General features: G+C 36.9%; 51 protein-coding genes and 3 riboswitches (2 of these 54 cut by a window edge). Of the genes, 24 read left to right on the top strand and 27 right to left on the bottom strand.

All coding sequences use genetic code 11. The features are described 5' to 3' along the window. A protein-coding gene (locus tag RVS70_RS05190; protein WP_026681860.1) for an AbgT family transporter crosses the window boundary here: on the top strand, window positions 1-1,487 show its 3' portion. 37 nt of this gene lie to the left of the window's left edge; the window shows 1,487 of its 1,524 coding nt (coding positions 38-1,524); its start codon lies off the left edge, out of view; its stop codon occupies window positions 1,485-1,487. 719 nt (window positions 1,488-2,206) lie between these two features. On the opposite strand, the gene RVS70_RS05185 is transcribed toward RVS70_RS05190, so the two are convergent. Beyond that, on the bottom strand, window positions 2,207-3,559 hold the full coding sequence (locus RVS70_RS05185) for an aspartate aminotransferase family protein (protein ID WP_321132599.1): 1,353 nt from the start codon (window positions 3,557-3,559) through the stop codon (window positions 2,207-2,209). 857 nt (window positions 3,560-4,416) lie between these two features. Here RVS70_RS05185 and RVS70_RS05180 point away from each other — a divergent pair. Continuing rightward, window positions 4,417-5,604: a M24 family metallopeptidase gene (locus RVS70_RS05180; protein ID WP_321132598.1), complete on the top strand. Its 1,188-nt coding sequence runs from the start codon at window positions 4,417-4,419 to the stop codon at window positions 5,602-5,604. A 610-nt stretch (window positions 5,605-6,214) separates the two neighbouring features. Here RVS70_RS05180 and RVS70_RS05175 read toward each other — a convergent pair. After that, window positions 6,215-7,183, bottom strand: a complete 969-nt coding sequence (locus RVS70_RS05175) for a 2-hydroxyacid dehydrogenase (RefSeq protein ID WP_205389602.1) — start codon at window positions 7,181-7,183, stop codon at window positions 6,215-6,217. Between the two features lie 360 nt (window positions 7,184-7,543). On the opposite strand from RVS70_RS05175, the gene RVS70_RS05170 reads away from it, so the two are divergent. The 8 genes from RVS70_RS05170 (at window position 7,544) to guaA (ending at window position 18,350) form a co-directional block, all read left to right on the top strand. After that, window positions 7,544-8,200: a GntR family transcriptional regulator gene (locus RVS70_RS05170; protein WP_026679855.1), complete on the top strand. Its 657-nt coding sequence runs from the start codon at window positions 7,544-7,546 to the stop codon at window positions 8,198-8,200. Window positions 8,201-8,225: 25 nt separating this feature from the next. Further along, window positions 8,226-9,200, top strand: a complete 975-nt coding sequence (locus tag RVS70_RS05165; protein WP_321132597.1) for a pyridoxal-phosphate dependent enzyme — start codon at window positions 8,226-8,228, stop codon at window positions 9,198-9,200. Between the two features lie 18 nt (window positions 9,201-9,218). Beyond that, window positions 9,219-10,064, top strand: a complete 846-nt coding sequence (gene dat / locus RVS70_RS05160; protein ID WP_026679857.1) for a D-amino-acid transaminase — start codon at window positions 9,219-9,221, stop codon at window positions 10,062-10,064. A gap of 25 nt (window positions 10,065-10,089) precedes the next feature. Beyond that, complete coding sequence (alr, locus tag RVS70_RS05155) at window positions 10,090-11,232, top strand: alanine racemase (RefSeq protein WP_321132596.1); 1,143 nt, start codon at window positions 10,090-10,092, stop codon at window positions 11,230-11,232. Between the two features lie 708 nt (window positions 11,233-11,940). Then, entirely contained in the window at window positions 11,941-12,900 is a 960-nt protein-coding gene (locus RVS70_RS05150; RefSeq protein ID WP_321132595.1) for a MoxR family ATPase, read from the top strand. Beyond that, a complete protein-coding gene (locus tag RVS70_RS05145; RefSeq protein WP_321132594.1) occupies window positions 12,900-14,165 on the top strand; it encodes a DUF58 domain-containing protein in 1,266 nt (421 codons plus the stop codon). Before RVS70_RS05150 ends, RVS70_RS05145 begins: the two co-directional genes overlap by 1 nt. Further along, entirely contained in the window at window positions 14,162-16,342 is a 2,181-nt protein-coding gene (locus RVS70_RS05140) for a DUF3488 and DUF4129 domain-containing transglutaminase family protein (RefSeq protein ID WP_205389605.1), read from the top strand. Before RVS70_RS05145 ends, RVS70_RS05140 begins: the two co-directional genes overlap by 4 nt. 39 nt (window positions 16,343-16,381) lie before the next feature. Beyond that, a riboswitch (purine riboswitch) is annotated at window positions 16,382-16,483 on the top strand. 331 nt (window positions 16,484-16,814) lie between these two features. Then, window positions 16,815-18,350: a glutamine-hydrolyzing GMP synthase gene (guaA, locus tag RVS70_RS05135; RefSeq protein ID WP_321132593.1), complete on the top strand. Its 1,536-nt coding sequence runs from the start codon at window positions 16,815-16,817 to the stop codon at window positions 18,348-18,350. Window positions 18,351-18,800: 450 nt separating this feature from the next. On the opposite strand, the gene RVS70_RS05130 is transcribed toward guaA, so the two are convergent. From RVS70_RS05130 to RVS70_RS05085, 10 genes are all read right to left on the bottom strand, one after another. Further along, entirely contained in the window at window positions 18,801-18,944 is a 144-nt protein-coding gene (locus tag RVS70_RS05130) for a hypothetical protein (RefSeq protein WP_321132592.1), read from the bottom strand. A gap of 24 nt (window positions 18,945-18,968) precedes the next feature. Then, window positions 18,969-20,027, bottom strand: coding sequence for a methyltransferase domain-containing protein (locus RVS70_RS05125; RefSeq protein WP_321132591.1), 1,059 nt, complete (start codon window positions 20,025-20,027; stop codon window positions 18,969-18,971). A gap of 18 nt (window positions 20,028-20,045) precedes the next feature. Beyond that, the gene (locus tag RVS70_RS05120; protein ID WP_026679871.1) at window positions 20,046-20,930 is read right to left on the bottom strand and encodes a permease; all 885 of its coding nucleotides are present in this window, start codon (window positions 20,928-20,930) and stop codon (window positions 20,046-20,048) included. A gap of 89 nt (window positions 20,931-21,019) precedes the next feature. Next, window positions 21,020-21,340: a metalloregulator ArsR/SmtB family transcription factor gene (locus RVS70_RS05115; RefSeq protein WP_321132590.1), complete on the bottom strand. Its 321-nt coding sequence runs from the start codon at window positions 21,338-21,340 to the stop codon at window positions 21,020-21,022. 569 nt (window positions 21,341-21,909) lie between these two features. After that, the gene (locus RVS70_RS05110; RefSeq protein WP_321132589.1) at window positions 21,910-23,301 is read right to left on the bottom strand and encodes an MFS transporter; all 1,392 of its coding nucleotides are present in this window, start codon (window positions 23,299-23,301) and stop codon (window positions 21,910-21,912) included. A gap of 12 nt (window positions 23,302-23,313) precedes the next feature. Further along, window positions 23,314-24,090: an ABC transporter ATP-binding protein gene (locus tag RVS70_RS05105; protein ID WP_321132588.1), complete on the bottom strand. Its 777-nt coding sequence runs from the start codon at window positions 24,088-24,090 to the stop codon at window positions 23,314-23,316. 1 nt (window position 24,091) lies between these two features. After that, complete coding sequence (locus tag RVS70_RS05100) at window positions 24,092-25,123, bottom strand: iron ABC transporter permease (protein WP_321132587.1); 1,032 nt, start codon at window positions 25,121-25,123, stop codon at window positions 24,092-24,094. Continuing rightward, entirely contained in the window at window positions 25,120-26,121 is a 1,002-nt protein-coding gene (locus RVS70_RS05095) for an ABC transporter substrate-binding protein (protein ID WP_228088892.1), read from the bottom strand. The genes RVS70_RS05100 and RVS70_RS05095 overlap by 4 nt, the downstream gene beginning before the upstream one ends. Before the next feature lie 12 nt (window positions 26,122-26,133). Further along, window positions 26,134-26,283, bottom strand: a complete 150-nt coding sequence (locus RVS70_RS05090; RefSeq protein WP_321132586.1) for a hypothetical protein — start codon at window positions 26,281-26,283, stop codon at window positions 26,134-26,136. A 135-nt stretch (window positions 26,284-26,418) separates the two neighbouring features. Beyond that, a complete protein-coding gene (locus RVS70_RS05085; RefSeq protein WP_321132585.1) occupies window positions 26,419-26,625 on the bottom strand; it encodes a hypothetical protein in 207 nt (68 codons plus the stop codon). A gap of 239 nt (window positions 26,626-26,864) precedes the next feature. Here RVS70_RS05085 and RVS70_RS05080 point away from each other — a divergent pair, with 239 nt between their 5' ends. Continuing rightward, window positions 26,865-27,509: a TetR/AcrR family transcriptional regulator gene (locus tag RVS70_RS05080; RefSeq protein WP_228088895.1), complete on the top strand. Its 645-nt coding sequence runs from the start codon at window positions 26,865-26,867 to the stop codon at window positions 27,507-27,509. A gap of 771 nt (window positions 27,510-28,280) precedes the next feature. On the opposite strand, the gene RVS70_RS05075 is transcribed toward RVS70_RS05080, so the two are convergent. Continuing rightward, window positions 28,281-28,886: a hypothetical protein gene (locus tag RVS70_RS05075; protein WP_321132584.1), complete on the bottom strand. Its 606-nt coding sequence runs from the start codon at window positions 28,884-28,886 to the stop codon at window positions 28,281-28,283. Between the two features lie 565 nt (window positions 28,887-29,451). Between RVS70_RS05075 and RVS70_RS05070 the strand changes: the two genes are divergently transcribed. Next, window positions 29,452-29,655 carry a hypothetical protein gene (locus tag RVS70_RS05070; RefSeq protein WP_321132583.1) on the top strand — a complete coding sequence of 68 codons (204 nt, stop codon included), beginning with the start codon at window positions 29,452-29,454 and terminating at the stop codon, window positions 29,653-29,655. 234 nt (window positions 29,656-29,889) lie between these two features. Here the strand turns inward: RVS70_RS05070 and RVS70_RS05065 are convergent, their stop codons facing one another. The 9 genes from RVS70_RS05065 to RVS70_RS05025 are packed head-to-tail and all read right to left on the bottom strand — an operon-like array spanning window position 29,890 to window position 38,372. Next, on the bottom strand, window positions 29,890-30,714 hold the full coding sequence (locus tag RVS70_RS05065; protein WP_321132582.1) for a metallophosphoesterase: 825 nt from the start codon (window positions 30,712-30,714) through the stop codon (window positions 29,890-29,892). Between the two features lie 16 nt (window positions 30,715-30,730). Continuing rightward, entirely contained in the window at window positions 30,731-31,717 is a 987-nt protein-coding gene (locus tag RVS70_RS05060) for an oligopeptide/dipeptide ABC transporter ATP-binding protein (protein ID WP_321132581.1), read from the bottom strand. Next, window positions 31,698-32,693, bottom strand: coding sequence for an ABC transporter ATP-binding protein (locus RVS70_RS05055; protein WP_321132580.1), 996 nt, complete (start codon window positions 32,691-32,693; stop codon window positions 31,698-31,700). The genes RVS70_RS05060 and RVS70_RS05055 overlap by 20 nt, the downstream gene beginning before the upstream one ends. A gap of 12 nt (window positions 32,694-32,705) precedes the next feature. Continuing rightward, the gene (locus RVS70_RS05050; protein WP_321132579.1) at window positions 32,706-33,515 is read right to left on the bottom strand and encodes an ABC transporter permease; all 810 of its coding nucleotides are present in this window, start codon (window positions 33,513-33,515) and stop codon (window positions 32,706-32,708) included. Window positions 33,516-33,519: 4 nt separating this feature from the next. Continuing rightward, the gene (locus tag RVS70_RS05045; RefSeq protein ID WP_321132578.1) at window positions 33,520-34,464 is read right to left on the bottom strand and encodes an ABC transporter permease; all 945 of its coding nucleotides are present in this window, start codon (window positions 34,462-34,464) and stop codon (window positions 33,520-33,522) included. Between the two features lie 19 nt (window positions 34,465-34,483). Further along, on the bottom strand, window positions 34,484-36,034 hold the full coding sequence (locus RVS70_RS05040) for an ABC transporter substrate-binding protein (protein ID WP_228088901.1): 1,551 nt from the start codon (window positions 36,032-36,034) through the stop codon (window positions 34,484-34,486). A 15-nt stretch (window positions 36,035-36,049) separates the two neighbouring features. Further along, window positions 36,050-36,784 carry an MBL fold metallo-hydrolase gene (locus RVS70_RS05035; RefSeq protein ID WP_228088902.1) on the bottom strand — a complete coding sequence of 245 codons (735 nt, stop codon included), beginning with the start codon at window positions 36,782-36,784 and terminating at the stop codon, window positions 36,050-36,052. A 29-nt stretch (window positions 36,785-36,813) separates the two neighbouring features. Further along, on the bottom strand, window positions 36,814-37,653 hold the full coding sequence (locus tag RVS70_RS05030) for a MurR/RpiR family transcriptional regulator (protein WP_228088903.1): 840 nt from the start codon (window positions 37,651-37,653) through the stop codon (window positions 36,814-36,816). After that, window positions 37,650-38,372: an HAD family hydrolase gene (locus RVS70_RS05025; RefSeq protein ID WP_414617168.1), complete on the bottom strand. Its 723-nt coding sequence runs from the start codon at window positions 38,370-38,372 to the stop codon at window positions 37,650-37,652. The genes RVS70_RS05030 and RVS70_RS05025 overlap by 4 nt, the downstream gene beginning before the upstream one ends. Window positions 38,373-39,132: 760 nt before the next feature. Here RVS70_RS05025 and RVS70_RS05020 point away from each other — a divergent pair. Continuing rightward, window positions 39,133-39,399, top strand: coding sequence for a hypothetical protein (locus RVS70_RS05020; protein ID WP_166530079.1), 267 nt, complete (start codon window positions 39,133-39,135; stop codon window positions 39,397-39,399). Window positions 39,400-39,745: 346 nt separating this feature from the next. Then, window positions 39,746-39,976, top strand: a complete 231-nt coding sequence (locus tag RVS70_RS05015) for a hypothetical protein (RefSeq protein WP_026682866.1) — start codon at window positions 39,746-39,748, stop codon at window positions 39,974-39,976. 251 nt (window positions 39,977-40,227) lie between these two features. Here RVS70_RS05015 and adhE read toward each other — a convergent pair whose 3' ends face one another. Both adhE and RVS70_RS05005 read right to left on the bottom strand, forming a co-directional pair. After that, entirely contained in the window at window positions 40,228-42,822 is a 2,595-nt protein-coding gene (gene adhE / locus RVS70_RS05010) for a bifunctional acetaldehyde-CoA/alcohol dehydrogenase (RefSeq protein WP_321132576.1), read from the bottom strand. 55 nt (window positions 42,823-42,877) lie between these two features. Then, complete coding sequence (locus tag RVS70_RS05005) at window positions 42,878-43,108, bottom strand: hypothetical protein (RefSeq protein ID WP_121604616.1); 231 nt, start codon at window positions 43,106-43,108, stop codon at window positions 42,878-42,880. Between the two features lie 693 nt (window positions 43,109-43,801). On the opposite strand from RVS70_RS05005, the gene pflB reads away from it, so the two are divergent. The 3 genes from pflB (at window position 43,802) to RVS70_RS04990 (ending at window position 48,884) form a co-directional block, all read left to right on the top strand. Next, a complete protein-coding gene (gene pflB / locus RVS70_RS05000; protein WP_026682863.1) occupies window positions 43,802-46,057 on the top strand; it encodes a formate C-acetyltransferase in 2,256 nt (751 codons plus the stop codon). Window positions 46,058-46,340: 283 nt separating this feature from the next. After that, window positions 46,341-47,090 (top strand): pyruvate formate-lyase-activating protein, encoded by a 750-nt coding sequence (gene pflA, locus RVS70_RS04995; RefSeq protein ID WP_321132575.1) that lies wholly within the window; start codon window positions 46,341-46,343, stop codon window positions 47,088-47,090. Between the two features lie 165 nt (window positions 47,091-47,255). Beyond that, window positions 47,256-47,356: riboswitch (purine riboswitch) on the top strand. A 193-nt stretch (window positions 47,357-47,549) separates the two neighbouring features. Further along, the gene (locus RVS70_RS04990; RefSeq protein WP_026682861.1) at window positions 47,550-48,884 is read left to right on the top strand and encodes an NCS2 family permease; all 1,335 of its coding nucleotides are present in this window, start codon (window positions 47,550-47,552) and stop codon (window positions 48,882-48,884) included. 754 nt (window positions 48,885-49,638) lie between these two features. On the opposite strand, the gene RVS70_RS04985 is transcribed toward RVS70_RS04990, so the two are convergent. Beyond that, window positions 49,639-50,814 carry an MFS transporter gene (locus RVS70_RS04985; RefSeq protein WP_026682860.1) on the bottom strand — a complete coding sequence of 392 codons (1,176 nt, stop codon included), beginning with the start codon at window positions 50,812-50,814 and terminating at the stop codon, window positions 49,639-49,641. 75 nt (window positions 50,815-50,889) lie between these two features. Next, entirely contained in the window at window positions 50,890-51,417 is a 528-nt protein-coding gene (gene msrA, locus RVS70_RS04980; RefSeq protein WP_026682859.1) for a peptide-methionine (S)-S-oxide reductase MsrA, read from the bottom strand. Between the two features lie 91 nt (window positions 51,418-51,508). On the opposite strand from msrA, the gene RVS70_RS04975 reads away from it, so the two are divergent. After that, window positions 51,509-52,216: an MOSC domain-containing protein gene (locus RVS70_RS04975; RefSeq protein WP_321132574.1), complete on the top strand. Its 708-nt coding sequence runs from the start codon at window positions 51,509-51,511 to the stop codon at window positions 52,214-52,216. Window positions 52,217-52,306: 90 nt separating this feature from the next. Here the strand turns inward: RVS70_RS04975 and RVS70_RS04970 are convergent, their stop codons facing one another. Then, complete coding sequence (locus RVS70_RS04970) at window positions 52,307-52,741, bottom strand: Hsp20/alpha crystallin family protein (protein WP_026682857.1); 435 nt, start codon at window positions 52,739-52,741, stop codon at window positions 52,307-52,309. Between the two features lie 203 nt (window positions 52,742-52,944). Between RVS70_RS04970 and RVS70_RS04965 the strand changes: the two genes are divergently transcribed. From RVS70_RS04965 to purC, 6 genes are all read left to right on the top strand, one after another. After that, the gene (locus RVS70_RS04965) at window positions 52,945-53,571 is read left to right on the top strand and encodes a DUF2179 domain-containing protein (protein ID WP_321132573.1); all 627 of its coding nucleotides are present in this window, start codon (window positions 52,945-52,947) and stop codon (window positions 53,569-53,571) included. A 259-nt stretch (window positions 53,572-53,830) separates the two neighbouring features. Continuing rightward, a riboswitch (purine riboswitch) is annotated at window positions 53,831-53,931 on the top strand. A 353-nt stretch (window positions 53,932-54,284) separates the two neighbouring features. Then, a complete protein-coding gene (locus RVS70_RS04960; RefSeq protein ID WP_321132572.1) occupies window positions 54,285-54,419 on the top strand; it encodes a hypothetical protein in 135 nt (44 codons plus the stop codon). A 126-nt stretch (window positions 54,420-54,545) separates the two neighbouring features. Then, window positions 54,546-55,031, top strand: coding sequence for a 5-(carboxyamino)imidazole ribonucleotide mutase (gene purE / locus RVS70_RS04955; protein ID WP_034679712.1), 486 nt, complete (start codon window positions 54,546-54,548; stop codon window positions 55,029-55,031). Continuing rightward, window positions 55,018-56,151 (top strand): 5-(carboxyamino)imidazole ribonucleotide synthase, encoded by a 1,134-nt coding sequence (gene purK / locus RVS70_RS04950; protein ID WP_166530073.1) that lies wholly within the window; start codon window positions 55,018-55,020, stop codon window positions 56,149-56,151. The genes purE and purK overlap by 14 nt, the downstream gene beginning before the upstream one ends. After that, a complete protein-coding gene (gene purB / locus RVS70_RS04945; RefSeq protein ID WP_121604624.1) occupies window positions 56,148-57,443 on the top strand; it encodes an adenylosuccinate lyase in 1,296 nt (431 codons plus the stop codon). Before purK ends, purB begins: the two co-directional genes overlap by 4 nt. Before the next feature lie 12 nt (window positions 57,444-57,455). Further along, on the top strand, window positions 57,456-57,671 hold the start of the coding sequence (gene purC, locus RVS70_RS04940; RefSeq protein ID WP_026682852.1) for a phosphoribosylaminoimidazolesuccinocarboxamide synthase. It continues 498 nt past the right edge of the window; only the first 216 of its 714 coding nucleotides appear in the window; it begins with the start codon at window positions 57,456-57,458; the stop codon falls past the right edge of the window.

The raw sequence follows: 57,671 nt of genomic DNA, 5'->3' as shown, positions 1-57,671 counted from the left end.
ATGGCATTGAAGTAGTTGGAAATAAGTTACCACACCCAGTTACATTATTCGCAATATTGGCATTAATTGTATTGCTATTATCAGCAGCTCTTTCTCCTCTAGGAATTAGTGTAGAGCATCCTGGAGAAGAGGGGAAGATGGTAGAAATTAAAAATTTGCTAAATGCGGAAGGGATACAATATATTTTCACTAGCATGACGGATAACTTCATTGGGTTTGCCCCACTTGGAGTAGTATTAGTTACCATGTTAGGTATTGGAATTGCAGAACGCTCTGGTCTCATTAGTGCATTGCTTCGTGGGTTTGTCCTGTCCGTACCGAATCGTTTTATAACATTAGGTTTGGTGTTTGCTGGGATCATGTCAAGCGTAGCATCGGATGCTGGATATGTCGTATTACCACCGCTTGGTGCATTATTATTTGCGGCAATTGGTCGTCATCCATTAGCCGGTCTGGCAGCAGCTTTCGCGGGAGTATCTGGCGGGTTTAGTGCAAATTTATTTTTATCGGGAACAGATGCTTTACTCGGAGAGTTAACGATAGCTGGTGCTGCTGTCATTGATCCAGCTTATGCAGAGTCAATGAGTATTGCCATGAACTGGTGGTTTATCATTGTATCCGTTTTTGTGCTTACCATTATTGGTACATGGGTTACGGAACGTGTTGTAGAGCCCCGTTTAGGAGAATACAAAGGGGAGTATCGAGAGAAGATTGAGAAGCTAACCAGTATAGAGAAAAAAGGATTAATTTGGTCTGTTGTATCGATTATTATTGCTGTCATTTTAACCGCCTTACTCATCGTACCTGAAGGAGCTCCTATGCGTGGAACAGGTGATCAGCCAATTATTGATTCACCATTTATGGATTCATTGGTACCAATTATTGCTATTCTCTTCTTTATTCCTGGTCTCGTGTACGGGAAGGTAACAAAAGCAATTAAAAATGATAAAGATGTAGCTGGGCAATTGTCAGATACAATGGCTTCCATGGGTATGTTTATCGTATTAGCTTTTACCGCGGGACAGTTTGTTGCATATTTTAATGAATCTAACATGGGGTTAGTGCTAGGCGTATATGGTGCAGAGTTTTTACAAAATATTAATTTAACAGGAATACCATTGGTGCTCGTATTTATCGTATTGGCAGCCTTTATTAATATCTTTATTGGTAGTGCCTCGGCAAAATGGGCGATGATGGCTCCGATCTTCGTACCGATTATGATGCAACTAGGCTATTCTCCAGAGTTAACACAAATGGCGTATCGGATTGCAGATTCTTCAACGAATATTATTTCTCCACTGATGACTTACTTTGCAATTATTATTGCGTTCGCACAAAAATATGATAAAAAAATGGGAATTGGTACGTTAATTTCAACGATGCTACCGTATTCCATTTTCTTCCTTATCGGATGGACGATTATGCTTGTCGTGTGGATGCTGCTTGGTATCGAGCTTGGACCAGGTGCACCAATATTGTATAACTAAGGTCTTTAAAATCGAGTATAGCCTGTTAAAGGTATATACTCGATTTTTTTATAGTTTAGGAAATTGCAAAATTTTGCCCATGTGGATAAATATGCGCTTGTTGAGCTGCGTGCAACTCCAGTCGCTACGCTTCTAATCGGGCGTTTGCGCTAGGTAAAAAATAGTTTTGTAAATTGGCTCTTTGTCAAATGACGTTGGTCATGAATGTTATCCTGTATAAATTTAGTGCCGACTAACTAAGAAATAGTATTCAATAGGGATGAAAAACGGCGAGCGGTATGCCCTTGTTATCTTGCGCTTCAGGCGGTACGCTTACCGCGGGCACGGTCTCAGTCTCCGCACTCGCAAAGTGCGCTCGCTTACGGGGTCTTCACCTCGTGCTTTTCCCGCTGGTGTCGACCGCCTTCCATTCCAGATAACGAAAACAGTGTCCTTTATGAATAATCTTTTTTACACGTTACTCGCACATCCAAAAGCCTTTATGCTGTTTTTGGGTGTGTTGGCGTTCGAAATTTATCCCGCATATAACTGGCAGTAAGCCCCCCTCAAGCAGTGAAGAGAAACCATTATAGCTAATTGTGGGTTCAACTGCCAGTAAATGTCCGATTGGTTCGGGCCTACATGGAAGTAGGTCACAAAGGCGTTGCCACAGGACGTGGCGAATGAAGCCTTTGTACGTATATGTTTCAGTAAAAACCGGATGGAAGTTTCACTTTATACTAAATCGCAGCAATAGCATCCTTTAGGATGGTTACTAGATAATTAATTTCATCTCTTGATATAGAAAGCGGTGGTGACATCGTTATAATATTGTTATAGCCTGCAACCGTATCACTTGTTTTGCCAATTATGATGCCTTTTTTTCTACAATAGTTCACGACGCCTGCAGCTATGGTTTCATCAATTGGTTCCTTTGTTTGTTTATCTTTTATAAGCTCAATACCAGCTAATAGTCCTTTACCACGAATATCACCAACATTAGGGTGCGTATACAGTTCTTGTAATTCTGCGAGCAAATATTCCCCCAGGTTCGCAGCGTTAGTGACTAAATGTTCCTCTTCCATAATCTCTAAATTTCGTATAGCAACAGCACAAGCTGCTGGGCTGCCGCCAAATGTGTTAACATGACGGAAATGATCGTATTTCTTCGTTGAGGTTTTGAATTTTTCATATATGTCACGTTTTACAGCAGTTGCTGCTAGTGGCATATATCCACTTGTTAGTCCTTTAGCCATCGTAATTATATCTGGTTTTACATCATAATGCATAAATCCGAAGGGCTTCCCTGTTCTACCAAACCCGTTGATAACTTCATCAGCAATTAATAAGACACCGTGCTTATCACAAATCTCACGAACTTTTTTCATATAACTATCGTGGGGAACTAATATTCCGCCGCCAGTAATAATTGGCTCCATAATAAATCCAGCAATTGTTTCTTTGATCTCCCAAGTAATTGTGCGATCTAACTCATCAGCAGCTTGGTGACAGCATTGTTCATTTTCGTGCGTAAAAGGGCTCCGATAGCAATCCGGCGGTGTGATATGGACGAAGCCTGATGCTAATGGTTCGTATTTATAGGCCCGTTGATTTTGTCCACCGGCTGCTAATGTAGCTAAAGTGCTACCATGATACGAGCGATAGCGTGAAATAAATTTATAGCGATTAGGTGCATCAGTCTGTTGGTAATATTGGCGGGCAATTTTGAAGGCTGTCTCATTAGCTTCCGATCCACTATTGGAATAAAAAATAACATAATCGTCGCCTAGCCATTCATTTAATTTTTCACTTAATTTTATTCCTGGTATATGACTTTGTGTTAATGGATAATAAGGCATCTCTTTTAATTGCTGTGCACAGACGTCAGCTAGTTCATCTCGACCATAACCTACATTAACACACCATAATCCTGCCTGTGCATCAAGAAATTTATTACCGTCGATATCCGTGATCCAGATACCATCAGCTTTGGTGCTAATCATTGTACTGCTAGGGTTATATCTTTTCATGCCATGCCAAAGATACTTCTCATCTTTTTCCAACAGGTCCTCTTTTTTTATAGTTGGTTCCAATATAACAAACTCCTTTCTATAATCGGATCAAATAAAAAAGCTGAAAGTGAAAGATGGGAAAAGTAGCAAATGTGATATATGATGAATGAGGAATAGTTACTGTAGTGATTTCAGGTTGGCTCTCTTTGTCGTTTGTCGACAATTCAAGTTACCAATAATTAAACACATTTAAAGAAAATAGTCAATAAATTTATAAAATACAGAAAAATGATATAGACGATTAAACATTCAATTGCTATACTATTCTCAAGTGTAGTCTGTGACAAAATAAATGGGTAGAGGCAGAGATTGCTCTGTCTGCGCCCATTTTTAAATAGCATTTTCATCATTTATTGTGTTATTACATATATTTATAGTACACATTAGAAGAAAATATAACGTATTCCATACTTTTTAATTTGTGTGCATTATTTTGTATTTAATGCCGACAATCGACAGGCATGTTCTATTAATCCCACCCTTTTACCTCGCATATAACTGGCAGTAAGCTTCCCAAATAAAGTGAACCCAATATTGGTAAGAGGGGGGCACTGCTAGTAAATGTCCGATTGGTTCGGGCCTACATGGAAGTAGGCCACAAAGGCGTTGCCACAGGACGTGGCGAATGAAGCCTTTGTACGTGTTTGTTTTAGTAAAAACCTAATTGAGGTTTCACTTTATTTCTAATGCCTACTGTAACTGTCTTTTTAAACGCATGGGCAATGAAAAGTTCCTCGCCCATGATTGTTAAACTTTTCCAATCATCAAAGAAATTACAATTAACAACAATATTAATTCTTGTGATATTTATATGATCTACTTTGATGTTGGTGTTTTTCACTCAAGCAGCTTCACTTTAAATGAATGGAGGGGTTTGTATGGTGTTTTTTTCTATTTCTGAATATTATGAAAGGTTAATAAAAACAAAACACCGTATGGCTAATGAAGGAATTGAGGTTTTACTTGTCACAGATCCAGCTAATATGAATTATTTAAGTGGATATGATGCATGGTCATTCTACGTACATCAATTGCTTGTCATTTTTATTGATGAGGATCAACCTTATTGGATTGGCAGAGGGCAAGATGCTAGTGCGGCTTTCCACACATCTTGGTTAGAAGCGGATCATGTATATCCATATACAGATGATTATATCCAGTCTTCCGAAAAACATCCGATGGAGTTTGTCAGTGATTTTATTAAAGCTAAAAAGTATGACAAGAAAACGATTGCAGCTGAGTTTGATGCCTACTATTTCACAGCAAAAAATTTTATGAAGCTAAAAGAAAATCTGCCTAATGCTGTATTTAAGGACGGAACAAATTTAGTAAATTGGATACGAATTATTAAGTCTGATCAGGAAATAGAATGTATTAAAATTGCATCAAAAATCGCTGAAGGGGCGATGCAGGCTGCTTTTGATTCCATTGATGCTGGAGTAAGGCAATCCGATGCTGCTGCAGCAATTGCTCATGCCCAGATCCGGGGAACAGATGATTTTGGCGGAGATTACCCTGCAATTGTACCATTATTACCAACTGGTGATCGAACTTCAGCTTGTCATCTTACGTGGACAGATGAGCTATTCCGACAAGGTGATCCGGTAATTATTGAATTATCTGGTTGCTATAAACGATATCACTCACCTTTAGCTAGAACAATCTTTCTTGGTATGCCAGATGAAAATATTCAATATATCGCAGACGTCGTAGTAGAGGGGATAAATATAACGTTAGATGCCATTCGTCCAGGTATTTCTTGTGAAGAGGTAGAGGCTGTGTGGCGCAGAGTTATAGAGAAAAGTGGAATAAAAAAAGATTCGAGGCTTGGTTACTCAATGGGATTAAACTATCCCCCAGACTGGGGAGAGCATACTGCTAGTCTAAGAGCTGGCGATCATACAATCCTTAGAGAGAACATGACTTTTCATATGATACCAGGAATATGGCTTGACCATATGGGGGTTGAAATAAGTGAATCTTTTCGCGTAACAGATAAAGGCTGTGAAGTGTTAGCAGATTTTCCTCGTGAATTATTAGTAAAACCTAATATTCGATTAGCCTAAATATAGCAAAACGGTTCGTTTAAGGCAGAACGTAAGTGACTGCCTTGAACGAAGGTGGAAATAATATCCGTACTAATTTATCCCGCATATAACTGGCAGTAAGATCCCCAAATCACGCAATCAATTGAAACCAATATAGCTAAGTATGGGATCGACTGCCAGTAAATGTCCGATTGGTTCGTCTAACCATCCGAGGGGATAAACAAACTTCCCCACGGATGGAAGTCTCACTTTATCCCGCATATAACTGGCAGTAAGCCCCCCTCAAGTAATGAAGAGAAACCAATATAGCTAAGTGTGGGTTCGACTGCCAGTAAATGTCCGATTGGTTCGGGCCTACATGGAAGTAGGTCACAAAGGCGTTGCCACAGGACGTGGCGAATGAAGCCTTAGTACGTATATGTTTCAGTAAAAACCGGATGGAAGTCTCACTTTATCCCGCATATAACTGGCAGTAAGCCCCCATCTCAAGCAGTGAAGAGAAATCAATATAGCTAATTGTGGGTTCAACTGCCAGTAAATGTCCGATTGGTTTAAGGGCCTTTAGGTCATACCCTTGTGGTACTAACCATCCGTGGGGATAACAGCTCCCACGGATGGAAGTTTCACTTTATTTCCATACCGTATCATTAATTAAGTTTGGTGGCTTTTGTCCACGTAAACCTGCAAGCAAATTTTCGGCAGCTAATGCTGACATTTTTAATTCCGTCTCGCGAGTCGATGAACCAATATGGGGTAAGGTGACTACATTATCCATTTTCAATAAATCATTTTTAGGATCGACAGGTTCTTGTTCAAATACGTCAAGGCCAGCACCTGCGATATTGCCGTTTTTTAACGCTTGAATTAAATCCTGTTCGACAATTGTCTTTCCGCGAGAACCGTTAATGAAAATAGCTGTTTTCTTCATCAAGTTAAATTCCCGTTGACCAATCAAATGTTTTGTTTCTTTAGTTAATGGTGTAATCAGACAAACGAAATCAGAACGCTGTAATAATTGATCTAAGCTAGCGTAGGTTGCCTGAAATTTCTCTTCAGCTTCGGGCTTTCGGGTGCGGCTGTGGTAGAGAATGTTCATATCAAAACCATGATGAGCTCGTTGGGCAATGGCAAAGCCGATTCTCCCCATACCAATAATACCTACTGTTTTATGATGTACATCAGTACCATAATGTCTACTATCCAGTGATTCAACCCAATTACCTGATTTTACGAGTTGATTGAGTTCGGGGAGCCTTCTAGCTGTTGATAGTATTAAGCCAAAGACCATATCAGCGACTGTATCGGTCAGAATGCCAGGAGTATTAGTTGCCATAATCTTTCTATTAGTCAATGCTTCTAAATCTAAGTTATTGTACCCAACTGAAACATTACTAACAATTTTTAAGTTTGGAGCACGATCCAATAATTGACGATCAATCTTTAAATCGAGTCCAATAATACCATCTGCTTGTTGAAGAAAAGCTAAGAAAGCTTGATCTGAATTTGTATCCACATTCTTAAAAAATTGAACGTCATGGTTTTTTTGTAAATCATCAAGCACAGGCTTTTCGACGCGTTGATAGGCAAGAATTTTCATAATAAGCTTCCCCCATTCTGTACTATCTTAAAATTAAATTACTTTCAACATAGTAGGTTCTAATAAATAAGTCAAGGTCCATTTATCCCGCATATAACTGGCAGTAAGATCCCCAAATCACGCAATCAATTGAAACCAATATAGCTAAGTATGGGATCGACTGCCAGTAAATGTCCGATTGGTTCGGGCCTACATGGAAGTAGGTCACAAAGGCGTTGCCACAGGACGTGACGAATGTAGTCTTTGTACGTATATGTTTCAGTAAAAACCGGATGGAAGTTTCACTCTATTCCCCCTCTAACTAAATACTAATGTACTTGTCGACACATTTCTAAGAGGTAAAAAAAGGAGTTAATATCAATGAATGATAATGGCGTATTACTAAAAAAGTCTTTAGGTGAATTGATTGCTGAACAACTTCGCCAAGATATTTTAATACGGAAAATTGGATTTGGCGATCGGCTGATTGAGACGGATATTGCAGAGCGATTTGATGTCAGTCGAAGTACTGTGCGAGAGGCATTGAAGATTCTTGAACAGGAGGAGTTAGTGGTTAACAGAGCCCGTAAAGGCACATTTGTCTCTATGTTTACCAATCGTGATTTAGATGAGATGACTGAATTGCGTTTAATGATTGAAACAAACGCTTTTGTGAAAGCATTAAAACACTTGGAAAAAAAGCATTTTATACAATTGCTGTCCATTATTGAAGAAATGGAGTTGGAAGCACAAAAAGAAAATTGGGACCAGTTGTTTGGTCTAGATTTAAAATTTCATCAATATGTAATTAATAGGTGTGGTAATTCACGACTCATTAAAATATATGAATCGATAGCAGTTCAGATTCGGGTATACGTTGCTCATCTGGACAAATATTATTCAAGTCCAATCTCATATTATAAAGAACATAAGCAATTATATGAGGCATTGCTTACAAAGAACGCTAAATTAGTACAAAAACAAGTGGAACAGCATATTGCATATGTGGAAGATCAACTCTTAAGAAATAGTGACTAATAGTGAATTAAGGAAAGGGTGCGATATGAGAAAGGTTGACCTGTTGGATATTTGGAAAGCTCGCAAACGGATCGCTTCTATTGCTCAGCCTACCTCACTTGTCTATTCAAATGATTTATCGGACGTAACTGGAAAATCCGTGTATTTAAAGATGGAAAATTGGAATATAACGAATTCTTTTAAAATAAGAGGTGCAGCAAATAAGATCCTTAGTTTAACTCCAATGGAAAGAGCAAAGGGGATTACTACATTTTCCACTGGGAATTTTGGAGTTAGTGTTGGTTATGTTGCAAAACAGCTTGATATCGATGCTGTTATTTGTATTTCCAATAGAGTACCCAAAGCAAAAGTTGATGTATTAAGATCTACCGGTGCTCGTGTGGAAGTAATTGGTACATCACAGGATGACGCTGAAAAATATAGTTATCAATTGCAGCGAGAACATGGATTTACTGTTATCCATCCGTTTGATGATCCGTATGTGATAGCAGGCTATGGAACAATGGGGCTAGAATTGCTAGAAACTCTGCCTGAAGTAGATACCGTACTTGCTGGCTTATCAGGAGGTGGTATGCATTCTGGTCTTGGAGTAGCATTAAAGCAAACCAATCCGAAGCTATATCTTATTGGCGTTTCTACAGAAAGAGGAGCGGCTATGTATGAGAGTATGCAGGCGGGCAAGCCAATGGAAGTTACGGAAAATAATACGCTAGCAGATAGCCTTCTTGGTGGTATTGGTTTAAATAATCAATATACATTTTCCATGGTTCAACAATATGTAAATGACATTTTATTAGTAAACGAACAGCAAATTGCTAAAGGGATGGCTTTTATGCTCGATAAGCATCATCAAGTTATTGAAGGTGCTGCAACGGCAAGTATTGGAGCTATACTAGAAAATAAAGCTACTCTCATTGGTTCCAACGTCGTACTTATCATTAGTGGAAATCGTGTAGATACATCGGTGGTGTTAGATCTGGCAAAGAGGTATTCTCAATAATCATTAGGAGGTCTGGCGATGAATAAAATGTTATACAATCAAACGATTATGGATAGAAGTAGACTTATTGATATAGAGGATCGAGGATATCAGTTTGGTGACGGAGTCTATGAAGTTATTGGTGTGTATGATGGGGATTTTTTTCTATTGGATGATCACTTAAGAAGATTAAAAAGAAGTGCTGAAGCAATTCAAATGATGTTACCTTGTCCTATCGACACGTTGAAGGACAACTTAAAACAACTTGTAACGATGAACCAATTAAAGGAAGGTGTTGTCTATTTACAAATATCAAGAGGAGTAGCTGAAAGATGGCATCAATATCCAAGTAACGTTTCTCCTGTATTAGTTGCTTATACAAAAGTGGAAGAAACAATGAAGGAAGAAGCGAAAAATGGAGCAAAGGCAATTATAACGGAGGATATACGTTGGTTACGTTGTGACATAAAGACATTAAACTTACTACCGAATGTTATGGCCAAACAAAAGGCAGTAGAGAATAATGCGGTAGAGGCTATTCTCCATCGAGAGGGTATTATTACAGAGGCAAGTGCTTCTAATGTGTTCATTGTAAAAGATAATTGTGTAATGACACACCCAGCGAATCATTTCATTTTAAACGGTATTACAAGAATGAAAATACTTGAATTATGCTATGAAACTGGCATTCCAGTTCGTGAGTGTGCCTTTACTATAGATGATTTACGGATGGCTGATGAAGTTTTTATTTCAGCAACCAAATTAGATATTGTACCAATTGTATTTGTAAATGATCATAAGATTGGAACAGGAGAGCCTGGTGAAATCACTCGGGAGATTATCAATTGTTTTGCTGCAGCTATTCAAGACTTAAGTGAACGGTAGCTTCATTGTAAATGGGGGGTAGAAAATGTTCCAATTTGTAAATACATTAGCTGCTAGTCATACAATCGCGGAAGTTAATCTTACTGCATTTCGTTATAATATAATAATGGTAAAGAAACAATTAAAAAATTGTATGATGATGGCTGTCGTGAAAACAAATGCCTATGGTCATGGGATTGTTCCCATCGCTCAGGAAGCAATCCAAGCTGGCGCAGATCGGATAGGAGTGACCAGTGTTGAAGAAGGGTCTCTACTCCGTCAATGTGGTATCCATGTCCCAATACATATTCTACCACCTATAACCTCCTCACAAGCAAAGGATGTTGTATATCATCATTTGACAGCAACGATCAGTTCAGTAGATATAGCAGAATCGATTAGTAAGATGGCTGTTAGACAGCAAAAACGCATGCCTGTTCATCTAAAACTAAATACAGGTCTGCAACGATTTGGGATCGAACCAAATGATGCACTCTCCTTTTGTAAGGCTTGTTATCATTTACCCGGGCTGTCCTGGGAAGGGATATTCACACATTTTTCTAGTGCGGATGAAGGGGACTGGTCGACAACAGAAAACCAATTTCATTTGTTTACGCAGACGACAAAGAAGCTCCATGAAGCTGGATATTCCTTTCCCGTACACCATGTAGGTGCTTCGACAATCGCGATTGAAAGAGAGGATATGCATCTTGATATGGTACGAACTGGGATTGCCCTTTATGGATATACTCCAGATCGTAGACAGGATAAGCTGATTTCGTTAAATAGAGTATTGTCTTTAAAATCAAAGCTAATTCATATAAGGTCCTTACCGCCTGGTTCTAGTGTAGGATATGGTGGAGAATATGTAACGAAAGCGAATGAGAAGATCGGCGTTCTTCCTATCGGTCATGGTGATGGCTTTAAAAGATTACTTTCTAATAATGGCCTGGTGTTGGTAAAAGGCCAATGTGTACCGATAATTGGTACAATATCCTTGGATCAAACATTTGTAAACCTGACCGCTATTCCTAATGTTCATGAAGGAGATGAAGTTGTTATTATCGGAAGCCAGCATGAGCAGATTATCTCAGCGAGAGACATTGCCGATTGGATACATAGTAATATAGATGAAGTACTTGCTAGCTTAATGAGTCGGATTAAAAGGGTGTATGTAAACGATGGATAGAAGTAAGCTGGAGCTTTTCTAAGATACATAGAAAAGATAGAAAAAGAGTATCTACTTTTTTCTCCATCTCCTATTTCATTCGCAAAATAATGAACTAGTCTATTACTCGCTATTATCCTACATATAATTGGCAGTAACCCCCGCGAATTGAATTTTCACCTTTGTAGGTATAAGTATTGTCATAAACGTTTATATTAGTAAGGAAAACTATTTAATTGTCTGCCTTTCACTAGTAGGGCTTTTTTAGTATAGTAATAGTAGGCTAATTAGAAATAGATGTTTATTTAATTAGGTTTATCCCACTTATAACTGGCAGTAACACTCTCGCTTCAAATAAAGTGAAACCAATATTGGTAAGAGAGGATCGACTGTCAGTACATGTCTGATTGGTTCAAAGGCCTTTAGGTCATCCCCTTGTGGTACTCTACCAATCAGCGGGGGATAAACCAAACTTCACGGATTGAAGTTTCACTTTATAGACTAGTTAATCTCAACTTTTAGATGTAAATATTATAAATGTGCTTTAGCAAAATTTCGCCCAATTCTTTTTAAGTCATGACAAAGGGACTAGCACTAGCAAGATATGCATGATAGTAAAGAGATAAAGGGATGGATAGTAAAGGGAATTTGCATAAAATAGGTATAAATTGAACTGAAAGAATATTTAAATTACATGAAAACAACAGTTTGGCAGAGAGGGGTAAGGGTATGCAGGGTACGGCAGTATATAATGTAAAGATTGAAAAGGTATTAACTAATATAAATAAAGTAATGATTGGTAAAGAGGATGCGGCTGTTCTTAGTTTAGTAGCACTACTAGCTCAAGGACATGTTCTCTTGGAGGATGTACCAGGTGTTGGGAAAACAATGCTCGTAAAGACATTAGCTAAATCATTAGATTGTGATTTTCGTAGAATTCAATTTACACCAGATTTGCTCCCCTCTGATGTCACAGGAGTTTCTATTTATAATCCGAAAACATTAGAGTTCGAATTTCGTGGCGGACCTATTTTGGGCAATATTATCTTAGCTGATGAAATTAATCGTACTTCCCCTAAGACACAATCTTCCCTCCTAGAATCAATGGAAGAAAAAAATGTTACCGTAGATGGAAAAACGATTGCTCTAGCTAGTCCATTCTTTGTAATGGCAACACAGAATCCAATTGAGTATGAAGGCACGTATCCACTTCCAGAAGCACAATTAGACCGATTTATTTTAAAATTAAAGATGGGTTATCCAACGTTTGGAGAGGAGCTTGAAATGCTAGAACGGAATGCTCGTGAACAACCCATTGAATCTATTGAAGCTGTACTTACTAGAGAAGAGTTAAAAGGGATACAAGAAGAAGTAGCAAATGTTTATGTGGACAAAAATGTCCAGCACTATATTATCAATTTAATTTCTAGTACACGATCTAACCCGTCTATTTATTTAGGAGTTAGTCCAAGAGGATCCATCGCCCTAATGAAAGCAGCAAAAGCATATGCATATATTATGGAGCGTGATTACGTATTACCTGATGATGTTAAATTTCTTGCTTCATATGTTTTAGCACACCGAATTATATTAACCTCAGAGGCGAAATATGATGGCGTAACAGCTGATGATATCATTTCATCCATTGTTAAAAGTACTCATGTACCTATTCGGAAGGAATTTAGTTAATGAACGCTCATGTGCGAATGATACTAAATGGGCTGTTTGTTGTCTTTTTATTCCTATTATTATTCTCTTATGCAATGTTTCAGGGTGGATTCGTAAGTTGGTTCTTATTCTTTGGATTTATTCCGATTTTTTGTTATCAGATAGGGTTTCTATTACATCCCATAAAAAATTGGAAGATGACAAGGAAGTTTTCTAGGTCGGTTGTTGGGGCAGGTGAGAGTGTGTCCGTGACCATAACGATTCGTAGGAAATTGGCTTTCCCTTTGTACTATTGCATATGTGAAGAAGTGATTCCAAGTTCGTTACGAAAATTGGATAACAAAAATGACAAGTATCGGTATATGGATAATCCTGATAAGCTAACTATTAGTCGTACTTTAAAAAAAGTCATTTTTCCTGCATTTAGACGGGAGTTTAGTTTTACTTATCAATTGGAGCATGTCCCTAGAGGTGAGCATTATTTAAATGCTGTTCGCATACGTACTGGTGATTTCTTTGGTCTCGTAAAAAAGGAGCATGTGTTTCAACTTGCTGATGTATTAGTAGTGTACCCAAATGCTCGTCCAATGGTATTTAAAGAACAGATAATTAGCTTTGAGCAAGGCGCGACTACTTCTTCCGCGCTACAATTAAATAACACAAATGTGGCAACAGGAATACGAGAATACATGCCTGGAGATCGATTTTCGTGGATTGATTGGAAGCAGACAGCTAGGAAGAACACGGTTATGACAAAGGAATTTGAACAAGAGAAGAGTACGGATATCTTACTAGTATTAGATGGCTGCTCCGATGAGCATCTTAATGATGTTACGTTTGAGGGAATGGTAGAAGTCACCTTTTCTTTAATGGAACATGTGAAAAAGCAATCTACTCAAATAGGCTTGTTAACAGTAGGAGCTAGTACAGTATATTTTCCGATACATCATGACCCATTAAAATCAGATATGGTAAGACAGCATCTTACTAGAATGAAGCCTGGTGGCAATCAATCCTTTTCGCTACAGATGCAGCGTGAACGAATGAAGATAGCTAGTGGGAGCGTAATTTTAATTATTACTAGCCATATTGATAATAACTTTAATGAAATGGTTAAAAAAGTAAACCAGCGTTCAAAGCGAGTCATTGTTTTGCTCATTCAATCGCCGAAAGAAATGTCTCTTAATCAGCATTATATTCATCAACTACAGTTTGAAGGTATTCGTATTCATGTATTGTCACAACAACAGTTGATGAAAAATCCAATAGAGGTGAAAGGAAAATGATGAATCAGGAACAACGTAATTCGATATTTTACACCTCTATTTTGTATATTTGTGGCTTCATGCTATTTCTAGAATGGTTATACCCTTTGCAGGAAATAACAGATACAAATAATATCATGATATTTATACTTTATGGTATCTTTTGTTTTAGTCTTTCCTTATTTCAAATAAAATGGTGGATTTCATTTATATTGAAGGGTACTGCTTTATTTATTATTATTGACAGCTTGTTTCTAGATCCGACTTTTTTAAGCCCGATGTGGTTTGAACAGTTATTTCTTGATATCTCATATAATGTACAAGCGTTATTTGCGCAAACCTGGTACGATTTGACGCCACTTTTTAGAAGTGTTCTCTTTCTTCTATTAATTTGGCTAATGAGCTACCTGCTACATTACTGGTTTGTAGTGATGAAACGAATACTGCTATTTGTTTTATTAACATTTATTTACTTAACGATATTAGACACCTTCACAGCCTATAATGGCGGATTTGCTATATTTAGAACCTTCATTGTTGCCTTTATTGCGTTAGGTATTGCTAATTTTATGAAGGAGTTGGATCGAGAATCCATTCCATTTACTTGGGTGAAGAAATCGCCTGATTGGATATTGCCATTAATCTTAACCGTATTATTTTCTTCTGTTGTAGGATTCGCTGCACCAAAGTTTGATCCACAATGGCCGGACCCTGTACCATTTATTACAAGCACTGCAGAGAATGCTGGTAGCTCTGGAAATAATTCGCTCATCCAAAAAGTTGGTTATGGCGAAGATGATTCACGTTTGGGTGGATCATTTGTCCAGGATTATACACCGGTTTTTCAAGCAACGGCAGAGCAAAATCATTACTGGCGAATCGAGACAAAGGATGTTTATACGGGAAAAGGGTGGGAGTTTTCTGGTAGTCCACACTATATACCATTTGAAAAGATACCACCAATGTACGATGATTCGGTAGATTCTCAGAAGTTGCAGGCAACTGTCAAGTTTCTTGGTAATCATTCGTTTGATAAATTATTACAGCCATATGGTTTTAAAGAACTCGATCCAAAAATTGCAGAGGCTTTTGTGGACGCACGTTCCGAAGCCATTCAGCTACGTAATGATGATTATGAGCTGATGGATAACATGGAAACCTATACGATTAATTATGATTATCCAACATTTGATATTACCGCATTACGAGAAGCTTCCGGTCAAGCTGATCCTTATGATTCATATTTACAGCTCCCTGATAGCCTTCCGGAACGGGTTGGCGAACTAGCGCAAGAAATTACTGCAGATAAAGAGAATCGTTATGATAAGGCAAAGGCAATTGAACAGTATTTCTCCAGTAATGGATTTACCTATCAAACGACAGAAGTTCCTGTTCCGGAGAAACACCAAGATTATGTTGATCAATTTTTATTTGAATCGCAAGCAGGCTATTGCGATAATTTTTCTACATCGATGGTAGTGCTTCTGCGAACGCTTGATATCCCAGCGAGGTGGGCAAAGGGCTTTACTGGCGGAGAATTAATTGATAAACAGTCAGGAAATAATTTATACGAAGTGACGAATGCAAATGCACATTCATGGGTAGAGGTGTATTTCCCAGAAATAGGTTGGGTGCCTTTTGAGCCGACCCAAGGATTTTCTAACCTAGCGGATTTTCAAACGTCTATTGATAATACTGGTATGCAAACAGATGATGAACAGGAACAGCAGCAACAAGAGGAGCAGGAGCTGCCTGAACAAGAAGAGCAAGCAAAGGAGCAGCCAGAGGTAGAACCTGCAGGAGCTTCACCAGAAGAAATTAAGGTTTCGATGAGGTGGGAATATATTATTATTCCAATTATTTTGGTTGTGATTATGGTGTATATTGGATATCGTACTAGATACCATTGGCAAACTTGGTTCTTAAAGCGAAAAGTATCAAGTAATTGGAATGCAAGGAACTATCAAATTGCCTATCATTATTTATTAAAATTATTAGCACATAATGGAAATGGCAAACTTCCAGATGAAACCTTACGAGAATATGCAATGAAAATCGATCGTAAATATGAAACAAATGAAATGCGTAAGCTGACCTATCATTATGAAGAATTGCTCTATCGAGAACAAAACGAGCAAGCTCCTAAACAAGAACTTGCGCAATTATGGAAAAATTTAATCAAACGGATATTGGCTTGACCTCCGTCATGATGGTTAGTAGAATAGGAACATAATTATAGTAATATCAATATCGCCGTTCGTATATCCTCGATAATATGGTTCGAAAGTTTCTACCGGAGCGCCGTAAATGCTCTGACTATGAAGGCAGAAGATCGGAATAATGTATATTTCTGGATTTCTGTCTTTTTGCAGATAAGGGATAGTAGTTATTAAAAGCTATCCTTTTCCGCTATTTGTAGCTGTGCGCCTCTACGTAGTATCGAATCGGATACAGCGTACAAAGCTAGCTACTGGTAGTTTTTATTTGCATGGGGTAGGAATCCAGTTTTCATTATATGGTAAAAATGTATATTTTTGCACATGGGTGTAGGCAAAGTTATAGAATAGCCTTAAAAGCTTCTTTCACTTTTTTATATTCATGTATTCCATCATAAAATCAGGAGACAACTAGTAGGCGAGCGGAGAAAAAATATAGATAGGAGCTATGCACATGGACAACAGCGAAATGATTTTAGTATTGGATTTTGGCAGTCAATATAATCAGCTCATTACTAGACGAATTAGAGAGTTAGGCGTATATAGTGAATTACATTCACATAAGCTTACAGCGGCAGAAATTAAGGAAATGAACCCGAAAGGAATTATTCTTTCTGGGGGACCGCATAGTGTGTATGATGAAAACAGTTTCCGATGTGATCCGGAATTATTTGAATTAGATATTCCTATCTTAGGAATTTGCTATGGAATGCAGCTAATGGCTCTACACTTTGGTGGTCAAGTGGAAAAGGCAGTTAATCGTGAGTATGGAAAAGCACTTATCGACTTAAATGGCGACCCTATTTTATTTAAAGATTCACCAAAACAACAAACAGTTTGGATGAGTCATGGAGATAAAGTCAAGCAAGTGCCTGAGCAATTCACTGTTGATGCAACGAGTTCTTCTACACCAATTGCAGCAATGAGTCATCCAGAGAAGGCATTATATGGTGTTCAGTATCATCCGGAGGTACGCCATTCTGAATACGGCAATCATTTACTAAAGCAGTTTGTTTTTGATGTGTGTCAAAGTACAGGCGACTGGACAATTGAAAACTTTATTGAAATGGAAGTAGAAAAAATCCAAGAAATAGTTGGAGATCGCAATGTCTTATGTGCGTTAAGTGGTGGGGTTGATTCATCAGTCGTAGCTGCTTTAATTCACAAAGCAATTGGTGACCAGCTGACGTGTATTTTTGTAGATCATGGTCTACTTCGAAAAAATGAAGCGGATGATGTGATGAAAGTATTTGCTGATGATTTTCATATGAATATTATTAAAGTGGATGCGAAAGATCGATTCCTATCGAAGCTTGAGGGTGTAGATGACCCTGAAAAGAAACGTAAAATTATTGGTAATGAATTCATCTATGTATTTGATGATGAAGCCGCCAAGTTAAAGGATATGGACTTCCTTGCTCAAGGTACGCTTTATACAGATATTATAGAAAGTGGTACGGAAACCGCACAAACGATTAAATCACACCATAATGTTGGTGGATTACCAGAAAATATGCAATTCGAACTAATTGAGCCATTAAATACATTATTTAAAGACGAAGTTAGAGAACTAGGCTCTCAACTGGGAATTCCTGATCGTATTATTTGGCGTCAGCCTTTCCCAGGACCTGGATTAGCTATCCGTGTTTTAGGAGCGATTACAGAAGAAAAGCTAGAAATCGTCCGTGAATCAGATGCCATTCTACGAGAAGAAATTGCTAAAGCTGGATTAGATCGTGATATTTGGCAATATTTCACTGTCCTTCCTAACATCCGTAGTGTAGGTGTTATGGGTGACGCAAGAACGTATGACTACACTATTGGTATTCGTGCTGTAACCTCAATAGATGGTATGACATCTGATTGGGCACGTATTCCTTGGGACGTTCTAGAGAAAGTTTCAACAAGACTGGTTAATGATGTCCAGCACATTAATCGCGTTGTGTATGATATTACTTCTAAGCCACCAGCTACGATAGAGTGGGAATAATTGTAGGAGAGCTAGAAACCTTTGTCTAACAAGGGTTTTTGGCTCTTTATATTTTATGGCACACTTTGAAAAGTGGTATTTAACTATTGGTTAAGGAAACACTTCATTTCTAAGTGAGAGATTTAACAGCCCGATTGGTTCAAAGACCTTTAGGTCATGCCCTTGTGGTACTAACATACAGTGGGGGATGGAAAAACTCACTGAATGAAGTTTCATTTTATACTTAAACACCTATAGCAATTAAGGGAGTCATGAAAATTTCATGAGTTCCCAAATGGTTTATTGAAATTAGTCCAAAGTCCTGCTATTTGATATTTGCTCGAACCTACCCAGCTACTTAAATGGTCATTTCCAGTATTCCTTATTTAGGATTAGGTATGCATGTTATATTAGAACATTTCCATAATGTGGAAAAAAGAAGCATAAAATTATGCTTCCTTGAATTACTAATTAGCAACAATTATTATTATTTTGCTCTTTTTTAGCTTCTGATTCATGCTCGTTTTCTTTACTGTCTTCAATTTGCACAGAGCAACATTCTTGTTGTTTCGGCTTTAATTTAGAGATTGCTTTTTTAAAGCTGCTTTTTTCCAATCTTATCACCTCCTTCTAAAGAGATTAACAATTACAAGTGGATGCACAACATTCATCATCATTGCTGAGGTGGTGTTCATCTCCATCTATAAAATCAAAAAGTTGTGAGAATGGTTCCTTTTTCAATATATTAAAGGTTTTTTCACATACATAAGTTCTTTCACCTCTTTGATAAATGTGATCATCGTCATCTTCGATATGTTTAAATGGCCCTTTATAAATGACAGATTGCCCCTTATCAAGACAAGCTCCGTCTTTTCCTTTGTATGCTGTAACTGTCATGCTTCTAAAATCTATGTCTTTAATTGTTGTCCATGTTTCCATGCGTTTATCAATGGTAATACCATAAAACCCTGCATTTTCGAATGCAGTTATAAATTTCTTCTCTTCCATTGCTCCCGAATAGCAAGCACTCCATAGATTTTCATCATCTCTCAATTCCTGTGGAACTTCCGTATTTGAAACAATATCCGATATGACAGCTTTGCCACCTTTCTTTAAAACTCTATATATTTCATTAAATAATTGCTCTTTTTCTTTAGTTGAAACAAGGTTTAACACACAATTGGAAATAACAACATCTATGCTATTATCTTTAATCATTGGAAAGCTTTCTTCTAAATGTAAGATGTAATCGTTAATTGAATTAAAATCAGTTAGACTAGCTACTGGATTTTCTTTTATATACTCATCTACCTTATTTAAGTCTAATTTCAAGTTTTGAATCTTCCCTTTATGAAAAGTGACGTTGTCATAACCTAAAGTTTCAATTATTTCCCGTTGATACTTTTTAGCAAGGGAAAGCATATCATCATTCATATCTACACCAATGACTTTTCCGGTTTCCCCAACAATTTGAGATACGATATAAGGAACTTTTCCACCCCCACTACCTAAATCTAAAACGGTGTCTCCTTCTTTAATTTTCCCTAAAGGATCTCCACAACCATAATCTCTTTCTATGATTTCCTCTGGTATAATCTTGAGGTACTTTGTATCGTATTCTACAGGACAGCAAAGGTTTTGTTCATGATTAATAGCAGCATTACCATAGCGCTTTATAACTGAAAATTCCATACTCATATAATGATCACCTCTCCTTTAAAAAATTAGATTTACGATGAGACCAGTTGCCATAGCTACAATTAAAATAGCTGCTATAAATGCAACTAATAGTTTCTTTTTAAATAACTTAGATAATAAGGCAACTTCTGGGATGCTAGCCCCTGCTCCTCCAATAACTAAAGCAATAACTGTACCCATTGACATTCCTTTTGAAACAAGAGCTTCTGCTATAGGTAACATCGTTTCTGGTCTGATATACATTGGTATGCCAATAAGCGAGGCGATGAAAACAGAGAAAATGCCGTCACCACTTGCATACTTCGTAATGAACTCAGTTGGTATGAACCCATAAATAAAGGCACCTATGAAAACACCAATGAATAGATAAGGAAGCATTGGGTAAAGAAATGCCCATGCGTCATTTAATGCTTGCTTTATTCTAGATCCTTGTTTATTACTAAAGAACCCATCACCTTTTACTGTTACTCCTTTATATGAATCTAATAAATGTAATTTTGAAAATATAAATCCAGTTAATATGCTAAAAATACTTAGAACAACAATATACACAATTGTGATTTGCCATCCTATAAGAGCCCATAACATAAATACAACTACTGGATTCATTAAAGGGGACGCGATAAGGAAACTCATAGCAGGCCCAAATGGAACGCTTGCATTTAATAATCCTGCCAAAATAGGTATCGTTGAACATGAACAAAATGGTGTTATTGCACCAAAGAATGTTCCTAACACATAATTAACGGCATTGTTTGGACGATTTAATAATCTTTTTATTTTTTCTTCTGATACTACTTGTTGGATTAAACTAACAATAAAACTGACAGCTATAAACAACGCAAGCAATTCAAAGAATAGCATGAAAAATGTTTGGATAAACTCTAAAATTGTATCTGACATTCGTATAACTCCTCACTTTTATAAATCAAATAATTTTGATTAATAAATCAATAAAATTTGATTTATTAAGTAGATAAGTAAGACACTTGTTAAAAGATCTTACAACAAGTATCTTCGGTTAAAACAAGCTGTATTTGTTCTTCATTAATTCTATAATAATTCCATGTTCCATGCTTTTCTGAAATCAGTATATTGGCATTTACTAATTTTTTTAGGTGATAAGAAAGTTTAGATTGTTTTAAATCTAATTTTTCTTCTAAATCACAAACACATAAGTTTTTATGAGGACTTTTATTAATTTCGTTTAAAATCTTAAGTCTTATTTTATCAGCTAAGGCGTTAAACATATTCTCATAAAAGTCGAGAGTTTCATCATTGCTTAATTCTTTTACATTTTTAATTCGTTCCATATTTTTCACCTCGCTTATAAATCAATTTTTTTTGATGTATAAAATATAAATTAAACTTACAAATTTGTCAATACTTAATCCTTAAAGTATTACTAAAGCTAGTACAAGATTAGCTTTAGGAGGGGAGGTTAGAGATGAAAAGACAAGAGTTAACGAAAATTATAGATTATAAATTATACTTTACATCCAACAGCAAGTAAGTCAGACATGGAGAGCTTTTTGCAACCAAACGGTTAATGGGACATCAGTTGTAATTTGGAGAGCAGCATTTCCATGGAAGCTTTAAATGTATACGGTACGTTATTGAGGATTTACGCTATGAGAATATACCAAGACCTGTAATTGAGAAAGATGATGAAGTCATCATTCAAGTAAGTTAACGGGGAAGAGCTAGGGAGTGAAAAAGGGCTATAAACCTTTGTTTTATAAAGCTTTATAGCTTTTTATTAGTAAATGTATAGAGCAATAATAGATCTTTCTAAATTCTCTTGTTACTTAAATATGCGTTTTTTTGTCCAATTTAATAGGAGGTAGGTTAATATACTTAGTTAATAAGGATTTGTATTTCATTAACAGTTTTGTTGTGTATGTAACGTTTTTTGATAATAATAAAACAATGCGGCGGCTATAAGTGAAGCTATCGAAATACTTATTAAGCACATTAAAAATGCAGTGCTCGGTAACATAAAGCTTGAAAATAAAATACTGATAAAAGCTACCGCAAAAGAATTAGCTAAGTACATAGCAGTATTAAAAATACCAGAAGCAACGCCAACAATTTTGAGAGGTAAGCCATTTAAAATAATACTTGCTAAAGGTGTAGTAGCTAAACCAAGACTTAAACCATAAATAAAGAGTATTATAATAACTAATGCATCTTGCAGTGTCCAAGCAAAATACAAGAGTATCGCTAAGCTCGCAATACAAATGCTCATGATTAATGCTCCATAGCACAAAATTAAATCACGTAAAAATTGTGTAATTCGAGCAGCTAATAATGAACTAATGAAAAATCCTAGTCCAATCGGTAAATAAATGATGCTAGTTGCTTTAGCATCATAGCCTAAAAAGTTTTGTGCATAGTAGCTTAAAATAAAGAACAATGCAAACATACTTAAATAAATATTAACTAACGAAATAATCCCCAAGCTAAAGCGTTTATTTGTGAATATGTTTAAATCTATTAAAGGGTGTTTTTGTTTTTTCTCTACTTTAATAAATAATAGTGTACTCATAATAGTTAAAATTAAGATGGAAATCGTAAGAATACTAAAACCATGGTTTTGACTATTTGTTAAGGTTGCAATTGCTAATAAAATACTGCTCATTAATAAAGCTGTTCCTATCCAATCAATTTTAACCTTTAACATATGCGAATCTTTAGGAATTAAAGGTAGAAGTACTAACACTAAAATACCAAAAGGGATATTCAGAAAGAAAACATTACGCCAAGTTAATCCCCATAAATTCCAGTCAATAATTAATCCACCTAAAATTAGACCAAAAGCAAATGCGATACCTATAACAGCACCATACAAACTAAAGGCTACTTTTTGTTCGTGTGATGGAAATATCACTTGTATAATCGCTAGTATTTGTGGCTGAATAATGGCAGCGGCAATGCCTTGAACTAAACGCATACCAATTAAAAGAGTAGTAATGGATGTAAGCCCACCAATTAATGATGAAAGGATAAATAAAGCCACTCCAAACCATAAGGTTTTTCGTCTGCCATACATATCCCCGAGCTTACCACCGACAATTAACAGCACAGCTAAGCCAATGGCATAGCAAGAAAATAAAATCTGTGCAGTTGTAAAAGATAAATGTAAATCGATTTGGATACTCGGTAATGCAATTTGCAGCATGTAATTGTTCAATGAAATTAATAAGGTTGGTAATAATACGATACCCAGTGCCCACCAGCGATATTTATAATATGTATCTTGCGTTGCAGACATCAAAAAACTCCTTTATTCGTCACCTAACATCGGAAAATATGAAATTATAAGTTGGTTTGTGACGGAATTTGTGGAAATATGACAATTTACGCCATACACTTCTTTAATTAATGTAGTTGTTAAAATATCTTTGGGTTTTCCTTGTGCATAAATGCGTCCATCTTTTAAAACATAAAGATAATCGCAATACATTGAAGCGATTGACAAATCATGTAATGCAGCTAAAGTACCTACTTTTAAAGACTTTACTACACTTAAAATTTGAATTTGATATTTAATATCTAAATGGTTTGTTGGTTCATCTAATACTAAGAAGTTTGGCTCTTGTACTAACGCGCGTGCTAATACGACACGTTGTTGTTCACCTCCTGATAAAAGCGTGAACATTTGCTCTTGTTTATGAAGCAAGTTTACTTTTTCTAATGCAGCATGAATTAATGTTCTGTCGTGTGCATTGTCATTCTCCATAAATTTTTTATGAGGTGTACGCCCCATTGCTACCATTTCATAAACAGTAAAATCAAAAGAAGTAGTATTAAATTGCCCAACAACCGCCAGATGTGTTGCGAGTTTTTTTGGTGTGATTTCTAAAACATTAAGGTCATCTAACATGACAGTTCCAGCTTGTGGCTTATTTACTTTATAAATACTTTTTAATAAAGTTGATTTTCCACAGCCATTCGGTCCTAAAATACCGACAAATTGTCCTTCATTTACCTGTAGTGAAATATCTTCAATAATTTTTATTTTATCTACCATAAAAGAAATGTTTTCGGCATGTAATTTCACTTTAATCTCCCCCAAAACCATATTTCTTTTTTATTAACATGTGCATAAATACAGGTGCACCTAAAATCGCTGTTACAATACCTATTGGCAATTCGCTGTTTGTGATAATAATACGTGCTAGTAAATCAGCCCACATTAAAAATATGCCGCCAACGAGTAAAACCATAGGTACTAAAAAGCGATGATTTGCGCCTGAAAAAATTCGTACTAAGTGAGGAATAATTAAACCAACAAATCCGATAATGCCGCATTTTGCCACAATAATTGCGGTTAAAATGGCAGAGATAACTAGGTACACTTTGCGCAAAACATGAAGGTTGATTCCTAAAGTCATTGCAGCTTCTTTGCCCATAAGCATGGCGTTCATTACACGCCATTGTGAGATGAAGAAAATAGAAATTACCACAATAAAAATTGTGATGAGTGGTAGGTCAGCCCATTTAGCTGAAGCAAGACTACCCATTGTCCAAAAAGTAATGGAACGAACCCCTTCTGCATCTTTTGCAAAATAGATAAATAGATTAGAAATTGCTGTGAATAGTGCATTGACAATTGTACCTGCCAAAATTAATTTCACTACCGACATTTTTTGTCCGATATTAGCTAGAAATAAACCGACAACAGTAGCTAGTAGTGCGCCGAGAAACGCCCAAACAAGTAAACTAATGGAATCAAAGAAATTGCCCAGCGTGTGACTAATTACAATTGAAAAAGTAGCACCTAATAACGCACCAGATGAAATACCTAAAATATAAGGGTCAGCTAAAGGGTTTTGCACAGAGGCTTGCATAACAGTACCACACAATGCTAAGCCAGCCCCGACTAATAAAGCTAATAATGTTCGAGGAATACGAATATCCCAAATGATGTCATAAAATAAATTTTTTTCTTGAGTTGTAAATGAAGAAAAAATGGTTTCAATTGTTGTGCTTACTGGAATCGTAACCTGTCCAATTGCAATGGACAGAACGATGGTACAAAAAGTAGTCAACAATAAAAGAAAAATTGTTAAAGTGAAATGTTTTTGTATCATAATTCAGCACCCGAAAATTGCGTAGGTTGAATAAATTTAGCCACATCTTCATATAATTTTGCGATTTCAGGACTTCCATTTACTGCATTAGTATAGTCCACAACTAAAACATCATTGTTTTTGATAGCATTTACATTTTTCAATTGTTTATCTCCTAAAAGGGCATGCAATGTTTTTTCTTCATTTTGCTTTTGGAATTGTGTCAAGATAATTTTGTCTGGGTTTTCCGCAATAATAGCTTCAGCAGACAACTCGATATACGGTTGATCGGACATATTTACAAACTCACCATTCGCAAGCTCAATCATTTCATCTACCATGCACCAATCGGGTGAGTAGTAAAAATATTTATTACGTACATGACTGATAAAAAGCACTTTAGGTTTTTCTTGTGAGTGGTCGATCGTACCAGCTATTTTTTGAATACGTGATTCCTGTTTATTGATATATTCATTTGTTTGATCTTCAATATTAAAAACACGTCCAAAATTTTTAATTTCATCAAAATAAGTTTCTTTACTACGTCCCACATTGAAATTAACTGCCGTTAAAGTAGGAATGTCTCGCTCATTCCAAGAAGGAATTGAACCAATCATATCCTCACGAAAAGCAGAAGCAACAGAAAGAATTAAATCCGGCTTTAAGGCAATAATCGATTCCTTTGATGGCCACATCTCACTTAATAAAGGCATCCTTTTAATTTCTTCTTGGTAACTTGTATTTGTTTGATCGTCATACCCAAAGCCAACAACTTTATCTTGTAAGCCAAATTTCACCATTAACTCCGCCATTGCAGAGCCAATAACTAAAACACGTTCAGGCTCATTTTTGATTGTTTGCTGTAGCACATCACCTTCATAATTAAAAACATCATAATTCAATGGGTAATGTGAATTCATTGCTTGAGGCTTTTCTTCCTTCGTTTCATTTGAGGTGTTACAGCCTAGAAGTAAAAATAATAAACTGATGAATAAACTACTTATTATGATATTTTTCATTTTATTTGCCTCCTATTGAAATAACTCTAGGTGAATAAATTTCGCTACATCTTCATATAAATCTCCTAATTCTAAGCCATCATTAATAGCACTTGTATATTCCTCCTCTAAAATTTCTTTATCTTTAATCGCATCGATTTTCGCTAAGCGTTTATCAGCCAAAAATTCGTTTTTCGTGATCTCTCAGTTTGGTTGCTGAAATTCTTTTGTCTGGGTTTGCTGCTCAAATAGCTTCTGTTGATAGTTCCATATAATCTTCATCAGACATTTCCATAAAGGTTGCATTGAAACCTTCTATCATTCGTCAATAATGGCCCATTTGGGGGCATAGTAAAAATAGGTGCCTTTTGATACGCCAATAACTAAAACAGATGGCTTATGTTCTGCTTTTTTGGTTATAACTTGTACCTTTTGCATACGCTGTTGTTGCTCAAGAATAAAGGCATCTGTCGTACTTGCTTTGTTAAATACAATTTTGTGGTGTCTTTTTGATTGCTTGTTCAATATTTTCCCCTTCGTATGTGTAGCTATCTACGTTGATCGGATCATTATTTTGACTTTGTGTAACAGCTTCTTTATTTAAAACCTGTTTTGTAGTATCAGTTGCACTACAACCTGTTAATACGAATAAAATTTTTTAGTATATTAAAACCTTTTTGACTGACAACCAGTCGAATTTATTTTTACAAGCGTTTGACTACCTTTATACTGAGTGTTTAAATAAAGGAATGGGGGTGATGCTCTTGGCAAGAATCACAAAGAGTACAATAGAGCGCCGCAACGAAATATTAGATATGGCTGAAAAATTATTTAGTGAAAAAGGCTATGATAAAACATCAACTACAGATATAACGAAAGGTTTAGGAGTTGCTCAAGGAACACTTTATTATCACTTTGCATCAAAAGAAATATTAGCCCAAGAATTAGTGAATCGACAGTTACAGATTTTACATAAACATTTTCGTGATGTGTTGCTACGCACAGATTTAACTGCTTATGAAAAATTAGCGTGGATTTTCATTTATGAATTAGACGATCCACTTAACCATGTTGAAATCTTTAGCTATTTACGTAATGACCATAACTCGCTGTTGCGTCAAATAGTGTATGTGCAAACAATATGCCAATTCTCACCAATGGTTACTGAAATGATTTTACAAGGTAATCAAGAAGGGATTTTCAAAGTCGAAACTCCCGCACTTATAGCAGAATTCTTCCTATCTACTATTCATCACTGGGTTGATTCATCCTTATTTAGTTGGACAAATAAGGAGAAGATTGCTCGTATTACGGCGTTGCAATCTACTTTTGAACATTTATTCGGATTGGAGAAAAATCAACTCGATTTAAACATGATGCGTAAAGTTGTAGCTGAAAAAATACTGTAGACAACACAGCTTAAATGATAATCATTATCAATTAAGCTGTGTTTATTATATTTCATGACTGACAACCTGTCAAATTTATTTTTTATAGTACCAACTTAATAACAATGGCATATAGTTGCTAAATTGCTTACATTCCGTTACTATAAATTACCTTGTAAAAGGAACTATCACATGTTTTTAGATGAATTTTTCAATTATAGTTGGCGTGGTTTTATGTTATGGATACAGTTATAAATAGAGCTACACAGTTATCTAATATCGGTGATTTAGTAGCGACCACGAAATATATAAAGATAGACAAGATGTCCTCATCGAAGATATAGAAATGATAATCTAGAAGTGTTGATTCAAGAGAAGGATACAAGAATAAAAGAAGAAGTTGCTTTCCTGAATAGGTGTATGCGCTCAATCTATTACACGGACTAGGAGATACAAGTAAACATTTTTATCTTGTATATATGTTGAAGATTGTCAAGTGGAAATAACCTAAATTATGGATAGATAATAAATTATTTGCTGTCACAGTTGAATAAAGCGTGTTTATTCATTTTATAGGATAGTGTGTTTTTGTTAGCTTGATAGCGATGTGGCAATGCTCCATTACTAGATATTCGTTCGTCTACATCCTAATTTTTCCAAAATCCATTTATTCCAAATATAACTATTATTTATAATGAATACGCATAGCTATCAAGCTAATAACAGAACAGGTAGCCTTAGGAGTAAATTTTAAATCGATGAGTACGTGATGTTACCCGAAAAGAATATTAATTAAAGATAAAATGTCATCCAACAAACTAATACTACAAAGAATATAAAGGTTTCTAGAGTAGTTATAACTGAATTCATCTTAAATATCTGAAATAAACGCATTGGTTTTTTTATTACTACGTTAAGAAGAATGAAAAGGTTTCTTATGATAAATAGACTAAAAACAGTCATTATAGCAGCCATTACAAACTCGTCTTCAATAAAGAAGCCGATAGCTAAAAGTAATATCCATATATGAAATACAACATTAACGATGCTTTCGAAAACATCTCCTAACATCCCATGTATCATCCAATTATCTCTTTCTTGCCACTTATCATTATTCAGCTGTTTATTACTGTAACTTAAATGTCCTACTTGTAATGCCATAGTGATAATTATCATTATCAAAAATAAGTAAACGAAAATTGAACTTAACCAAAAGATTGGGTTATGATTATTAAAACTTAAATATAATGGCAATGGTGTGAAAAAAATAAATACAAAACAAATAATTAAATGAAGAAGTGCAGTTTCTCCATTTTTCTCTAGCTTATTTGCAGTGAAGATTAAAAATAAATATATCAAAATACCTAACCAACCCATAATTATAAATCCTAATCCCATTCAATTCCTCCCTATAGTATTTAAAAAGCTACTCCCTAAGCAAGACATAAAGCATTCAAAGAAGTTAAGTTATGTCCATAAGTTATATGACTTTAAAATGAAACAAAATTATGAATTTTATATATCTAGCTAAAAATGAGTGTACATATTTAGTTAGAATAATAATGTCCCATGGTGAACTTGTATTTAAAAAGTGAGAGCTGTTCTTTTGTGTCATGCAGATAGACTATTAAGAACATAATACCATGCTTTCCAGTTTTCATGTCTGCCTAAGAGAGATATGAAAACTTTTTGGTAGAGAAAACTATTATTTATAACAAGTTTATACAAGTTGGTGACGAACAGTTCATTAAAGTGGTCTATTTTAAGGGAGCTACGCTCTACCTCGACTACCATTATCATAAGGTATAGCGAAAAAAGGCCAACAACCAGTGACTAGCTAGTTTGCTTATTACGAATATGCGCGTTAATGGGGAAATATATATCAACCTAAACTATGAAATGCTACACTTATTGGTAGGGCGCGTGTAAATAAAAGGTTAATCTAAAAAGAGGGGGAATAAATTTGTTTGTCGGTCGTATATTGTACGTATTAGGTATATTATTTGTTTTTGTTAGCGTTATTGTGTTGATTATGATGCTGTTCACTAATAAAGGGAATATGCTAACTCCTGTTTTTACTTTGCTTAATGGTTTTATTGCAATAGGTATTGGTGATGTAGTAATTGATTTAAATTATAAAAAGAGAAGGGATAGGAGTAAAGAATAAGAAATAGTATTCAAATGGGCGTTTTTTTTTAAAAGCAGAGTTTCCCACTCGCTTCTCACGTAAAGGCACTCCGTGAGAAGCTCTTTGATGAAGTAGCTTTTAAATGACCTATTGCGTTCAGTCTTACGGCATCTTAATTTGCCTATCTCGTAAAATATAATCTATCTATCATGTTCATAGCAATAAAATAGGATTAGCTTAGTGTATTCTAAACTAATCCAATCACGAATCTTCTTAGCCTTCTAATTCCAACACATAAAAAGCATCATCTATTTCTTTAGCAAGGTTCTTTGTCTGCCATTCGCTATTGTTTCCAACGCAAGCACAAATCATAGTAGTTTTATCCGTTTGTTCTACTTTTCGGTAATGGACATGTCCCATGATGCCATAGCGCACATCATACTTATCGTACAATGTGCTGTATAATTCACTCCCTAGAAAGGCGTTAAAATACGCCCATTTTTTATTTGGCATTGGAACCGTGAAGCTGGCATGCGATAGCATATGGGTCATCATGATAATTTTTTTGTCTTTATATGCTTCTAAGTCCTCACTTATTTTTTGATAAAAATGCTCGTGCATGTTAATGTTTGACCTGCCCCAACTTGTATAAATAAAGTCCTGCCAGGTTCGATTCATATAATGTCCTTTATCAAATTCTGTTACAGAAAAGGAGGAATTTCCGAATGAGTAATCATACCATCCAGAATCGCCAATGACGACCCACTCTTCATTCAATACATAAGGTTCGTTCGAAAGGCAACCATGCCATGCCTTGTAAGCCTTGTAAATCTCCCATGTATCAGTTACCTGATTCTCTTTAGACCAATAATCATGATTACCTGGCACGAAAAGCACTTTAATATTGCTCCATGCTTCTAAATCATTTAAAAAGGGAATACTTATCTGATAATCGTTGGAGATATCACCTGCTATCAATAAAATATCAATTGCTTCCTTTTGTATCTTTTTATACAAAATTTCTATATAGCTCGTATTAACAGGAACCATCTCACGATTAACATCAATATGTAAATCAGATATGATGCCTAGTCTCATATTTAATTCCTCCTTATTAGCTTGTTTGGTGTTCAGGCTCTTGGGTATATAAATGACATGTTACTTGGTAGCCCGCACGCATTGGATGGACTACTGGTTTCACGCTTTTACAACTATCCATCGCTTTGGCACATCTCGTATGAAAAGGACATCCAGTAGGTGGGTTACTCGGGTCCGGGAGCTCACCTGCTAGTGGAATGCGTTCCTCATCTACATCAAGGTGCGGAATGGCGGAAAATAAGGCTTCCGCATATGGATGTTTCGGATTTGCCCCTATATCCTCGGTGCTACCCAACTCCACGATTTCTCCCAAGTACATGATAGCAATACGATCACAGAAATATTGCACCACATTTAAATCATGCGAAATAAACAGATAGGTAAGATTATATTTTTTCTGCAATTTAGTTAACAGATTCAAAATTTGAGCTTGAACGGAGACATCGAGCGCTGATACTCCTTCATCAATGACAATAAATTCAGGATCCAAAATTAATGCGGAGGCAATAGCAACACGCTGTCTTTGCCCTCCGCTGAGCTCATGTGGATAACGGTCTAAGAAAGATGTATCTAAGCCAACGTCATGGATGGTTTCAAGAATTTTTTCCTCGCGTGAAGCTTTATCTCCGATATGATGAATTTCCAAGGGCTCATGCAAGATCCATTCAATCGTTTTCTTTGGATTGAGGGAGGCGTAAGGGTCTTGAAAGACAATTTGAACTTTTTTTCGCCAACTCTTTAATTGTTGCTTTGTAAATGTGGTAACATCTGTACCTTGGTAATAAATCGATCCACTAGTTTGCTTTAATAATTGTAAAATGACCTGCCCCGTCGTGGATTTACCAGAGCCACTTTCACCAACTAACCCGAAGGATTCCCCTTCGTACAAGGAAAAGGAGACACCATTCATTGCTTTTACCACAGAAGGCTGATCAAAGATGGAACGTCTATTTTGTTTGTAATGCTTATGCACATTGTGTAATTCAATGAATGGTGCTGACATGTTTGACTTCCTCCTTCGTATACAGATGGCAGGATACTGCTTGATTTTCTACATGAACTTCGTCTGGAAAATGGGTATGACAGATATCCATACGATGAGCACAACGATCGGCGAAAGGACAGCCTCTTTTACGCTCCTTTAAGCCAGGTACATTTCCTGGGATGGTGTACAATTCTTGCCCTCTTTTCGTATGATCAGGAATCGACTGAATAAGTCCTTTCGTATATGGATGCTTAGGCTCATACAAAATGTCTGCTACTTTCCCTTGTTCCACCACACGGCCTGCATACATTACGACGACACGGTCACACACCTGACGTATGACGCCTAAATCGTGTGAGATAAAAATAAGGGAGCTGTTTCTCGTGTTTTTAATATTTTTAAATAGATCTAATATCTGAGCTTGAATCGTGACATCTAATGCTGTGGTTGGTTCATCCGCAATGATTAATTGCGGGGAAGCAATTAGTGCAATCGCTATAACGATACGTTGCCTCATTCCTCCTGAAAGTTGATGAGGGTATGACTTATAAAGTGCTTCTGCTCGAGGAAGGCCAACTTCCTTCATAAGTGCAATAGTCTTTTCCTTCATTTCCTTCTTGGAATAGGATCGATGTTGTTTTAATACCTCTGCAATTTGTTTCCCTACTGTTAGTAAGGGATTCAAGGATGTCATTGGTTCTTGAGAAATCATGGAAATCGCATCACCACGGATTTTTTGCCATTGTTTTTCCTTCATTGTCACTAAATTTGTTTCACGGAAGGTGATGCTTCCTTGTTTAACACTTGCATTTTCGGGTAAGATTCCCATAATTGCTTTTGAAGTTAAGCTTTTACCACAGCCAGATTCTCCAACAATACCTAGTACTTCATTTGGATAAACGTTAAAGGAAACATGATTAATGGCGTTATAGTCTCCATCTTGAAAATGAAACGCAACATCTAGATTTTCTATGGATAATAAAGGAGTACTCACTATTTCAACCTCCTAGGCTTTTGTATCTTGCTTATCTCGGATGCCGTCCCCTAGTAAATTAAATCCTAGCACCATCATGGTGATGATGACACCGACGATAATCACATACCAAGGTGCTGTTACAATAAATGGCTGTGCTTCTTTTAACATACGCCCCCAGCTAGGATCTGGCGGTTGTACACCTAACCCGAGATAACTAAGGCCAGACTCTCCTAAAATAGCTCCGGAAAAATTTAACGTAGCTGCCACTAGAATAGGAGAGAAGGCATTAGGTAAAATATGATGATAAATAATGCGTAATGCTCCTGCACCTTTGGCAACACTTGCTTTGACAAAATCATATGTCTTGTATTGAATAAAACTACTCCGAATAATTCTTGTAAAACCAGGTACACTCATAATCCCGATCGCAATAATGGTGTTTTTTAACCCAGGCTCAAATACTGAAATAAGCATGATGGCTAGTAAAATACCGGGGAAGGCAAGCATCGCATCAATGAATCGCATAATGATTTCATCCACCCAACCACCAAAATACCCAGCACTTGCTCCTAAAATAAATCCGAACATAAGTCCGATAAAGACAGAGGATGTTCCGATAAGAAAAGCTGTTTGCGCTCCTTGCATTACTCTACTTAGAATATCTCTTCCGAAATTATCGGTTCCGAATGGGTGAGAGAAGGAAGGAGCTTCTAAGCGGCTACCTGTATTCATTTCATTCGGACCAAAAGGTGTATAGAAAAAACTGATGATCATCATCGTCATTAAACAGATGACAAGGACAATGCCAATTCTCCACGGAATGCTCTGTGACTTTTTCATGGCTTCACCCCTTCGCTCTTATTCGTGGATCAATCACTTTGTATAATAGGTCCACGATAAAGTTAATCGTAATAACGAGCACTGCAATATATAAAACCATCGATTGCACCAGTGGGAAATCCCTTGAAGAAATGGATTCAATCAACAGATTACCAAGTCCAGGTAATGCAAATACATTTTCAATAATAATACTGCCGCCCAATGTATCGGCGATGGTTAAGCCTAAGATCGTAATAACAGGGATAAGGGCGTTACGTAATATATGCCCATACATAATTTTTCTTTCGGTTAATCCTTTGCATCTAGCGGTTCGAACGTATTCCATGTTGGCTTGGTCTAGTATGGTGTTTCGCAAATATCGAATGATCACCGCAATATTGGAGATGGCAATAGCCAAGGATGGCAAAAACAATGCCCGTAAAGCTCCAAAGAAGTCTTCCGACCATGGGACATACCCATAGGTCGGAAACAAACTTAGGATCACTCCGAAGACCAAAATCAAGATAAATCCAAACCAAAAGGATGGTATAGCAATACCAAGCTGCGTCATGATCGACAATACGACGGAGATCCACTTACCTTTTGTGCGTGCAATCAAGATACCTAAAGGAATACCAATGATAATCGTTAACAGAATAGACAGGATACCTAATGAAAAAGTGACAGGTATTCGATCCACTAAAATGTCGCTGACGGGCAACTGATACTTTAATGATTCACCTAAATCCGCCTGAAAAAGACCAGTTACCCAATCTACATATCGCTCAGTAGCTTGTTTGTCTAAACCTAGCTCTTGTTCTAATTGTTGAATCTGAGCTTGTTCTGCTTCGATCCCTAGAATAATATGGGCTGGATTACCAGGTAATAATTGAAAGACAAAGAAAATAATGATTGAGACTAATGTCATCGTTGCAACAAAGGTAGCTAATTTGTAAAGAATATATCTCAATGTTTAGCCTCCTAAATGACTATTCCGTATAGTGTAGGTCCTCTAAGTTGAACTTTTGAATAGGATACATGTTTAATCCTTCTAAATGATTACTCATAGCAATGGTACGATCTGGATCACTAATGAATACAGAGACCGCATCTTCTGTTAGCAAGCGTTGTGCTTCTTTATAATGAGCAGCAATATCTTTTTCATCTGTTGCACGTAAGGCTTGATCAATCAGTTCATCATATGCTTCATTGTCATAATTCACAAAGTTACGCTCGTAATCATTAACATACCTTCTTAAAATTTTGTACGGATCTAATTTACCAGTAAAACCGATAATGGTCGTATCGTATTGTTCGTTTTGGTAAACATCTTCTAACCATGTACTGAATTCGATCATTTTAATTTCTACATCAATGCCTACTTGGCTTAATTGCTCGGCGATAACTTGAGCAGTATCGACGTGAAATTGATAATCAGATGGGACGGTTAATTCCATTTGAAAACCGTCGTTATAGCCAGCTTCTGCTAAAAGGGATTTTGCTTTTTCGATATTAGTAGCATAATAGTCTTCTAAACCTGGCTCATAATAAAATTCCATGGCAGGACTGAAGTTAGATCCTAGCTTTGTACCATTACCTTCAGAAACCGTATCAATAATCGTGTCTTTATCGATTGCTAGGTTAATCGCTTGACGTACTTTTAGATCACTGTAGGGCTCTACATCATTATTTAAGGCGAGTAATTGCACCATGTTTTGTGGGCCAGAAACCGTATTGATGGAATCGCCTAATTGGGTAAGACCTTGCTGTGTGACACCAGGGAGGACGTCAATTTCACCTGCCTGCATGGCTAATACAGAAGACTCTTGGTCTGGCATGATTTTGAATTGTACCTCATCTATTTGCGGTATTTTTTCATGATTATAGTAGTTTTCATTTTTCACTAGACGTAATTCTTGACCAACTTTGTATGCTTCAAACTTAAATGGACCAGCACCAATAGGCTTTGAACTTTGTTCTTCATAATCAGAAGGAACAATTGCGACAATATTTGCTGCTAAAAAGGCAGAATTCTTCTCTTTTAAATGAAAAATCACTTCATAATCTGATGGAGCTTCGATGGAATCAATGACTGCAAATTCAGCAACAATTGGCTCGCCTCCATTCATGCCTGCAAGTGTTTCATAGGAAGCAACGACATCCTCTGACGTTAATTCAGACCCATCATGGAATTGGACACCTTCATTTAAGGTGAACGTATAAGTAAGACCATCTTCTGAGATATCGTAGGATTTAGCAATCGCTCCGACTAACTCTCCTTTTGGATTTGTATCTAATAATCCGTCAAATACATTGTCCATCATAGAACCAGTATCGGTTGCGGCAGATTTATAAGGATCTAGGTTGTCGATTTCGGTACTCATGGCAATACGAACAACGCTTGATCCAGTTGCTTCCTTCGTTTCAGGCTTTGCAGCATTCGCATCTTTGCCTTCTTCATTCTGTGAATTCGAACACCCAACTAAAACAAAAGCAATTACAAAAACAAGTAAAAAAGCAATGAACAACTTTTTTTTCATAAGTAGTACCTCCAATTAAATGGTGATGGTTAAATGTTCATGTGCTGTTTGCACATTTTTCTGAGATAAAGCTTCAATTTCCTCGGCCAGTTTACGGATCTGCCCAAAATGGGGTAAGTGTGTGATGACCACCTTTCTTGCTTTAGATTTTGTAATAATAGTACTTACATCTGTTGTATTAAGATGTCCTTTGATTTTGCGATATTGTGCTTCGTAAAAGCTACATTCAATGATTAAGAGATCTGCGCTTTGGGAGAACTCAATAATGGCATCACAATATCCGGTATCAGCGGAGTAAACCAAGCTAGACCCTTGTGGATTGGTGACTTTCATAGCACAGCAAGGAATTTCATGTTTGTTCTCCGAAAACGTGACGTGAAGATCACCAACGAAGATATGATCGGTTAATTGAAGCTGATGAACGCTGACTATTCCTGGATATTCGAATGACAAAGAAGCAATATCTTCAGCATAGATATAAATATCTAGTGGTCTAGTACGGTTTCCTAACTGAGTTTGAATTAACATTGCGTATTCCAAGCTATAAATATCAGCCATGTGATCAGTATGAGTATGACTAATAAATACTGCATCTAAGTCTTCTAAGCTGATGTGATTTTGTAGTTTGGCAAGAGCGCCACTTCCGCAATCTAGTAAAATATTGGTGTCATTCTCTTGAACTAAATAGCAAGAGGTAGCCTCATTTACCTCAGGGTAGGCGCCCCAGTATCCTATTGTTGTAACTTGCACCTTCTCACTCCAGACACTTGTCAATATGATTACTTATTTTTTGGATTAAACATCGCATAATAATCTTCCATATCTGCTATGTTGGTTTTGATGCGTTCACCTCCTATATAAGCTATTTCGTTGATAATGGCATTGCAAATGGAGACCGCAGCGGTATAGGAATCTAAGAAGCTTTTAGATTTATTTTTGGCAAAAAGGGTTAGGTCTGCGTGTTGGCAGATAGGTGCTAGAGAAGAGTCCGTTAATGCGATAACGTACATCCCTTTTCTCTTTGCCACCTCTACGATCTTTAGAATCTGATAATCATAACGCGGAAAGGCACATACAAAAAGAACATCTTTCTGCTGAAAGTTTGCCGTGTATTCCGCAATTTCCCCTGGAGGAATAAACTGGCTAGTGCCAAGCATATATTTCAGTACAAATTGCATATATGAAGTAACCGTCAAACTCATTCGCCATCCACCAATCCAGATATGCTTCGCCTCAAGCAATTTTCTAGCTGCTTGATTGATCTCTTGTTTATAGATGGAGCGGCTAGTAAGAATGATATTGTCTACCTCTTGGACGAAATGTTGCTCTAACCATGTCTCTTCCTGCATGGTCGTAGTTGCCATTAGGTTTTTCACAGCTCGATTGTCGGCACAATTATAGTTGTGAATTTCTTGCTTCATTTCTAAAAAGCTTTTGCAGCCAATTGTTTGTGCCAGACGGTGTACCGTTGCTTCACTTACCGCCGAAATTTCTGCAATTTTAGCAGCGGATAGTACAACCATTTCTTCCATATTTTCAAGGATATAATGTGCTACTTTTTGTTGAGAATGACTAAGGGAATGAAACTGCTCTTGTAATTGCTCGTATATCGTTGTCATACAGGCATATGAACCTTTTGGAAAAGATCCTTAATATTGGCGATAGGGTCCACGTTTTTTAATTCCTCTATCCCTTTTCTTTCATACGGATTAATCAAAACACAATCCATTCCCACCTTGTGACTGCCGATGACATCATCATAATAGTTGTCCCCAACATATAGAGATTCTTCAGGAGAAACTCCAGCTTGTTGGCAAGCATGTTGGAAAATACGTTCGTCAGGTTTCTCTATTCCAACTTCAGAAGAGATGACGACATGGTCTAAATAATGAATGATACCCGTCTGTTGCAAGACTTCTCGAGCGGTGTTATTCCAATTAGAAATTAACCCTACTTGATAGCCAGTATTTTTTAGTTGTTTTAGGATGCTGAGTGTTTCTGGAAAAACACGCCATTCCGGTTTTTTATTGGTGATTGGCTGCGTTTCTTCCATAGGAGCTATTCCTAAATAGCTATGTAAGATGTGGTGATAGTCGTGCATAAACAATTCGCGTTTTTTTCCAAGTAACCCAGGATGTTCTCTCATAAAATATTTATCAGCTAAATGATAGGCTAATGCTATATCTTCAAGAGGAAGCGTGATCCCATGGTTCTTTAGCATTTGTTGATACAGCTCTTCTCGATTTAAATACACAAGTGTGTAGCCTAAATCGAACCATATATACTTCTTTTTAATAGTGCAACACTCCTTTAATGGTAAAAGTTGGATTTCCTTCATAAAATGAATTTACGAATTATTTCCTTCACATTGGCTAGTATAACGGATAAATATTTTGTCGAAATAAAGCTGGTGTAAAGGTTCTGTAAATGATTTGGATGGTTGCTAAGGGTTATGTAAGTGCTTTGTGATGGTGCTAAGAGGTTGTAACGAATTCATTCCGCATATACCACTGATTGAAGTTTCGCTTTATTTTGTGGTGCTTTGGGTCTGTCGAATTTTATTTTACGTGAGGAAACCGTCATCTTTTAGTGAAGTGCCACTCGCTATTGTTATGGATTTGAGAAAATAATGCAGTAAAGGTAAGGTTGCTTTTCTAATGCATTTTTTGTTGAACTTGTTTACACGGATTAGGAGATGCAAGCCTTCGTTTTATTGACATTGCTAAATATGAAAGAATACATTTATAATAGAGTATATTAGAAGAATAAGGAATAATTAGGAAATAATGTTCGTGATAGGAGGGAAGTATGTTTAAATACAACATTGGATTTCCAATACTTTTGTTTGTTACTATAACATTAAAGCAATTCTTCTTTAATAATTATATTAATTGGATAGATAATATTGGCCTTTCCATTTTAGTATTTTTATTTTATAACTTTTGGGAATGGTCAAAAAAATCATATCAATGGCATAAAGATAAAAACTAGAATAGTAGCTTAGCTTTTAGCAAATACGTACTGGTGCAAACAGAATTGTGTCTGTATTATTTAAACTGCCCATAACACTTAATAAGTAGTATCAATGAGGTGGTAATATGAAAAATAATAGGTTAAAGAAGTTTATCTTTTTAGGTTCATTTTTAGGAATTATTGGGTTATTATTAATTTTTTTTAGTAATAGTATGGGAATGGCTTTCGGGGATGGTTGGCTGGTAAAGTCTGATTATGCTGACTCCTCTATATATAATTTTCAAGTAAAAGCAAATACAAATAAGTTTTTAGTAATAGGTGGTATCCTTTTTGGAATTGGCCTTACTACAGTTCTACTTAGTTATTACAAGGAATTACATAATAAAGAATAGAAGAAATGCTGTTTTTTTAGTACCACTATGCAGCGATCGGGCGCTTTTCAGAACACGGAAGGCGTTTTTTATAGTCTTGGAAATTATAAAATTTGCCCGTGTAGATAAATATGGGCGTGTTGAGTCGCGTCCAGCTCCAGGGAATCGCCCTAATCTAAGTCATCATCGGCTCGCAAGCTACCGAGATTCCTTTATTTCCGTTGACTCGCCCTAGTCACTACGTTTCTAATCGAGCGCTTACGCTTTTGTCCCTTTTTTGGTTATTTTATCGAAACATGAAACATGGATCCAAGTTAATACGTATTGTATGATGCATGCAAAAATATAAATAGCAAGGATTGATTTTATGTTATGGATAATTACACAAAATAAACAAAGCTTGATGAATGTAAAAGAAGTTACTGTCAATGGAAAAAAGATAGAAGGGATCATTGGCAGTGCGAGTTTGGATGAATGGAGTAAAGTTTTGGGGAAATATGAATCAAACGAAAGAGCTGTAGAAGTTCTTGATCAAATAGTTAGGAAACTAGAAGAAAGTAATGGTATCTCAGTGACCTTTACGATGCCTAAAAATTAAACACGTATTCAAATAAAAGAGCGTAATTCTTGATGTGAGAATAGTGCTCTTTGTGTTATGAGGACCATATTGTTAATCAAGCTTGTTAAATACTATTGGTTTTCATAATCGAATAATTAGCTGAATGCGTATTCTCTAGTTAAATGTCTGATTGGTTTAAGGGCCTTGGGTCATACCCTTGTGGTACTAACAATCAGTGGGGAAAACAAAACCCCCACTGATTGAAGTTTCACTCTATATTTTAGGAGAAACTACCCTTTATACGCATTGCGATATACTTCAGTTAACTCCTTAACAAGTGGCAATTTAGGGTTAGTTATTGTACATTGATCTTCGAAAGCACGGTCTGCAAGATAGTTTACTTTTGCTTCGAAAGCATTTTTATCTACGCCATTTTCTGCGATACTCATTGGAATGTCCAATTCTTTTGCCAATTTATAAATAGCTTGAACTAGGCTTTCAACGCCTTCTTCTGTTGTGCTTGCAGGCAATCCTAATATTTTAGCAATTTCGGCATAACGTTTGTCAGCAATAAAGTATTCGTATTTAGGAAATGACACAAACTTCGTTGGTTTTTTCGCATTATAGCGAATAACATGCGGCAAAAGTATCGCATTGGCACGACCATGCGCAATATGGAATTCTGCCCCTAGTTTGTGTGCAAGACTATGGTTAATACCTAAGAATGCATTTGCAAATGCCATTCCAGCAATGGTAGAAGCGTTGTGCACTTTTTCTCTTGCTAATGCATTGTTACCATCTCGATAAGCTTGTGGTAAATAATCAAAGACAAGCTGAATGGCTTTAATTGCGAGCCCATCTGTGTAGTCATTTGCCATATTAGAAACGTAAGCTTCGATCGCGTGTGTTAAAACGTCCATCCCAGTGTCAGCTGTTACTGTTTTAGGAACAGTCATCACAAATTGTGGATCAACAATGGCTACGTCTGGTGTTAATTCATAATCTGCTAACGGATATTTTACATTGTTTTCTTTATCTGTAATAACAGAGAAAGAGGTGACTTCAGATCCAGTACCAGAAGTGGTAGGAATTGCAACAAATTGTGCACGTTGACCTAGTTCTGGATATTTGTATGCACGTTTACGGATATCTAAGAACTTTTGTTTTAAACCATTAAAGTCTGTTTCTGGATATTCATGGAATAACCACATTCCTTTGGCCGCATCCATTGCTGATCCACCACCAAGCGCAATAATTACATCTGGTTGGAAGTTATCCATTGCAGTAGCACCACGTATAACCGTGTCTTTTGATGGATCTGGTTCTACATCAGAGAAAATTTCGCAGTGTACATAATCTGAACGTTTACGTAAGTGATATAGGACTTTATCAACATATCCTAATTTAACCATCATGGGATCTGTTACGATAAATGCTTTAGAGATCCCAGGCATTTTTGCTAAATACTGTACTGCATTCTTTTCAAAATAAACTTTTGGTGGAATTTTGAACCATTGCATATTAACATTCCTTCTCGCCATTTTTTTTATGTTAATTAAATGCGTTGCCCCTACGTTTGTCGATACAGAGTTTCCGCCATAAGAACCACATCCAAGTGTTAAAGATGGCAAATAAGCATTGTAGATGTCACCAATTGCACCTTGAGAAGAAGGAGCATTGACAATAATACGTCCTGCTTTCATTCTTCTCCCAAACGCATCTATGGTTTCTTTATTTTCAGAATGAATAACTGCAGAGTGTCCTAAACCACCAAATTCAAGCATTTCTTCTGCACGTTTAAATCCTTCTTCGTTATTGTTTACTTTATAAGCTGCGAGTACTGGACTTAATTTTTCATGAGAAAGTGGATGGTCCGGTCCAACACCTGTTAATTCAGCTACAAGAATTTTTGTATCTTCAGGTACTTTAACGCCTGCCATTTCAGCAATTTTTACAGGCTCCATACCAACAATGGAAGGGTTAACGGTGCATTTGTCGTTAATAACAAGTTTTTCTACTTTTGCTTTTTCGGTAGGGCTTAAAAAGTAAACCTTGTTATCAATCATTTCTTGTTTTACTTGATTGTAGATTTCTTTATCAACAATAATTGCTTGTTCTGATGCACAAATCATACCATTGTCAAATGTTTTGGAAAGAATAACATCATTTACAGCACGTTTAACATTAACGGACTTTTCGATATAGCAAGGAACGTTACCAGGACCTACACCTAAAGCAGGTTTACCAGAGCTGTATGCTGATTTAACCATTCCAGGCCCACCTGTTGCCAAAATAGTTGCTATACCATCATGCTTCATTAATGTTTGTGTCCCCTCAATAGATGGATTTTCAACCCATTGAATACAATTTTGGGGTGCACCAGCTTTTACTGCTGCATCATACACAACCTTAGCTGCAGTGGAGCTGCATTTTTGTGCAGATGGGTGGAAAGCAAAAATAATAGGATTTCCTGTTTTAATAGAAATAATGGATTTAAATAATGTTGTTGAAGTTGGGTTAGTTACTGGTGTTATCCCAGCAATAACACCAATTGGTTCAGCGATTTCTACTATACCTTCATGGTCGTTCTCGCTAATTACACCAACTGTTTTATCATATTTTATATTATGATACACATATTCGGTTGCGAAAATATTTTTAATGATTTTATCTTCATATATACCACGTCCAGTTTCTTCAACAGCTAATTTCGCAAGTTGCATATGTTGGTCTAATCCTGCAAGCGCCATTTCCTTAACGATGTTATCAATTCGTTTTTGATCTAGATTTTTCATTTCTGTTAGTGCTTCTTGTGCATTTTTTACTAATTTGTCAATGCTCTCTGTAACAGTTGTTGCTTGTTTTTCTTCTAATGTTGTAACCATTAGAATACCTCCTAATTTTATATGTGAAATACTGAGCATGTTATCTCAAAAAAAATTAATGCATTACTGACGGATTACGGGGTACTTTGACAAAAGAAATATCTTTAAAAATACGCGTGTTTGGCTTGATTACCACAACATAATGCTTCGTCCAAATATAATTTGGTGTGTCTTGATTTTCTTCAAAACACATAGCTTCAAATGCATCACCGACTTGTTGTTCAAAGCGTTCTTGTGTGTAAGATTCAGCGTCTGTGCTAAACTCTTTCCACTCATTTAGAATCATATTTTATCCCCCCTTCGCATTTTCTGATTTCATCATAACATCTATTTAGGATTACAAAATAACGGATTTGTGATAAAAATGTGAAAAAATCACATATAGACAGAAGGATTCTTTTTGGAAGAGGAATACAAACATGATTATGTGACATCTTTAATCGCTTTCCAGTAAAAGAATCAGTTATATTGATCCCGCATGTAACTGGCAGTAAGCCCCCACCTCAAGCAATGAGGAGAATCCAAGTATGGATAAGTAGTGGGTCCAACTGTCAGTAAATGTCCGATTGATTCGGGCCTACACGGAAGTAGGTCACAAAGGCGTTGCCACAGGACGTGGCGAATGAAGCCTTTGTACGTATATATTTCAGTAAAAACCGGATGGAAGTTTAACTCTATCTGTATTAGTTTTAAAGTGAGAAATATTTAAACAGTGTATTTCAGTCCAGCTACACATTAATATAAATCCTTTTGTAATTAGATTGAATCATTACTATATCAATATTTTATAGGTGTACTTATCATGTGTTTTATTGGCATATTTGCTTATGCTAGAATTTGAACATTTTTAGAACTTTGATTATAACAGGTCAAAAATGTGATGTTTTTCACTTTTTTTTATGTACGAAAAGGTATAAAATTAAATTAAGATATATTTGTGAAATATTTCACAAATAGAATCATTGAGGAGGTATAGGAAATGAAAGTAGCAGAAGAAGTTACACAAAGAGTTCCTTGGGATGGCTTCCGTGAAGGTAGATGGCAAAAGGAAATTGATGTCAGAGATTTTATTTTGAAGAATTTTACGTTGTATGAAGGAAATGAAGCATTTTTAGCAGCTCCTACTGATGCTACAAAAGCATTATGGGACAAAGTAATGGAATTAACCAAAAAAGAACGCGAAAACGGGGGAGTATATGATTTAGATACGAAGATCGTATCTACCATTATTTCACATGGCGCAGGGTATCTGGACAGAGACCAAGAAAAAATAGTTGGTGTCCAAACAGATGAACCCTTCAAACGTTCTTTACAACCCTTTGGTGGTATTCGTATGGCAGTAGCTGCTGCAGAATCGTATGGATATAAAATTGATGATGAAGTAGTAAAAACATTTACCGATTACCGAAAAACGCATAATCAAGGTGTATTCGATGCATATACACCAGAAATTAGAACAGCAAGAAAAGCTGGAATTGTAACTGGTTTGCCTGATGCATATGGACGTGGACGTATCATCGGTGACTATCGTCGTGTTGCATTATATGGTGTGGATCACTTAATTGCGGAGAAGAAAAAAGAACTTGATTTAATTGGTAATGGAACCATGACAGATGATGTTATCCGTGATCGTGAAGAAACTTCAGAGCAAATTCGCGCCTTACAGGAATTAAAACAACTTGGTAAAGCATACGGTTTTGATATTGCAAAACCGGCAATAACTGCACAAGAAGCTTTCCAATGGTTATATTTTGGTTATCTTGCTGCTATTAAAGAACAGAATGGTGCTGCTATGAGTCTTGGTCGTGTATCTACATTCCTAGATATTTATATAGAGAGAGATATTAAAAATGGTGTTATAACAGAAGAAGAAGCTCAAGAATTGGTAGATCATTTTGTTATGAAGCTACGCCTGGTGAAATTTGCAAGAACACCTGAATATAATGAATTGTTCAGTGGAGATCCAACTTGGGTCACAGAGTCATTAGCAGGTATCGCGGAAGACGGTCGCCCGCTAGTTACAAAGAACTCTTATCGATTCTTACACACATTAGATAATTTAGGACCAGCACCAGAACCAAATTTAACTGTACTATGGTCTACTAAATTACCTGATAACTACAAAAAATACTGTGCTAATATGTCTATCAAAACTAGTTCCATTCAGTATGAAAATGATGATTTAATGCGCGAACATTATGGTGATGATTATGGTATAGCATGCTGTGTATCTGCTATGCGTATCGGTAAGCAAATGCAGTTCTTTGGTGCACGTGCAAATCTTGCAAAAGCACTGCTTTATGCCATTAACGGCGGAGTAGATGAAAAATTAAAAATACAAGTAGCTCCAAATTATGCACCAATCACTTCAGATTATCTTGACTATAAGGAAGTAAGAGAAAAATATGATACCATCTTAGATTGGTTATCAGGGCTATATGTAAATGCGTTAAATATCATTCACTATATGCACGATAGGTATAGCTATGAACGAATTGAGATGGCACTACATGATCGCGAGGTATTACGTACGATGGCATGTGGTATTGCTGGACTTTCAGTTGTTGCTGATTCATTAAGTGCTATTAAATATGCACAAGTGAAAGCGATTCGCGATCAAGATGGTATTGTCGTTGATTACGAAATCGAAGGAGACTTCCCTAAATATGGTAACAATGATGATCGCGTAGACGAAATTGCGGTAGATGTAGTGAAAACATTTATGAACAAAATCAAAAAACATCATACCTATCGAAATTCTGTTCATACGCAGTCTATTCTTACGATTACTTCTAATGTTGTATATGGTAAGAAAACTGGAAATACACCAGACGGGCGTAAAGCAGGTGAACCATTTGCGCCAGGTGCTAACCCACTTCACGGTCGCGATAAAAACGGTTCTCTCGCTTCTTTAAGCTCAGTCGCTAAAATGCCATATGAATATTCCATGGATGGAATTTCTAATACATTCTCGATCGTGCCAAAAGCATTAGGTAAAGATGAAGAAACTAGAAAAGCAAACTTAGTTGGTATGTTAGATGGTTATGCTGTAAAGCACGGTCACCACTTAAATGTTAACGTGTTTGATCGAGAAACATTACTGGCAGCAATGGAACATCCAGAAGAATATCCACAGTTAACTATCCGTGTATCTGGATACGCAGTTAACTTCATTAAATTAACAAGAGAACAACAAATGGATGTAATTCATCGTACGTTCCATGAAAGTATGTAAGATAAAGTGAGGCTTCCCTTACTGTAGGATTACAGATGGTGAGGGCTGTGGTAAAGAGGTTGGGACATAGCTGAAATGGTTCATTTAAAAGACGAGCATCCAGAATATGTGTAGACACCCCCGATTGGTGAACCACTCCGTGTGTTTTGCCGTCCACGGAAAGCGGCGTATATTTCTGGAGCAGTGTCGTTGCACGTATCATCATTTCTAATTGTTCGTTTCCCCCCTTCATGCGAACTTTTTGTCCCAGCCCCTTTTAAATCTAGCAAGGAGGGCGAGTAAGATGAACGGACGAATTCATTCAATAGAAACGTGTGGTACCGTTGATGGACCTGGTCTACGGTATGTAATATTTACACAAGGGTGCTTATTACGTTGTAAATTTTGTCATAATCCAGACACGTGGAAAATGGGAGATGGAAAAGAAATGTCAGTAGAAGAATTAGTAAAAGACATTAAAGATTATCTCCCATTCTTCCAAGCTACTAATGGCGGAGTAACTGTAAGTGGTGGAGAGCCGTTAATTCAAGCTGACTTTTTAGTTGAATTATTTACGGAGCTAAAAAAGCTAGGTATACACACTACTATTGATAGTTCCGCTGGCTGCTTTAGTCGCTCTCCACGCTTTTTAGAGACTTTAGATAAATTATTAGAGGTAACAGACTTAATTTTATTAGATTTAAAGCATATTGATCCAGTCGAGCATAAAGAATTGACTGGCATGTCAAATGAACACATTATTGATATGGCCAGATATTTAGATCAAAAGAATATCCCTGTCTGGATTCGTCACGTTTTGGTACCTGGTGGTAGTGATAATGATGAATATTTGCAGCGGTTGTCTGATTTTATTGCCACTTTAAATAATGTGGAAAAAATTGAAGTATTGCCTTATCATAAGTTAGGTGTATACAAATGGGAAAACCTTGGTCTTGCTTATCCGCTTGAAGGTGTCGAACCACCGACAGCAGAGCGGGTGAAGCATGCAGAAGATATATTAAATCGATCTTATTTAATGGTAACCAAGCAATAAAAAATAAGTTCCATCAGTCTAATAGTAATGGTAGATGAGAAAATTGACATGATAGTGTTTTAACATCATCTGCATGCTTGAATTTGAATAATCGAACGAAAGATGTCTGGAAATTATTAACGTTCGCATTTTGTTGACATTTATTGAAATTGATCGTATGATTATCCTAGGTTTTAATGATAAATGCGTATAATTTCGGGGATATGGCCCAGAGTTTCTACCAGACCGCCGTAAATGGTCTGACTACGCAAAATGTTTATGAATGAAGAACTTATTCTACGATTATTTTTGTTATTTTAAGAAAAACATTCATTGCATTTTGCATAGTAAAAGAGCGCTCATTTGGTCATATGATGATAGAGCGCTTTTTTGTTGTCTTCACCTTTTCATGAAACGTGTATGGTGATTGCAGGAGTGGTCAACCCCATTAATTTGTCAGTATATGAAGGGGGAAGAATTGTGAAGAAGTTTTTTCGTTTTGAGGAGTTACGTACGAATTATCGTACAGAATTTATGGCAGGACTAACGACTTTCTTGGCCATGGCATATATCCTCTTTGTAAATCCCTCTACGTTAGCTCTTGTTGGGATTGAAGAATTACCTGATGGCGTAACACGTATGGATCAGGATGCTGTGTTTGCTGCTACTGCAATTGCAGCAGCAGTAGGATCGTTGTTTATGGGAATTATAGCTAAATATCCAATAGCATTAGCGCCTGGAATGGGCTTAAATGCATTCTTTGCGTATACAGTTGTTCTTGGTTATGGGGTTCCATGGGAAACTGCACTTGCGGGAGTGCTGGCATCTGGACTTATTTTTATTGTACTTACGTTAACAGGACTCCGCGAAAAAATTATTAATGCCATCCCGGCGAACTTAAAATTAGCTGTTGGAGCTGGTATAGGTTTTTTCATTGCTTTTATCGGTTTTCAAAACTCAGGTATTATAGTTGGTAATGAGGCAACCTTACTAGCATTAGGTGATTTAACTTCTCCAACCGTCTTACTGGCTGTATTTGGGATTGTCGTATCTGTAATCCTAATGGCTATTGGTATAAGAGGTGGGATCTTCTATGGAATGATTATTACAGCTATTGCTGGGATGGTTGTTGGACTGATTGCACCTCCGACGGGAATTGATGGTATCGTTGGTCATGTGCCAAGCCTTGCCCCAACGTTTGGTCAAGCCTTTGCACATTTCGGGGATATTTTTACACTACAGATGCTAGTTGTGATTTTAACGTTTCTATTTGTTGACTTTTTTGATACTGCTGGAACTTTAGTTGCTGTAGCAAATCAAGCTGGATTAATGAAGGATAATAAATTGCCACGTGCTGGTAAGGCGTTATTTGCAGATTCAGCAGCGACGGTTGTAGGAGCCACAGTTGGTACTTCAACGACTACATCTTATGTTGAGTCAACAGCAGGAGTAGGAGCTGGGGGTCGCTCTGGTTTCACAGCTGTTGTGACGGCATTATTTTTCCTATTGGCATTGTTTTTCTCGCCTTTACTAAGTGTCGTTACATCAGAGGTTACAGCACCAGCATTAATCATCGTTGGTGTGCTCATGTCTTCTGCGTTAAAGGATATTGAATGGGATCAATTTGAAATTGCAGTACCGGCATTCCTCATTGTGATTGCAATGCCGCTAACGTATAGTATCGCAACTGGTATAGCTATTGGCTTTATTTTCTATCCGATTACGATGCTTCTTAAAGGGCGTGCCAAAGAAATACATCCAGTTATGTACTTCCTATTTATTATTTTTATTCTGTATTTTATTTTCTTAAGTTAATTTATAATAAGGATAGGATTATTCAAATAAAAAATTGGAATACAAGTGAATGCTGTGGGAAGTGTAATAGCGTGAATTCGGTGTTTCTGTACGTATTTGTACAGACGGATTTTTCCACGAGGAGCGCGGGTGTATTCCAGATGTAGCTAAGGAGCTGTTCGTTTGGGACAGCTCCTTAGCTTGTAGAGAAACTCTTGTGTTTACAAGCATTACTCACTACTCACGGGTAGGCTGAGCCTGAGACAAAAGAATGAAGAAATGATAAAAAACGAATGATAATTAGTTGTAATTAATTATCGTTCGTTTTTTGGTCGAAATCATTCGTTTAGCACCTGAAATAAGCGAGATTCCGGCGGGAACAGCACGTATCCGAAGATCCACTTGGTAACGTGTTTTTCTTTACCAAGTTAGCTGAGGTGTGCCCGCGGAAAGTGCGTATAGTTTCACGGTGCGGCGATATTACTCCTATTGATAACATGATTATTCGTATTTTGAGTAAAGAAGTTGTGTTTTGTCCCAGTCTCAGTCTTTGCGATGAAAGATGGCGAATGATTCCTGTGGAAAAATGGGCGATCCGATTCTCATAAGCTGTTAGTACTTTCTGTATGAACGTAAAACTATGTGTTTTTTTGCATAGAAAAGCTCCTCTTAAGACAGATTATATTTTTTATACTGTCTAAAGGGGAGCGTATCATTTCTCCAAAGCTTCTTTTTTGATTTTCAGCGGTTCATGTAAACGTAGCATTGTGTAATGCTAACGATCTTGTTGATGAACATAGGCTTCTTTTCCAAATGGCATGATATGATAAAGCGTAATGAGAATAGTACCTATTAATGCTAGACAGCCCATTCCGAAATATAATGTTCCACCGCCTGAAGAATCGATGATGGCACCTCCAAGTAGTGAACCGATAATTCCTGATAACCCAAAGAAAGTTGCAAAAAAGACAAGGTGACCTGTAGATTGTAATAATTTTGGTATGAGCCTAGAGATATAATTAAAGGATGCTAAGTAAAAGGTACCGAACGTTAATCCATGCAAAAATTGTAGGCTGATAATCTGGATCGGGCTGTCAGCAGCACCGTAAATAAACCAACGAATGCTATATAAGATTCCTGCAATGATAACAAATACAAGTGGATGATACTTTCGGAACCAGAAGCCAGCAGTTGCGAAGACAATGGCTTCTGTCACTACTCCAACAAACCATGCTACACCAACTAATCCTTCACTACCGCCTAGCTGTTCTATATATAACCCAATGAAGCTATCATTGGCACGGTGTGTAATGCTCAAAAACATAATAAATAGAAGGAAGATAACAAAAGGCTTACTTTTGACTATTTCGCTAACATCCTTCAGTTGGATTGGATCAGATTCAACCTTTACATCAGTTAGTTTAAACGTAACGATTAATGCAACCATTCCAAAAAATAAATAAGGAATAATCATGTATTGAATTCCAACTCTAGTGAGAATTTCTCCAATAATAAGAGAAGAAGTAGCAAAACCAACTGAGCCCCACCAGCGGATCGTACCAAAGGACACTCCGAGTTCATCTGCTCTGCGCTGGGCTAAGCTATCTCCGAGCGCACCAATTGGTGTAACGAAAAAATAAAAGATTGCACCCATTAATAGAATGGCTAGTAACGTATCCATTTGAAAGAATAGAATACTGGTAACGAGCAGGCCAATAATGCAAATCTGGATAATTCGTTTAACGGTTTTGTGTTTATCACTCATATATCCCCAAAATGGCTGAGCAAAGATAGATGCTAGTGGTCCAACAGCTAATACATAACCAATTTCAGTACCGTTTAATCCCTTGTATTTTAGATATAAAGGTAAGTAACTCAAAATAATTGTATTTGTCGCATGAAAGGCAAACAATAACATTTTTAATGGTGTTAACGAATGTGAATTAGACAACGATCTCTCTCCTGACTTGAATAAAGCATAATGAATCATTTACAACGTGGACGAATTTGTTGGGGAATAAAACAATTACTTTCTCCAAACATGCTCTATAAATTCATCTCTTCCTGATTTTAAACGGTCTTCCTTATATGCAGTCTCATTTTTCCGGTAATAATCTTGATGGTAATCTTCCGCTGCGTAAAAGCTAGATGCAGGAAGTAATTTGGTTACAATCGGTTTATTAAATTTCCCACTTTTAGATAGCTTTTGTTTCGACGCCTCCGCAGCCTTCTTTTGTTCTTCATTATGATAAAAGATAGCTGTACGATAGGAATCTCCACGATCATGAAATTGTCCTCCATCATCAGTGGGGTCAATTTGCTGCCAGTATACATCTAAAATGGTTTGATAGCTAATAATAGATGGGTCAAACGTTATTTGTACTGCTTCATAATGACCGGAATCTCCTGCCTTTACATCTTCGTATGTAGGATTAGGAAGATGACCACCTGTATAACCGGAAATTACTTGGTCAACACCTTTCCATTGATCGAATGGCTTTACCATACACCAGAAGCATCCTCCTGCAAAAGTCGCCTGTTGTTTGTTTGACATCTATATCCCTCTTTCATCATTTCTATTCCCAAGTGGACGTATTTTAAGTAGAATAAAGTTACTATACCATATTTAACAAGTGGGTGATAGAATGGAAGAACCATATATTCATAAACTTTTTACTGGAAAAGTAAGGGAGCTTGGTACCGCTGATGCTAGTAATTGGGCGGAACGATCTTGGCAGAGCGGTATGTTTAAGGAACCCATCGATCAGAAGGTTTGGTTAGGAAAGACGGGATTAGCAGGAGATGAAGTCGCTGATAAGAAAAATCATGGAGGACCTGAAAAAGCTGTTTTTGCTTATCCAATTAAACATTACCAATTTTGGCAAGAGGATTTACAAATAAATACAATCGAAGCAGGTGCGATGGGAGAGAATTTTTCGGTATTGGAAATGGATGAATTTTCCGTATTTATTGGCGATACATATAAAGTAGGAGATGTTATTCTGCAAGTATCACAGCCACGTCAACCTTGCTGGAAGCCGGCGCGTCGCTTTCAAGTTAAAGATTTTGCCTTGCGAATTCAACATAGTGGGCGAACAGGCTGGTACTTTCGAGTATTGCAAGAGGGCTTTATCCAGGCTGGTAGTGATATGGAATTAATAGAACGACCATATCCACAATGGTCTATTGCAGCTTGTAATGAAATTATGCATGTATATAAAGAAGATCTACGAGCTGCGGATGATCTTGCTCAATGTGATTTACTTGCGGAAAATTGGAAGAAAACATTATATAAGCGATTAAGGGGAATACCTTCTTCCGTTGATAAACGAGTATTTGGTCCGAATCAGTAATTCATGTTGAAATGCCACACTTTTATCGGTGACTTTAATGATAAAAGTGTGGCATTTTCATGCTAAATTAGTAATCTTTCATTATGTGATCTAATTATCTTCCAGCACATGGACATTTACTCTGTTTTTCCTACTTGTCTCGGAAATAAGCCGATGTAGTTGGATGAATACGAGACCGTTTTTATACGTTGCTTTTATTTTATCTGAACGAACTGGAAAAGGAAGAGAGATTCTTCTTTCGAAAACGCCCTGTAGTATTTCCTCTTTTATTTTAATACCAAAGGAATTATCAATATCAATTGTTCCTCGAAGCTCCAATGTGGAATAATCAACATAAACATCAAGCTTATCTAAGTCAACTAGCCCTGGGATGTTAGCAACACAAAATAATTCATGATCTGTTTGATAAAGATTAATTTGTGGAATAGTAGGTTTTATAATACCTTCAAATTCATTCCAAAAGTTTTCGCCAAAAAAGTGATCCATGTTCTTTTTCCAATCCGTCATTTGTTGAAAAGGATCCATAACTTCACCTCGCTTCATGTTTAAAAAGTATGTGTAATGAAATGTCTAGCTACGTCCCAAATTACTATGCAGACGCAGCGCCCATGTTCTTACATTAGCCTATGCGGAATAATATAAATGAGTGAAACAAACATGAATGATATAGAATGTCATATGATAAGAAAATAAGGTATGCTTAGGATATAGGTTTAGGAGGGTTTTATTTGATTAGCAATGCACTCGTAATGGTTGGAATTATATTAGTTATCAATATTGTGTATGTATCGCTTTCCACAATACGAATGATTCTAACGTTAAAAGGCAGAAGGTATATTGCTGCATTTGTAAGCATGTTTGAAGTGGTTATTTATGTATTTGGCTTGGGTCTTGTTTTAGATAATTTAAACGAAATTCAAAATCTGTTAGCCTATGCCATTGGTTTTGGGATTGGTGTAGTCTGCGGGTCAAAAATTGAAGAAAAACTAGCACTTGGATATATTACAGTCAATGTGATATCCTCCGATCCAGATATTCAATTTACGAAGCAATTAAGAGATAAAGGCTATGGGGTAACAAGCTGGTATGCTTATGGTATGGATGGAGACAGATTATCAATGCAAATCTTAACACCAAGAAAATATGAATTAAGATTGTATGAAACCATTAAACAAATAGATCCGAAAGCTTTTATCATTGCATATGAACCAAAGCAAATCTATGGTGGATTCTGGGTGAAACAGGTGCGTAAAGGTAGACTTATGAATCCGAAGAAAAAAGCAGAGAGTAGCAATGGTACTACGAAGCAAGCTACGGAAACATCCAAACCAACAGAATCAATGAGGAAAGAGTAGATCTTAAGAATAACGTATGATGTATCGTTGTGCACACATAGCATTTTTCCTTTTGGGTTGGATCGTCTATTAATAAGTCGCATAGAATAGTTGATGACAGAAGTAAAACTTCAATAACTAAGCTCACATGTCCATGTTTGAGTATAAATGAATCGTATTGTTTTAGGGAATATACTAAAAACCGAACATTAATTTAAATTATTTAATAATCGTTCGTTATTTTGTTGACATTTCCGTTTTTCCTTGTTATTCTTAAACCGACAAATCAATATCGGTTCCTCATATATACCTGAGAATAAGGCTCAGAAGTTTCTACCCAGCACCGTAAATGACTGGACTATGAGGGAAGTTGAATCGTTGTGTAAGCAATGATCTGTTTGAATGGTTGAAATTACAGGTCTATTCTTCTTCTCTCATTGGCTTGAGATGAAGATGAATAGACTTTTTTCGTAGTCAAGGAAGTTATAAAAGTTGAGCCTGTGGGTAAATCTTGGCGTGTTGAGTCGCGTCCAGCTCCAACTTCCAGAAACGAGGCGACTTTACGAATCGTCCTACGGATAAGTTGTCATCGGCTCGCGAGCTCACCTGTTCCTTTATCACCGTTGACTCGCTTCAGTCGCTTTGTTTCTAATTGGGCGCTTGCGCTTTTGTTCTAAGTTAAGAAAGTATAAAATCAGTGTAATGACTGCGTTAAGCCAAGTAGTTATTTTGAAATGTTTGACCTGAAGATCCACTTTTTTGAGCGGGTTTTGCTAAAAAAGTTAGCTGAAGGACAAACCCCACGGAAAGGGAAGTGGGCAGCCGGAGTGGTGGTCAAGCAGTTGCTATTATTCCATAATAGCTACTAGAGGAAGCGTAAATCTGAGCATGTAGTGATAAGGACTGAGCGAATTTTGCTCAATTTTTCTTATTAATTAGCAAAGGGTAAACTTAAACTAGGAGATAATTTGATAAACGAGGGGGATTTCACAGTAATGGTTGGCGTAATCATGGGCAGTATATCGGATTGGGAAACAATGAAGCATGCTTGTGCTATTCTAGATGAACTACAAATTCCGTATAGCAAAGATATTATTTCTGCACATCGTACACCTGATGAAATGTTTGCATATGCAAAATCAGCCAGAGAACGTGGACTAAAAGTTATTATTGCCGGCGCAGGAGGAGCAGCCCATTTACCTGGAATGGTGGCAGCTCAGACGACACTTCCTGTAATTGGTGTTCCTGTTCAAAGTAAAGCGTTGAACGGATTGGATTCACTTCTTTCGATCGTACAAATGCCAGGCGGAGTGCCTACTGCAACTGTAGCGATTGGGAAGGCAGGAGCAAAAAATGCCGGGATTCTTGCAGCACAAATCTTAGGTACATTCGATGCATACGTTGCAGCGAAGTTAGAAACGTACCGTGACCAAATGAAGGATAACGTTGGAGAAATGAGGGAAGACCTTGCGAAAAAATAACAGCATTGTGTTACCCGGACAAACAATTGGGATTATTGGTGGAGGTCAGCTAGGACGTATGATGGCAATTGCAGCAAAGTATATGGGTTATCGTGTGAATGTATTAGATCCTACCGTAGACTGTCCGGCTGCACAGGTCGCAGACCATCAAATTATTGCACCATATGAGGATATGAATGCTATCCAACAATTGACAGCTCTTAGCGATGTGGTCACATATGAATTTGAAAATGTTGATTTACAAGCTGCAGCTTACATAGAGAAAGAAGGAAAGCTGCCACAGGGTGCGTTTGCTCTCGAAATTACTCAAAATCGGGAGAAAGAGAAAAAGCTAATAAAGGCAGCTGATTTACCTGTTCCCGAATTTGCTATTGTAAACAGTGGAGCTGAATGTGAAGAAATACTAAGAGATTTTCCATTACCCGCTGTAATCAAGACGTGTCGTGGTGGTTATGACGGAAAAGGCCAACTTAAAATAGATGCTCGTTCAGACATAGCTACAGCCGTTCAATTTGCCCAGGATCATTCCCATTGCATCGTAGAAGAATGGATTACCTTTGATAAAGAAGTATCGGTTATCTTTACACGTGCACAATCTGGCGAAATTACATTTTTCCCAGTTGCTGAGAATGAACATAAAGACCATGTATTATTCAAAACAATGGTTCCAGCGAGCATTAATGAACTACTGGAAAAAGAAGCTTTTCGGGCAGTAGAGAAGCTTGCTGAACATATGAAGATAGTAGGTACCTTTGCGGTGGAACTGTTTGTGAAAGGAGATCGTATCTATCTAAATGAAATGGCTCCTCGTCCTCATAATTCTGGGCATTATACGATTGAGGCTTGTAATGTTTCACAATTTACACAGCATATTCGTGCCATATGTGGCCTTCCTTTAATGGAAGTAAATTTACTAGAGCCAGCGGTCATGATCAATGTATTAGGTGAAGACTTGGAATCTGTTTTACAAGCGATGGCAAAAAATACCTCTGGTTTTGTTCATTTATATGGAAAAGCGGAAGCTAAAACGAAACGAAAAATGGGACATATTACATTTATTGGGGCTACAATGGATAAAGTAAACAAACATATTCAGACATTTGAGGAGGCCAAACAATGATTGAGCGTTATACAAGGGAAGAAATGGGATCGATTTGGACAGAGGAAAATAAATTTAAAGCATGGCTTGAAGTTGAAATCCTAGCATGTGAGGCATGGAGTGAGCTAGGTGTTATTCCTAAAGAAGATGTGAAAAAGCTACGGGACAATGCATCCTTTGATATCCATCGAATTTATGAAATTGAAAAGGATACAAGACACGATGTTGTCGCTTTTACACGTGCTGTATCGGAAACGCTGGGTGAGGAAAGAAAATGGGTGCATTATGGACTGACATCAACGGATGTTGTTGATACAGCACTTTCGTATATCGTAAAACAGGCCAATGAAATTATTCGGAAGGACTTGCATCGGTTTATTGAGATCTTGAAAAATAAGGCTATGGAACATAAGCATACGGTGATGATGGGAAGAACCCATGGCGTACATGCAGAACCAACAACATTTGGTTTGAAGCTTGCGCTTTGGTACGAAGAAATGAAACGTAATTTAGAACGTTTCGAAGCAGCCGCTCACAATATTGAATTTGGAAAGCTATCAGGAGCAGTAGGAACATATGCAAATATTGATCCATTTGTGGAGCGATATGTTTGTGAGAAGTTAGGAATTACGCCAGCACCCGTTTCTACTCAAACATTGCAACGTGACCGTCATGCAGCTTATTTATCTGCACTTGCGCTTATCGCGACATCGGTAGAGAAATTCGCAACCGAAATTCGTGGATTGCAAAAAACAGAAACACGAGAAGTAGAAGAATTCTTCGCGAAAGGGCAAAAGGGATCATCGGCTATGCCGCATAAACGTAATCCAATCGGGTCAGAGAATATGACAGGAATGGCAAGAGTCGTACGTGGCTACATGATGACAGCCTATGAAAATGTATCATTATGGCATGAGCGAGATATTTCTCATTCTTCAGCAGAACGTGTCATTCTACCAGATGCAACAATTGCGTTAAACTATATGCTTAATCGTTTTGCAAACATCGTTAAGAATCTAACGGTGTTCCCTGAAAATATGAAACGAAACATCGATAAAACCTATGGCGTTATTTTCTCTCAACGGGTTCTCCTAGCTCTAATTGACAAAGGAATGGCGCGCGAAACTGCTTATGATATAGTACAGCCGAAGGCGATGCAAGCTTGGGAAACAGCGACTCACTTTAAACAGTTAGTAGAGGCAGATGAACAAATTACGGACGCATTATCACAAGCAGAAATTGATGATTGCTTTGACTATACGTACCATTTAAAAAATGTCGATGTTATCTTTGACCGAATCGGCTTAGCGTGAGGTGGAATTTATATGAAGGAAGCATTGTTATATGAAGGTAAGGCGAAGAAGGTTTATCAAGCAAAAGATAGAACTGGCAAGTTAGTTTTAGCCTACAAGAATGATGCTACAGCGTTTAATGGTGAAAAAAAATCGAGTTTTTCTGGTAAGGGAAGACTAAATAATGAAATTTCCTCACGAATATTTTCTTTACTTCATGATAAGGGTGTGGAGACGCATTTTATTGAA

It is taken from the genome of Virgibacillus sp. M23 (assembly GCF_034190895.1).
Taxonomy (GTDB): domain Bacteria; phylum Bacillota; class Bacilli; order Bacillales; family Amphibacillaceae; genus Virgibacillus; species Virgibacillus salarius.
This window is presented reverse-complemented; position numbering and strand designations above follow the sequence as displayed.

What these genes read in the sequence shown, in the direction of transcription:
- purB (WP_121604624.1), top strand. Translation starts at nt 56,148, where the DNA reads ATGATTGAGCGTTATACAAGGGAAGAAATGGGATCGATTTGGACAGAG.
- alr (WP_321132596.1), top strand. Translation starts at nt 10,090, where the DNA reads ATGTTCCAATTTGTAAATACATTAGCTGCTAGTCATACAATCGCGGAA.
- RVS70_RS05075 (WP_321132584.1), bottom strand. Translation starts at nt 28,886, where the DNA reads ATGGGATTAGGATTTATAATTATGGGTTGGTTAGGTATTTTGATATAT.
- RVS70_RS05020 (WP_166530079.1), top strand. Translation starts at nt 39,133, where the DNA reads ATGAAAAATAATAGGTTAAAGAAGTTTATCTTTTTAGGTTCATTTTTA.
- RVS70_RS05015 (WP_026682866.1), top strand. Translation starts at nt 39,746, where the DNA reads ATGTTATGGATAATTACACAAAATAAACAAAGCTTGATGAATGTAAAA.
- RVS70_RS05095 (WP_228088892.1), bottom strand. Translation starts at nt 26,121, where the DNA reads ATGAAAAATATCATAATAAGTAGTTTATTCATCAGTTTATTATTTTTA.
- RVS70_RS05065 (WP_321132582.1), bottom strand. Translation starts at nt 30,714, where the DNA reads ATGAGACTAGGCATCATATCTGATTTACATATTGATGTTAATCGTGAG.
- RVS70_RS04975 (WP_321132574.1), top strand. Translation starts at nt 51,509, where the DNA reads ATGGAAGAACCATATATTCATAAACTTTTTACTGGAAAAGTAAGGGAG.
- RVS70_RS05170 (WP_026679855.1), top strand. Translation starts at nt 7,544, where the DNA reads ATGAATGATAATGGCGTATTACTAAAAAAGTCTTTAGGTGAATTGATT.
- RVS70_RS05140 (WP_205389605.1), top strand. Translation starts at nt 14,162, where the DNA reads ATGATGAATCAGGAACAACGTAATTCGATATTTTACACCTCTATTTTG.
- pflA (WP_321132575.1), top strand. Translation starts at nt 46,341, where the DNA reads ATGAACGGACGAATTCATTCAATAGAAACGTGTGGTACCGTTGATGGA.
- RVS70_RS05100 (WP_321132587.1), bottom strand. Translation starts at nt 25,123, where the DNA reads ATGATACAAAAACATTTCACTTTAACAATTTTTCTTTTATTGTTGACT.
- RVS70_RS05115 (WP_321132590.1), bottom strand. Translation starts at nt 21,340, where the DNA reads ATGGAACGAATTAAAAATGTAAAAGAATTAAGCAATGATGAAACTCTC.
- RVS70_RS04960 (WP_321132572.1), top strand. Translation starts at nt 54,285, where the DNA reads ATGTTTGACCTGAAGATCCACTTTTTTGAGCGGGTTTTGCTAAAAAAG.
- adhE (WP_321132576.1), bottom strand. Translation starts at nt 42,822, where the DNA reads ATGGTTACAACATTAGAAGAAAAACAAGCAACAACTGTTACAGAGAGC.
- guaA (WP_321132593.1), top strand. Translation starts at nt 16,815, where the DNA reads ATGGACAACAGCGAAATGATTTTAGTATTGGATTTTGGCAGTCAATAT.
- RVS70_RS05165 (WP_321132597.1), top strand. Translation starts at nt 8,226, where the DNA reads ATGAGAAAGGTTGACCTGTTGGATATTTGGAAAGCTCGCAAACGGATC.
- RVS70_RS04970 (WP_026682857.1), bottom strand. Translation starts at nt 52,741, where the DNA reads ATGGATCCTTTTCAACAAATGACGGATTGGAAAAAGAACATGGATCAC.
- msrA (WP_026682859.1), bottom strand. Translation starts at nt 51,417, where the DNA reads ATGTCAAACAAACAACAGGCGACTTTTGCAGGAGGATGCTTCTGGTGT.
- dat (WP_026679857.1), top strand. Translation starts at nt 9,219, where the DNA reads ATGAATAAAATGTTATACAATCAAACGATTATGGATAGAAGTAGACTT.
- RVS70_RS05025 (WP_414617168.1), bottom strand. Translation starts at nt 38,372, where the DNA reads ATGAAGGAAATCCAACTTTTACCATTAAAGGAGTGTTGCACTATTAAA.
- RVS70_RS05145 (WP_321132594.1), top strand. Translation starts at nt 12,900, where the DNA reads ATGAACGCTCATGTGCGAATGATACTAAATGGGCTGTTTGTTGTCTTT.
- RVS70_RS05110 (WP_321132589.1), bottom strand. Translation starts at nt 23,301, where the DNA reads ATGTCTGCAACGCAAGATACATATTATAAATATCGCTGGTGGGCACTG.
- RVS70_RS05150 (WP_321132595.1), top strand. Translation starts at nt 11,941, where the DNA reads ATGCAGGGTACGGCAGTATATAATGTAAAGATTGAAAAGGTATTAACT.
- RVS70_RS05030 (WP_228088903.1), bottom strand. Translation starts at nt 37,653, where the DNA reads ATGACAACGATATACGAGCAATTACAAGAGCAGTTTCATTCCCTTAGT.
- RVS70_RS05040 (WP_228088901.1), bottom strand. Translation starts at nt 36,034, where the DNA reads ATGAAAAAAAAGTTGTTCATTGCTTTTTTACTTGTTTTTGTAATTGCT.
- pflB (WP_026682863.1), top strand. Translation starts at nt 43,802, where the DNA reads ATGAAAGTAGCAGAAGAAGTTACACAAAGAGTTCCTTGGGATGGCTTC.
- RVS70_RS05050 (WP_321132579.1), bottom strand. Translation starts at nt 33,515, where the DNA reads ATGAAAAAGTCACAGAGCATTCCGTGGAGAATTGGCATTGTCCTTGTC.
- RVS70_RS05175 (WP_205389602.1), bottom strand. Translation starts at nt 7,183, where the DNA reads ATGAAAATTCTTGCCTATCAACGCGTCGAAAAGCCTGTGCTTGATGAT.
- RVS70_RS05060 (WP_321132581.1), bottom strand. Translation starts at nt 31,717, where the DNA reads ATGTCAGCACCATTCATTGAATTACACAATGTGCATAAGCATTACAAA.
- RVS70_RS05005 (WP_121604616.1), bottom strand. Translation starts at nt 43,108, where the DNA reads ATGATTCTAAATGAGTGGAAAGAGTTTAGCACAGACGCTGAATCTTAC.
- RVS70_RS05180 (WP_321132598.1), top strand. Translation starts at nt 4,417, where the DNA reads ATGGTGTTTTTTTCTATTTCTGAATATTATGAAAGGTTAATAAAAACA.
- purE (WP_034679712.1), top strand. Translation starts at nt 54,546, where the DNA reads ATGGTTGGCGTAATCATGGGCAGTATATCGGATTGGGAAACAATGAAG.
- RVS70_RS05120 (WP_026679871.1), bottom strand. Translation starts at nt 20,930, where the DNA reads ATGTCAGATACAATTTTAGAGTTTATCCAAACATTTTTCATGCTATTC.
- RVS70_RS05125 (WP_321132591.1), bottom strand. Translation starts at nt 20,027, where the DNA reads ATGAGTATGGAATTTTCAGTTATAAAGCGCTATGGTAATGCTGCTATT.